53 protein-coding genes and 1 tRNA gene (1 of these 54 cut by a window edge) are annotated in these 57,671 nt (G+C 32.5%); 43 read left to right on the top strand and 11 right to left on the bottom strand.

Going from position 1 to position 57,671, the window contains the following annotated elements; genetic code table 11:
- From ACWJKE_RS08685 to ACWJKE_RS08620, 14 genes are all read left to right on the top strand, one after another.
- On the top strand, positions 1-158 hold the end of the coding sequence (locus ACWJKE_RS08685) for a DeoR/GlpR family DNA-binding transcription regulator (RefSeq protein ID WP_216303164.1). 598 nt of this gene lie to the left of the window's left edge; the window shows 158 of its 756 coding nt (coding positions 599-756); its start codon lies off the left edge, out of view; the stop codon is at positions 156-158.
- Between the two features lie 627 nt (positions 159-785).
- Positions 786-1,484 carry a FadR/GntR family transcriptional regulator gene (locus ACWJKE_RS08680; RefSeq protein WP_216303163.1) on the top strand — a complete coding sequence of 233 codons (699 nt, stop codon included), beginning with the start codon at positions 786-788 and terminating at the stop codon, positions 1,482-1,484.
- 216 nt (positions 1,485-1,700) lie between these two features.
- Positions 1,701-2,489: an electron transfer flavoprotein subunit beta/FixA family protein gene (locus ACWJKE_RS08675; protein ID WP_216303162.1), complete on the top strand. Its 789-nt coding sequence runs from the start codon at positions 1,701-1,703 to the stop codon at positions 2,487-2,489.
- A gap of 17 nt (positions 2,490-2,506) precedes the next feature.
- On the top strand, positions 2,507-3,715 hold the full coding sequence (locus ACWJKE_RS08670; protein ID WP_216303161.1) for an electron transfer flavoprotein subunit alpha: 1,209 nt from the start codon (positions 2,507-2,509) through the stop codon (positions 3,713-3,715).
- A gap of 89 nt (positions 3,716-3,804) precedes the next feature.
- Complete coding sequence (locus ACWJKE_RS08665) at positions 3,805-5,202, top strand: FAD-binding oxidoreductase (RefSeq protein WP_216303160.1); 1,398 nt, start codon at positions 3,805-3,807, stop codon at positions 5,200-5,202.
- 110 nt (positions 5,203-5,312) lie between these two features.
- Positions 5,313-6,836, top strand: a complete 1,524-nt coding sequence (locus tag ACWJKE_RS08660) for an L-lactate permease (protein WP_216303159.1) — start codon at positions 5,313-5,315, stop codon at positions 6,834-6,836.
- 12 nt (positions 6,837-6,848) lie between these two features.
- Positions 6,849-8,123 carry a nickel-dependent lactate racemase gene (gene larA, locus ACWJKE_RS08655; RefSeq protein ID WP_216303158.1) on the top strand — a complete coding sequence of 425 codons (1,275 nt, stop codon included), beginning with the start codon at positions 6,849-6,851 and terminating at the stop codon, positions 8,121-8,123.
- A gap of 508 nt (positions 8,124-8,631) precedes the next feature.
- On the top strand, positions 8,632-9,123 hold the full coding sequence (locus ACWJKE_RS08650) for a MogA/MoaB family molybdenum cofactor biosynthesis protein (RefSeq protein WP_216303157.1): 492 nt from the start codon (positions 8,632-8,634) through the stop codon (positions 9,121-9,123).
- Positions 9,124-9,140: 17 nt separating this feature from the next.
- A complete protein-coding gene (locus ACWJKE_RS08645; protein ID WP_462954286.1) occupies positions 9,141-10,364 on the top strand; it encodes a molybdopterin molybdotransferase MoeA in 1,224 nt (407 codons plus the stop codon).
- A gap of 14 nt (positions 10,365-10,378) precedes the next feature.
- Positions 10,379-12,286: a molybdopterin biosynthesis protein gene (locus ACWJKE_RS08640; protein WP_462954285.1), complete on the top strand. Its 1,908-nt coding sequence runs from the start codon at positions 10,379-10,381 to the stop codon at positions 12,284-12,286.
- An 11-nt stretch (positions 12,287-12,297) separates the two neighbouring features.
- On the top strand, positions 12,298-13,257 hold the full coding sequence (moaA, locus tag ACWJKE_RS08635) for a GTP 3',8-cyclase MoaA (protein ID WP_462954284.1): 960 nt from the start codon (positions 12,298-12,300) through the stop codon (positions 13,255-13,257).
- A 4-nt stretch (positions 13,258-13,261) separates the two neighbouring features.
- Positions 13,262-13,741, top strand: coding sequence for a cyclic pyranopterin monophosphate synthase MoaC (moaC, locus tag ACWJKE_RS08630; protein WP_253198186.1), 480 nt, complete (start codon positions 13,262-13,264; stop codon positions 13,739-13,741).
- A complete protein-coding gene (locus ACWJKE_RS08625) occupies positions 13,741-14,175 on the top strand; it encodes an MOSC domain-containing protein (protein WP_165411605.1) in 435 nt (144 codons plus the stop codon). The genes moaC and ACWJKE_RS08625 overlap by 1 nt, the downstream gene beginning before the upstream one ends.
- Before the next feature lie 31 nt (positions 14,176-14,206).
- Complete coding sequence (locus ACWJKE_RS08620) at positions 14,207-16,003, top strand: aldehyde ferredoxin oxidoreductase family protein (RefSeq protein WP_220286531.1); 1,797 nt, start codon at positions 14,207-14,209, stop codon at positions 16,001-16,003.
- A 174-nt stretch (positions 16,004-16,177) separates the two neighbouring features.
- Here ACWJKE_RS08620 and ACWJKE_RS08615 read toward each other — a convergent pair whose 3' ends face one another.
- The 3 genes from ACWJKE_RS08615 to ACWJKE_RS08605 all read right to left on the bottom strand — a co-directional run bounded on the left by ACWJKE_RS08615 (position 16,178) and on the right by ACWJKE_RS08605 (position 19,195).
- On the bottom strand, positions 16,178-17,209 hold the full coding sequence (locus ACWJKE_RS08615) for an ABC transporter substrate-binding protein (RefSeq protein ID WP_258876418.1): 1,032 nt from the start codon (positions 17,207-17,209) through the stop codon (positions 16,178-16,180).
- 74 nt (positions 17,210-17,283) lie between these two features.
- A complete protein-coding gene (locus tag ACWJKE_RS08610) occupies positions 17,284-18,066 on the bottom strand; it encodes an ABC transporter ATP-binding protein (RefSeq protein ID WP_462959338.1) in 783 nt (260 codons plus the stop codon).
- A gap of 85 nt (positions 18,067-18,151) precedes the next feature.
- Complete coding sequence (locus tag ACWJKE_RS08605; RefSeq protein WP_220286542.1) at positions 18,152-19,195, bottom strand: FecCD family ABC transporter permease; 1,044 nt, start codon at positions 19,193-19,195, stop codon at positions 18,152-18,154.
- A 206-nt stretch (positions 19,196-19,401) separates the two neighbouring features.
- Between ACWJKE_RS08605 and ACWJKE_RS08600 the strand changes: the two genes are divergently transcribed.
- From ACWJKE_RS08600 to ACWJKE_RS08575, 6 genes are all read left to right on the top strand, one after another.
- Positions 19,402-19,493 (top strand) — tRNA-Ser (locus tag ACWJKE_RS08600).
- A 469-nt stretch (positions 19,494-19,962) separates the two neighbouring features.
- Positions 19,963-20,664, top strand: a complete 702-nt coding sequence (locus ACWJKE_RS08595) for a response regulator transcription factor (RefSeq protein ID WP_462959337.1) — start codon at positions 19,963-19,965, stop codon at positions 20,662-20,664.
- A complete protein-coding gene (locus ACWJKE_RS08590) occupies positions 20,639-22,105 on the top strand; it encodes a sensor histidine kinase (protein ID WP_462959336.1) in 1,467 nt (488 codons plus the stop codon). Before ACWJKE_RS08595 ends, ACWJKE_RS08590 begins: the two co-directional genes overlap by 26 nt.
- Positions 22,106-22,191: 86 nt before the next feature.
- On the top strand, positions 22,192-23,511 hold the full coding sequence (locus ACWJKE_RS08585) for a hypothetical protein (RefSeq protein WP_220286527.1): 1,320 nt from the start codon (positions 22,192-22,194) through the stop codon (positions 23,509-23,511).
- A gap of 37 nt (positions 23,512-23,548) precedes the next feature.
- Entirely contained in the window at positions 23,549-23,791 is a 243-nt protein-coding gene (locus ACWJKE_RS08580; RefSeq protein ID WP_462959335.1) for a hypothetical protein, read from the top strand.
- A 249-nt stretch (positions 23,792-24,040) separates the two neighbouring features.
- Positions 24,041-25,180 (top strand): MFS transporter, encoded by a 1,140-nt coding sequence (locus ACWJKE_RS08575; RefSeq protein ID WP_220286526.1) that lies wholly within the window; start codon positions 24,041-24,043, stop codon positions 25,178-25,180.
- Between the two features lie 129 nt (positions 25,181-25,309).
- Here ACWJKE_RS08575 and ACWJKE_RS08570 read toward each other — a convergent pair whose 3' ends face one another.
- From ACWJKE_RS08570 to ACWJKE_RS08555, 4 genes are all read right to left on the bottom strand, one after another.
- Entirely contained in the window at positions 25,310-26,092 is a 783-nt protein-coding gene (locus tag ACWJKE_RS08570; protein WP_220286525.1) for an ABC transporter ATP-binding protein, read from the bottom strand.
- A 15-nt stretch (positions 26,093-26,107) separates the two neighbouring features.
- On the bottom strand, positions 26,108-27,124 hold the full coding sequence (locus ACWJKE_RS08565) for a FecCD family ABC transporter permease (protein WP_216303146.1): 1,017 nt from the start codon (positions 27,122-27,124) through the stop codon (positions 26,108-26,110).
- Positions 27,124-28,119: a FecCD family ABC transporter permease gene (locus ACWJKE_RS08560; protein WP_462959359.1), complete on the bottom strand. Its 996-nt coding sequence runs from the start codon at positions 28,117-28,119 to the stop codon at positions 27,124-27,126. The genes ACWJKE_RS08565 and ACWJKE_RS08560 overlap by 1 nt, the downstream gene beginning before the upstream one ends.
- 143 nt (positions 28,120-28,262) lie before the next feature.
- The gene (locus tag ACWJKE_RS08555) at positions 28,263-29,201 is read right to left on the bottom strand and encodes an ABC transporter substrate-binding protein (RefSeq protein WP_462959334.1); all 939 of its coding nucleotides are present in this window, start codon (positions 29,199-29,201) and stop codon (positions 28,263-28,265) included.
- 326 nt (positions 29,202-29,527) lie between these two features.
- On the opposite strand from ACWJKE_RS08555, the gene ACWJKE_RS08550 reads away from it, so the two are divergent.
- A complete protein-coding gene (locus tag ACWJKE_RS08550; RefSeq protein WP_462954280.1) occupies positions 29,528-30,391 on the top strand; it encodes a YitT family protein in 864 nt (287 codons plus the stop codon).
- Between the two features lie 38 nt (positions 30,392-30,429).
- Positions 30,430-31,347, top strand: a complete 918-nt coding sequence (locus ACWJKE_RS08545; RefSeq protein ID WP_462959333.1) for a S66 peptidase family protein — start codon at positions 30,430-30,432, stop codon at positions 31,345-31,347.
- Positions 31,348-31,396: 49 nt separating this feature from the next.
- Here ACWJKE_RS08545 and ACWJKE_RS08540 read toward each other — a convergent pair whose 3' ends face one another.
- Positions 31,397-32,782: a tryptophanase gene (locus tag ACWJKE_RS08540; RefSeq protein WP_462954278.1), complete on the bottom strand. Its 1,386-nt coding sequence runs from the start codon at positions 32,780-32,782 to the stop codon at positions 31,397-31,399.
- 433 nt (positions 32,783-33,215) lie between these two features.
- On the opposite strand from ACWJKE_RS08540, the gene ACWJKE_RS08535 reads away from it, so the two are divergent.
- The 3 genes from ACWJKE_RS08535 to ACWJKE_RS08525 all read left to right on the top strand — a co-directional run bounded on the left by ACWJKE_RS08535 (position 33,216) and on the right by ACWJKE_RS08525 (position 35,620).
- Positions 33,216-33,905: a helix-turn-helix transcriptional regulator gene (locus tag ACWJKE_RS08535; RefSeq protein WP_462954277.1), complete on the top strand. Its 690-nt coding sequence runs from the start codon at positions 33,216-33,218 to the stop codon at positions 33,903-33,905.
- A gap of 150 nt (positions 33,906-34,055) precedes the next feature.
- Positions 34,056-35,018: an aromatic acid exporter family protein gene (locus ACWJKE_RS08530; RefSeq protein ID WP_462954276.1), complete on the top strand. Its 963-nt coding sequence runs from the start codon at positions 34,056-34,058 to the stop codon at positions 35,016-35,018.
- Positions 35,019-35,161: 143 nt separating this feature from the next.
- A complete protein-coding gene (locus ACWJKE_RS08525; RefSeq protein ID WP_165413093.1) occupies positions 35,162-35,620 on the top strand; it encodes a hypothetical protein in 459 nt (152 codons plus the stop codon).
- Positions 35,621-35,785: 165 nt separating this feature from the next.
- Here ACWJKE_RS08525 and ACWJKE_RS08520 read toward each other — a convergent pair whose 3' ends face one another.
- Together ACWJKE_RS08520 and ACWJKE_RS08515 are read right to left on the bottom strand one after the other, a co-directional pair.
- Complete coding sequence (locus tag ACWJKE_RS08520; protein ID WP_462954275.1) at positions 35,786-37,153, bottom strand: TolB family protein; 1,368 nt, start codon at positions 37,151-37,153, stop codon at positions 35,786-35,788.
- Positions 37,154-37,234: 81 nt separating this feature from the next.
- Positions 37,235-37,501 (bottom strand): hypothetical protein, encoded by a 267-nt coding sequence (locus ACWJKE_RS08515; RefSeq protein ID WP_462954274.1) that lies wholly within the window; start codon positions 37,499-37,501, stop codon positions 37,235-37,237.
- Between the two features lie 156 nt (positions 37,502-37,657).
- Between ACWJKE_RS08515 and zwf the strand changes: the two genes are divergently transcribed.
- The 11 genes from zwf (at position 37,658) to nadE (ending at position 48,703) form a co-directional block, all read left to right on the top strand.
- Positions 37,658-39,163 carry a glucose-6-phosphate dehydrogenase gene (gene zwf, locus ACWJKE_RS08510; protein ID WP_216303138.1) on the top strand — a complete coding sequence of 502 codons (1,506 nt, stop codon included), beginning with the start codon at positions 37,658-37,660 and terminating at the stop codon, positions 39,161-39,163.
- A gap of 11 nt (positions 39,164-39,174) precedes the next feature.
- Entirely contained in the window at positions 39,175-39,801 is a 627-nt protein-coding gene (locus ACWJKE_RS08505) for a cyclase family protein (protein ID WP_462959332.1), read from the top strand.
- A gap of 136 nt (positions 39,802-39,937) precedes the next feature.
- Positions 39,938-41,710, top strand: coding sequence for an aminopeptidase P family protein (locus ACWJKE_RS08500; RefSeq protein ID WP_462954328.1), 1,773 nt, complete (start codon positions 39,938-39,940; stop codon positions 41,708-41,710).
- Between the two features lie 558 nt (positions 41,711-42,268).
- Positions 42,269-42,688, top strand: a complete 420-nt coding sequence (locus ACWJKE_RS08495; protein ID WP_462954272.1) for a SoxR reducing system RseC family protein — start codon at positions 42,269-42,271, stop codon at positions 42,686-42,688.
- Between the two features lie 73 nt (positions 42,689-42,761).
- Complete coding sequence (rsxC, locus tag ACWJKE_RS08490; protein ID WP_216303136.1) at positions 42,762-44,099, top strand: electron transport complex subunit RsxC; 1,338 nt, start codon at positions 42,762-42,764, stop codon at positions 44,097-44,099.
- The gene (locus tag ACWJKE_RS08485; protein WP_220286520.1) at positions 44,096-45,088 is read left to right on the top strand and encodes an RnfABCDGE type electron transport complex subunit D; all 993 of its coding nucleotides are present in this window, start codon (positions 44,096-44,098) and stop codon (positions 45,086-45,088) included. Before rsxC ends, ACWJKE_RS08485 begins: the two co-directional genes overlap by 4 nt.
- A gap of 6 nt (positions 45,089-45,094) precedes the next feature.
- Positions 45,095-45,667, top strand: coding sequence for an RnfABCDGE type electron transport complex subunit G (locus tag ACWJKE_RS08480; RefSeq protein WP_220286519.1), 573 nt, complete (start codon positions 45,095-45,097; stop codon positions 45,665-45,667).
- A gap of 1 nt (position 45,668) precedes the next feature.
- Complete coding sequence (gene rsxE, locus ACWJKE_RS08475) at positions 45,669-46,292, top strand: electron transport complex subunit RsxE (protein ID WP_165413101.1); 624 nt, start codon at positions 45,669-45,671, stop codon at positions 46,290-46,292.
- Complete coding sequence (locus tag ACWJKE_RS08470; RefSeq protein WP_165413102.1) at positions 46,292-46,873, top strand: electron transport complex protein RnfA; 582 nt, start codon at positions 46,292-46,294, stop codon at positions 46,871-46,873. Before rsxE ends, ACWJKE_RS08470 begins: the two co-directional genes overlap by 1 nt.
- A 29-nt stretch (positions 46,874-46,902) precedes the next feature.
- Positions 46,903-47,769: an RnfABCDGE type electron transport complex subunit B gene (rnfB, locus tag ACWJKE_RS08465; protein ID WP_165413126.1), complete on the top strand. Its 867-nt coding sequence runs from the start codon at positions 46,903-46,905 to the stop codon at positions 47,767-47,769.
- Between the two features lie 130 nt (positions 47,770-47,899).
- Positions 47,900-48,703 (top strand): NAD(+) synthase, encoded by an 804-nt coding sequence (nadE, locus tag ACWJKE_RS08460; protein WP_216303133.1) that lies wholly within the window; start codon positions 47,900-47,902, stop codon positions 48,701-48,703.
- An 87-nt stretch (positions 48,704-48,790) separates the two neighbouring features.
- On the opposite strand, the gene ACWJKE_RS08455 is transcribed toward nadE, so the two are convergent.
- Positions 48,791-50,416, bottom strand: coding sequence for a methyltransferase (locus tag ACWJKE_RS08455; protein ID WP_220286518.1), 1,626 nt, complete (start codon positions 50,414-50,416; stop codon positions 48,791-48,793).
- A 292-nt stretch (positions 50,417-50,708) separates the two neighbouring features.
- Between ACWJKE_RS08455 and ACWJKE_RS08450 the strand changes: the two genes are divergently transcribed.
- The 7 genes from ACWJKE_RS08450 (at position 50,709) to ACWJKE_RS08420 (ending at position 57,546) form a co-directional block, all read left to right on the top strand.
- Entirely contained in the window at positions 50,709-52,418 is a 1,710-nt protein-coding gene (locus ACWJKE_RS08450; RefSeq protein WP_216303131.1) for a peptide ABC transporter substrate-binding protein, read from the top strand.
- Positions 52,381-53,442 (top strand): ABC transporter permease, encoded by a 1,062-nt coding sequence (locus ACWJKE_RS08445; protein ID WP_318038328.1) that lies wholly within the window; start codon positions 52,381-52,383, stop codon positions 53,440-53,442. Before ACWJKE_RS08450 ends, ACWJKE_RS08445 begins: the two co-directional genes overlap by 38 nt.
- Before the next feature lie 15 nt (positions 53,443-53,457).
- A complete protein-coding gene (locus ACWJKE_RS08440) occupies positions 53,458-54,375 on the top strand; it encodes an ABC transporter permease (RefSeq protein WP_216303130.1) in 918 nt (305 codons plus the stop codon).
- Positions 54,376-54,388: 13 nt separating this feature from the next.
- A complete protein-coding gene (locus tag ACWJKE_RS08435) occupies positions 54,389-55,414 on the top strand; it encodes an ABC transporter ATP-binding protein (RefSeq protein WP_216303129.1) in 1,026 nt (341 codons plus the stop codon).
- Entirely contained in the window at positions 55,411-56,379 is a 969-nt protein-coding gene (locus tag ACWJKE_RS08430) for an ABC transporter ATP-binding protein (protein WP_216303128.1), read from the top strand. The genes ACWJKE_RS08435 and ACWJKE_RS08430 overlap by 4 nt, the downstream gene beginning before the upstream one ends.
- Before the next feature lie 45 nt (positions 56,380-56,424).
- The gene (locus ACWJKE_RS08425) at positions 56,425-56,775 is read left to right on the top strand and encodes a hypothetical protein (protein WP_462954270.1); all 351 of its coding nucleotides are present in this window, start codon (positions 56,425-56,427) and stop codon (positions 56,773-56,775) included.
- A 210-nt stretch (positions 56,776-56,985) separates the two neighbouring features.
- The gene (locus ACWJKE_RS08420) at positions 56,986-57,546 is read left to right on the top strand and encodes a nitroreductase family protein (protein ID WP_462959331.1); all 561 of its coding nucleotides are present in this window, start codon (positions 56,986-56,988) and stop codon (positions 57,544-57,546) included.
- The last annotated feature ends 125 nt before the right edge of the window (positions 57,547-57,671 follow it).

The following is a 57,671-nucleotide window of genomic DNA, read 5'->3' as shown; positions in this document are numbered from 1 at the left end:
TGTATTTGTTAGCAGATTCGTCTAAATTTGAAGTTTCATCACTTATGACTTATTGTCAATTAACAGATATAGATTATCTTATAACAGATAGAAAACCATCTGAAAAATATATAGAATTTTTTGAAGAAAATAAAATTAATTTTATTTTCTCTGAATAATGGTTCAAGGGCATTTTTAATTATTGAGGATTATAATAAAAATAATAAAAAATTTATCAAATTAAACTGTTTTTCAGTATAATTTTTTGTTATAATTATATTCATAAAGAACATCCCTTTTGGTTTTTGTTTGTTGTCATTCAATTATGCCAAATAAGGGGATGTCCTTCTATTTTTCAACCATAAATACTGAAATTAAAGGCTATCGCATTAAAAATTTATGTGAGAAGGCTTTGCTTATAAAAATCAATCCAAATTAGCGGGAAAACTGAATAGCATGGTTCAAAATTTAAACTGTAAGATTAATTTTGCAGCGTCCAAGATGATGAGCAGCTACGAAGGTGATGATTTAACCGATAAGACTGTATGAGTCTTGTCGGTTTTTTAATCCACTCTGATGATGTTTATTATGCCAATCCACAATTATATATAGTTATTAAGAAATTTTTTGAAGTATTATGAAACTATAATTATTACGTTGCAATACATATATTATGTTATAATGTATATATTATGTGGAATTTGAATAAAATGTATTGTGCGGGTTTTGAATATTAGAAGAAGCGTAATAGATAAAAATGTAAAATTTATATTTAACTATTTGCAGAAATATACAGGGGGAACAAAATGTTTAGTCCAATAAAAAACACAAAAGTTTATGAACAGGTAATAGATCAAATAAAAAATATGATTGATAAAGGTACGCTTAAAAAGGGTGACAAACTTCCTTCAGAGAGGAATTTAGTGGAGCAATTAAAGGTAAGCAGGGCTTCTATCCGTGAAGCGCTTAGAACATTAGAAGTCATTGGACTTATAGAGTGCAGACAAGGAGAAGGTAGTTATATAAAAGCAAATTTTCAAGATAAATTATTTGAACCGCTATCAATTATGTTTATGTTAGAGGGAAGCAATCCAGAAGAGATATGGGAGCTTAGAAAGATTGTGGAGGTTGAGGCTTCAGGCCTTGCTGCGAATAGGATAACCAGTGAACAACTAAAAGAGTTAAAAGAGCTTACTCAAAGATTTATGAATTGTGCGGACGAGAATACTAATGTTGAAATTGATAAAGAGTTTCATTATAAGATTGCTGAGTGTTCGGGCAATGTTTTAGTATTTAACATTCTTAAAACAGTTTCAACGCTTGTAGATCATTTTATTAAGGATGCAAGAAAATTAATATTAGTTGACCCAGAAAATAAAGAAATACTTTTTTCTCAGCACAATGAGATATATTTATCTATGGAAAAACATAGCTCAGCTGATGCTAGAAAAGCAATGCGGGAACATTTAGATTTTGCAAATAGGTATATGAGTAAAATAAAATGATTTCAAAACATATAATTTTGTCCAAAGCAAAAAGTGAGAGTAATAACAAATATTACCCTCGCTTTTAAATTTTTAAATAAAATAAATATTGTTAATTAATTAATTAATAATAGTAGAAATATTTTCAATAGTGTGTTATTATGATTTAAAAGATGGTCAGACCATCTTACCATTAATGAGTTTTAGATTTTCTATAAAAAGAATGGAGGAGCACATATGGAAATTTTAGTTTGTATAAAGCAAGTTCCAGGAACTTCAAAAGTTGAAGTAGATCCAGTTACAGGTGTTTTAAAAAGAGATGGTGTAGATTCAAAAATGAATCCTTATGATTTATATGCATTAGAAACAGCACTTAGAATAAAGGAAGAAAAAGGTGGGGTAATTAAGGTTATAACTATGGGACCACCACAAGCAAATGATGTAATTCGCGAAGCATATATGATGGGAGCAGATGAAGGAGCACTTGTATCTGATAGAAAGTTTGCCGGAGCAGATGTTCTTGCTACAGCTTATACACTTTCACAAGGTGTAAGGAAAATGGGAGAATTTGATCTCATATTATGTGGAAAGCAGACAACAGACGGAGACACTGCTCAAGTAGGACCAGAAATGGCTGAATATCTTAATATTCCTCACATTGCAAACGTTTTAAAAATAATAGAAATAAAAGAAAAATCAATTATTGTAGAAATGGATATGGCAAATACTGTTGAAGTAGCAGAGATTCAATTTCCATGTCTTTTAACTGTAGATAAAGATATATTTCAACCAAGACTTCCATCTTATAGGAAAAAATTAGCTACAAAAGATAGAGAAATAAAAATGATAACACTAAACGATTTTGAAGATAAAGATGAAAAGAAATATGGACTTAATGGTTCACCAACTCAGGTAGAAAGAATATTTCCACCAGATGTAAATAATGATAGAGAAACATGGACAGGCAATGGTGCAGAGCTTAGTTTAAAAATAGCTGCAAAACTTAAAGAATTAAAATTTGTATAGAGAAGGGTGGAATTTTCATGAGTAAGTTAATTTGTAACCAAGAGAAAGTAAACGATTCAAATATTCAAGAATTAATAAAGGTTTGCCCTTTTGGTGCTATTGAATACATAGATGGTAAAATTGAAGTTAATGCAGGATGTAAAATGTGTAAGATTTGCGTTAAAAAAGGTCCAACAGGTGTAATGGAATTTATTGAAACAGAGGCCGTGCAAGTTGATAAAAGTTTATGGAAGGGTATAGGAGTATATGTTGACCATGTAGAAGGAGTTATACATCCTGTAACAATGGAGCTTATCGGAAAAGCTAGGGAGCTTGCGGCAGTTGTTAATTTCCCAGTATATTGTGTATTTATTGGTTATAACATAAAGGAAAAGGCTAAAGAATTGCTTCATTATGGAGTTGATGAGGTCTTTGTATACGATTATAAAGAATTTGAAGAGTTTAGAATAGAACCTTATACAGCTGCATTTGAAGACTTTGTAAACAAGGTAAAGCCATCATCATTATTGGTTGGTGCTACAACAATTGGTAGATCTCTTGCCCCAAGGGTAGCCGCAAGGTTTAGAACTGGACTCACAGCTGATTGTACAATACTTAAAATGAAAGAAAATACAGACCTTGTACAGATAAGACCTGCTTTTGGTGGTAACATTATGGCTCAAATTGTATGTCCTAATAATAGACCACAGATGTCAACAGTAAGATATAAGGTTATGAATGCACCTGAAAAACAGTGCGATGCAAAAGGTAAGATTACAATCTGTGAAATGGATAGAGCAAAACTCGATTCGAATATTGAAGTATTAAAGGTTACAAAGAAAGAAGTTGAAGAAAATATTTCAGATGCAGAAGTAATCATTGCAGTTGGTAGGGCGTTAAAATCAGAGAAGGATATGGTTATGATTCAAGAATTAGCAGACATTCTTGGTGCTCAAATAGCTGGGACAAGACCAACAATTGAAGCAGGTTGGATTAATGCTAAGAAACAAATTGGTCTTTCTGGTAGAACAGTTAAACCAAAGCTAATAATAGCTCTTGGAATTTCTGGTGCAGTTCAGTTTACAGCTGGTATGAATAGTTCAGAGCGTATATTTGCAATAAATAAAGATGAAAATGCTTCTATATTCAATGTAGCTCATTATGGGATAGTAGGAGATATTTATGAAATAGTTCCTCAATTGATTGAAAATATTAAAAATTCAGGAGCTGAGTATTGTATACGTTAACTTTTAAACTGGAGTTATAGATAATAGGCAAGTTAGTGTTTAAACTAACTAAGTTTAAACACTAAATTCAGAATCGAGGAGGTAATTTTATGGATTACAAAAAACTTGATGCTAAGGATATAGAGTTTTTAGTGTCAATATTAGATAAAGATAGGGTGTTTACTGGAGAAGCAATAAATGATGATTTTAGCCATGACGAGATGGGTGGAATAAGCAAGATGCCCGACGTATTAGTTGAGGTTCTTGAAGCAAGCGAAGTATCAAAGATTATGAAATATGCAAATGAAAACATGATTCCTGTTGTAGCAAGAGGTTCTGGAACAGGACTAGTTGGAGCATCAGTTCCAATTCACGGTGGAATTATGATAAATATGTCCAGAATGAACAAAATACTTGAGATTGATGAAGAAAACTTAACATTAACTCTTGAACCAGGCGTACTTTTAATGGAAATAAGCAAATACGTTGAAGAGTTTGATTTATTTTATCCACCAGATCCAGGTGAAAAATCGGCTACAATTGCTGGTAATATCAATACAAATGCAGGTGGAATGAGAGCTGTTAAGTACGGAGTTACTAGAGATTATATAAGAGGCCTTGAAGTAGTGCTTCCAAGCGGAGAAATACTTGATGTTGGAGGGAAAGTAGTTAAGAATTCTACTGGATACAGCATAAAAGATTTAATATGTGGATCGGAAGGAACCCTTGGAATAATCACAAAAATTATATTAAAACTTATACCACTACCTAAGAAAGCTGTATCGCTCTTAATACCTTTTCCAAATCTTGATATGGCAATAGGAACAGTACCTTTGATAGTTAAATCAAAATCTGTACCAACTGCTATAGAATTTATGCAAAGAGAAGTTATTATTGCTGCTGAAGAATTCCTAGGAAAAAAATTCCCGGATAATTCGTCAGATGCATATCTTTTACTAACTTTTGATGGTAATAGCATAGAAGAAATAGAAAGAGCTTATGAAAGTGTAGCTAACATTTGCCTTGAAGAAGGTGCTCTTGATGTATTTATAACTGATACAGATGAAAGAAAAGAAGCTGTTTGGTCTGCAAGAGGAGCTTTCCTTGAAGCTGTTAAAGCAACGACAACTGATATGGATGAATGTGACGTTGTTGTTCCAAGAAATAAAGTTGCGCAGTTCATTAAGTATACTAATGAACTTCAAAAAGAATTTGATGTGAGAATAAGAAGCTTTGGTCATGCAGGTGATGGTAATTTACATGTGTATGTATTAAAGGATGAGCTTACAGATAAAGAATGGTCAGTGAAGATTGAAGAAGTATTTGAAGCAATGTATGAAAAATCAAGGGAGCTCAAGGGTTTAGTATCTGGAGAACATGGAATTGGATTTGCTAAGAAAGCATATATGCTTGAACAATTTGGCCCTGTATATGTAGGACTTATGAAAAATATAAAATTGGCATTTGATCCTAATAATATATTAAATCCAGGAAAGGTTTGTGAATAGAAAAAATGATATCGCCAATGTCTTTTAAAGATGTTGGCGATATAATAATACTTTGATGTAGTCGATTTCAGTATTGTGACTAGTATTATTAATAGAGGAGGGAATAAAAGATGAATAATTATTTATTATTTTTCATAGCACTTATCCCCATTGTATGGCTCATGGTTTCGCTCGGTGTTTTAAAAATGCCAGGACATAAAACTTGTTCAATCACACTCGTAATTACAATAATACTTGCAATCCTAGTTTGGAAGATGCCAATTAGTCAAGCTCTCACAGCGACACTTGAGGGTGCAGCAATGGCAATATGGCCAATAATTGTTGTAATAATTGCAGCAGTGTTTACCTACAATCTTTCTATTCATACAAAAAGTATGGACGTAATAAAGGATATGATGACAGGAATCACAACTGATAAGAGAATTTTAGTTTTAATTATTGCTTGGGGTTTTGGTGGATTTCTTGAAGCAATTGCAGGTTTTGGTACGGCAGTTGCAATACCTGCCAGTATTTTAGCCGCACTTGGCTTTAATCCTGTATTTGCAGCAATAATATGTCTTATTGCAAATACAACACCAACAGCTTTTGGAGCAATAGGTCTACCTGTAACAACCTTAGCAAAGGTTGCAGCAATTGATCCTGTTACTTTAAGCTATGCAGTTGCAATTCAATTATTTGTATTAATTGCAGTTTTACCATTAATATTAGTAATGCTAACAGGTAAAAGTGTAAAGGCAATAAAGGGAGTTGTGCTTATTTGTATTGCGTCAGGACTAGCTTTTGCAATACCAGAACTTCTAGTTGCAAAATATATGGGTCCTGAACTTCCAGCACTAATTGGTTCAATAATATGTATTATTGTAACAGTTGCAATAACTAAAATATTCTATAAAAATACTGCATCTAAAGATAAAGTTAGTATATCCGCAAAACAAGGGTTATTGGCATGGGTGCCATTTATCTTAGTTCTGACTTTTATATTAATAACAAGTTCTCTTATACCAGCAATCAATAAACCATTATCATCTATACAAACATCTGTTCAAATATATAATGGCCCAGATGCAAAAATTAGTTCTTTTATATGGATTGCTAATCCAGGGACACTTATAATTCTTGCCACATTTATAGGGGGACTTATTCAGGGAGCTAAGTTTAAAGAAATAGTAAAAGTATTTATTGATACTTGCAAACAAATGAGTAAAACTGCAATTACAATACTTGCAATAGTCTCTCTTGCAAAGGTAATGAGTCATAGCGGAATGATAACATCTATTGCCGTGGTTTTAGTTGCAGCAACAGGAAGCTTTTATCCATTGTTTGCCCCAATCATAGGTGCTTTAGGTACTTTTGTAACTGGGAGTGATACCTCTGCAAATGTATTGTTCGGACCACTTCAAGTTGAAGTTGCAAAAAATTTACATATGAGTCCTTATTGGTTAGCAGCTGCTAATACTGGTGGTGCCACTGCAGGTAAAATGATTTCTCCTCAAAGTATTGCAGTTGCCACAGCAGCCACTGGACTTGTAGGAGCTGAAGGTAAGATATTAAAGGCAACTTTAAAATTTTGCCTTGCATATGTAGCAATATTAGGATTAATTACGTACTTTGGAGCAAAATATTTTATAATGTAGGGAGGAATATATATGACTAAAGTAAAAATACCATATTCAAAACAGTTTTTGGAAATTGAAATTCCAGATAAAAATTTGGTAGCAATATTAGAATCAAAAGCTCATGCATACAAAGTTGAAAGTACTCAGCAGGAAATTGTAAAAAAAGCACTTGATAACCCTATTGGAAGTGCAAAACTAGAAGAGCTAGTTAAGGGGAAGAAAAACTTAGTATTAATAACTAGTGACCATACAAGACCTGTACCAAGTAAAGTAACACTGCCAATACTACTTGAAAGAATAAGATCATCGAACCCTAAAATTGAAATAACAATATTAATTGCTACTGGTTTCCATAGACCTACTACAAGAGAAGAAATGATTGATAAGTTTGGTCAGGAAATAGTAGATAATGAAGTTATAATAAATCATGTATCAGAGGATTATGGCGATATGGTACGCGTCGGAACTCTTCCCTCAGGTGGAGAACTATTGCTTAATAAGATAGCGATGGAAGCTGAACTTTTAATTTCAGAAGGATTTATAGAACCACACTTCTTTGCAGGTTTTTCTGGAGGACGCAAGAGTGTTCTCCCCGGAGTGGCATCAGCAAAGACAGTTATGGCAAATCATTGTTCTGAATTTATAGCAAGTGAGTACGCACGGTCCGGAGTTATTGAAAATAATCCAATTCATAGAGATATGTTATACGCTGCTAAGCAAGCTAAACTGGCATTTATACTAAATGTTGTTATTGACAGTGAGAAGAATGTTATAAATGCATTTGCAGGAGATAGTGAGCTTGCCCACGTTGAAGGTTGTAAATTTGTTATGGAACTTGCAGCTGTGAAAGCTGTGAAGGCAGATATTGCAATATCAACTAATGGAGGATATCCACTAGACCAAAATATATATCAGACTGTAAAAGGTATGACTGCAGCAGAAGCAACTTGTAAGGACGGCGGACTTATAATCATGGTGTCTGCTTGTAATGATGGACATGGTGGTCAGTCATTTTATGACAATATCGCAAATGCAAGTAGCCCAAGAGAAGTTCTTGATAGGGTAATTAAAGTAGGAAGAAATGATACAGCACCAGATCAATGGGAATTTCAGATTCTTGCGCGGATACTAGATGCGCATACCGTAATTCTTGTTACAGATATGTGTGACCCTGAAATGATAAAGAATATGCATATGCAGCATGCATTTACCTTTGAAGAAGCGCTTGTTAGAGCTCTTAAAATAAAGGGAGATGATGCGACGATAACAGTAATACCAGATGGAGTTTCAGTTGTTGTAAAATAACATTCAAATTAATACTACTATTGAATATAATTTGGGGGCGGGTAAAATACATTGGGTGGAAGAATTCACATAATTTTATTTCAAGACTAATAATACTGTGGAGTGGGGAACTGAATTTTGAGTTTCCCACTTTTTTTCAATTTTAGGTAAATGTAAAAAAATAAAGATAGAGAGGAGGGGTGAGTAGTCACTAATATTGTTACGTAAGTAGCCACATAGTATATAAATTAAAAATGTGGTAAAATACTTGTATTATAGTAAAGTGTTATAATTAAACAAAAAAGTACAAAATTTAAAAAATAACCAATAAGTATAACTTTGTCATTTATTATACCTTACTTGTGAATTTATAAGAAGAGATATATTAGTTATACTTCAAAAGCCCTATTTATTGAATTCTTCAGTAATTGAAAATATAATAATGAGATTAAAATTAAGTAAAAAAATAAGGTTCTTAAGTTTCTAGAGCATAAATTGTTAAGACCGATGTTGAAAAGGAGTGATGAAAATGATAAAAACTGCAATTTTAACCATGAGTGATAAAGGTTCTAGGGGAGAAAGAATTGATGGGACAGGTCCTGCAATAAGAAATGAATTAGAAGGTAAAGGATTTGTTATAAGTTTCTATAAAATAATTTCTGATGAGAAACAGGAAATAGAAAAAGAATTGATTTATTTATGTGATGAGCTTAAGGTGGATTTAATTTTAACTAATGGAGGAACGGGGTTTTCAGAAAGAGATGTTACGCCAGAGGCAACTAGAAATGTAATTGAGAAATATGTACCCGGCATTGGTGAGGTTATGAGGATGAAATCAATCCAGATTACATCAAAGGCTGTGCTTTCAAGAAGCATTGCAGGAATCCGCAAAAAAACCCTAATTATTAATCTTCCAGGAAGCCCAAAAGGTGCTGTAGAAAATCTTCAATTTATAATACCTGCAATTCCACATGGAATTGCTATACTTACAGGGGAAGCTAGCGAGTGTGGTAGAAGTTAACAAAAGGGAGAATGAGAATGGAATTTTTTAATGTGGTATCTGTAAAAGAAGCTAAACAAATAATAGATAGTTCTTTTATCTATAAGATTGAATGTGAAAAAATTAACATTATGCAAAGCGTTAATAGAATTAGTTTTAAAGATATAAAAGCAGAATGTAATATACCAGAATTTAAGAGATCGACAGTAGATGGCTTTGCAGTAAGATCAAGAGATGTATTTGGAGCTAGTGAAGGACTCCCGTCTATGCTTGAACTAAAGGGTGAGGTATTTATGGGGAATATCCCACCCTCGGATATTGCAGGGGGGGAGTGCTTATACGTACCTACAGGAGGGATGCTTCCGGAAAGCGCAGATAGTGTTGTTATGGTTGAGTACAGCCATAAGCTAGATGATAATACAATACTTATTTATTCACCTGTGGCTATGGGTGATAATGTAATACAAATTGGTGAAGATATAAATACTCAGGATATTGTCATAAAAAAGGGAAGTAAACTCAGACCTTATGAGATAGGTGTTCTTGCAAGTATAGGAATTTCCGAGGTGATGGTTTATAAAAGACCTAGGGTTGGTATTATTTCAACTGGTGATGAAGTAGTACCCTGCGAAGTAAAGCCTTCTTTGGGTGAAGTGAGGGACATAAACACTTACCTGATTTGGTCTCTACTTCTTGAGGATGGAATGGAGCCAGTAAGCTATGGAATTATTAAGGATGATTATGAACTGTTAAAGAGTGCAACACAAAAAGCATCTAATGAATGTGATGTGGTACTAATTTCAGGAGGTAGTTCTGTTGGCACGAAAGATCACACTTTAAAGGTTATAGCTTCATTTGACGATGGAGAGGTCTTGGTACATGGAATAGCAGTAAAGCCTGGGAAACCAACTATAATAGGAAAACACAAAGAAAAAATAATATTTGGACTTCCAGGACATCCACTTGCATGTTGTATTATATATAAAATACTTGTTCAAAATTATATATATAGCCTAATGCTTCAAAGCGAAAAGATTTATGGAACAAATGCAGTAATGAGTATAAATTACCATAAAGCTAAAGGCCGGGAAGAATATCTACCTGTAGAGCTTGAAACAATAGAAGGCATGGTTATTGCAAAGCCGGTGTTTGGTAAATCTGGGATTATAACAGCATTTTCAAAGGCATGGGGGTATATAAAGATAGAAAAAAACGCGGAAGGTTTAAAAGAAGGACAAGCAGTTGAAGTCTATAAATTATAAAGGAGATGAGAGTATTGGCTCAAGAAGTCTTTCTATCAAATGTTGATTTGAATGAAGCAGTTAAAATATATTTTAATAAGTTATTATGCATTAAAGGTGAAAAGGAAAATGTGGTTACTTGGGAATCTGTAGGAAGAGTTTCATACTCATCAATTTTTGCGAAAATATCTTCACCCTTTTATAATAGTTCGGCTATGGATGGTATTGCAACTATAAGTACCAAAACATATGGAGCAACAGATCGGAGTCATATCCAACTACGAGAAGGAATTGATTATTTAGTAGTGGATACTGGAGATCCAATACCTAAAGAATTCGATTGTGTAATTATGGTAGAGGATTTGATAAATTTAAATAAGGGAAAAGTAGCTATTTATAAAAGTGCTGCCCCTTTTCAGAATATTAGACCAATTGGGGAAGATATTGTAAAAACACAACTTATTATCCCTTCAAATTATATGATTAGACCAGTAGATATAGGCTCTATTATAGCTGGGGGAGTAAATAATATTGATGTTTATAAAAGGCCGGTGGTTGGAATAATTCCGACTGGAACTGAGATGGTCGAGCCAGGTGAAGAACTTAATATTGGAGACATAATTGAGTTCAATTCAAGAGTATTTTCTGCCCAAGTTCAGGAATGGGGAGGTATACCCCTAAGATTTGATATAGTAAAAGATGATTATTTACGTATTAAAGATGCTGTAAAAAAAGCAGTCCAGCAATGCGATATTATACTTATTAATGCAGGATCTTCAGCTGGTAGAGAGGATTTTACTTGTAATGTAATAGAAGAATTAGGTGAGGTTTATGTACATGGAATAGCTATAAAGCCTGGTAAACCTGTTATTCTTGGAAGTATAGAGGGAAAGCCTGTGATTGGTATACCTGGATTTCCAGTATCTGCTTATGTCGTAATGGATAATATATGCAAGAAAATGGTACATGCTTATATAGGGATAAATGAAGAAGAATATACCACTGTTGAGGTTGTACTTACTAGGCGTATAATGTCAACTTTAAAATATTTAGAATTTGTAAGAGTTAAAATTGGATTTGTTTCGGGAAAATATATTGCAACACCTATAGGTCGTGGAGCTGGAACAACAATGTCATTAGTAAGGGCAGATGGTATATTAGAAATACCACAAAATATTGAGGGCTATGAAGTAGGAACTGCGGTGAATGTTAAACTTTTAAGAAGCAAGGAAGAAATTAAAAATACAGTTGTATGTATTGGAAGCCATGACCCAATAGTTGATATAGCTTCGCATCTTTTTCATATAAAAAACGGGAAGTATTTTCTTTCTTCTGCTCATGTTGGAAGTATGGGAGGAATAATGGCATTAATAGGTTCAGAAACTCATATAGCACCTATTCATTTATTGGATATGGAGAATGGTAGTTATAATATTTCTTATATTAAAAAGTATTTACCAAATAAACCTATGGTATTAATTAAAGGTGTTAAAAGAGTTCAGGGAATTATGGTTTCTAAAGGGAATCCTTTAGATATTAAATGTTTACAGGATATAGTTATAAAAGGTAGAAGATTTGTAAATAGGCAAAGAGGTTCAGGTACAAGGTTATTTCTAGATTATAATTTAAAAAAGCTCCATATTAATCCACAAAATATATCAGGATATGAAAGAGAAGAATTCACCCATATTGCCGTTGCAGCAGTAGTTGCAGCAGGAGATGCAGATTGTGGACTTGGAATTTATTCTGCAGCCAAGCTTTTGGGTCTAGATTTTATAAAACTTGGGGATGAGGATTATGATTTTGCTGTGCCTAAGGAATTTATAGATATGGATATGATAAGGGAATTTATCAAAATAATTAAAACAGATGAATTTAAAAGTGAGCTTGATAAACTTGGAGGCTATGATTATACGCAAATAGGGGAAATAATTGAACTTTAGGAGACGGTTTTATGAGGGATAGTCATGGAAGAGATATCAATTATTTAAGGATATCGGTAACTGATAGATGTAATTTAAGATGTATATATTGCATGCCAGAGCAGGGAATTAAGAGTAAGAATCATGTGGATATTCTACGTTTTGAAGAGATATTAAAAATTGTGAAGGCAGCAGAAAAATTAGGTATTAATAAAGTAAGATACACTGGTGGGGAACCACTAGTAATGAAAGATTTAGACAAGCTTATATATGAAACTTCAAAACTGCCAGGAATAGATGATATTGCTATAACTACAAATGGTATTTTGCTATCTGGTATGGCATCAGATTTGAAAAAAGCTGGACTTAAAAGGGTAAATATTAGCCTTGATACTTTAGATAAAGAAAAGTTTAAAAGTATAACCAGAATAGGAAATCTAGATAAGGTAATGGAAAGTATAGATAAATGTTTAACCCTTGGGTTAAAACCGGTCAAAATAAACACAGTATTAATGAAAGGCTTTAATGATGCAGAGTTTGAAGGCTTTTTAACCTTAATTCGAGAAATGCCAATCGAAGTAAGGTTTATTGAACTCATGCCAATAGGTGAAGGTATTAAACTTTATGAAAAAAGTAAATTAAGTTTTAGGGAAATGCTAAAGTTGCATCCTGAGTTAACTGAAATAGAAACCCCTAAAAGTAGCACCGCTCAATTGTACAATCTTAAAGGGACAAAAGGAAAAATTGGATTCATTAGTCCAGTAAGTTGTAAATTTTGTGCGGATTGTAATAAAATAAGGCTCACATCTACAGGAACTATTAAAGCATGTCTTCATTCAAAGGAAGAAATAAATATTAGGAAATACCTAAATAACGAAGAGATGCTTAAAAATGTATTAAAACAAGCAATTTTTAATAAACCGCTCGAACATCATCTTGAAGAGGAAAAAACCAGTAGAAGTGAAAAGATGATGTATCAGATAGGAGGATAAAGTGATGGAACTTACGCATATAAATGAAGAAGGAAGAGCTAAAATGGTTGATGTATCTGAAAAGTGTGACACTGTTCGGGAAGCTATAGCAGTTGGGTCAATTTCTATGAAAAGAGAAACACTTGAAAGAATAAGGGATGGGTCTATTTCAAAAGGAGACGTACTAGCTGTAGCACAAGTAGGGGGAATTATGGGTTCAAAAAGTACTTCGCAAATAATACCAATGTGCCATCCTATAATGATATCTGCTTGTGATATAAGTTTTAAAATTGACTTTAAAAATACTAAAATAGAAATAGAAGCAACGACAAGGACTGTAGGAAAGACAGGCATTGAGATGGAAGCGCTAACTGCGGTATCTGTCGCAGCATTAACTATTTATGATATGTGTAAGGCAATTGACAGGGAAATGCTTATAAATAATATTATGCTTGTGAGAAAAAGCGGGGGAAAATCAGGAATATTCGAAAGGAAGTCGTTATAATGGCAAAGGTTATTGCAATAAATACAAGTGAAAAAAAAGGTGTGATAAAACACCCTATAGAGAAAGGCTTTTTTAAAGTCAATCACGGACTTGAGGGAGATGCACATGCAGGTAATTGGCATAGACAGGTGAGTTTTCTTGGTGTTGAGAGTATTGATAAAATGAAAGCTAAGGGAGCTCTGGGCTTATGTTCAGGAAAGTTTGCTGAAAATATTACTACCGAAGGAATAATTTTGTATGAACTGCCAGTGGGAACTAAACTTAAAATAGGAAATGTAGTTTTAGAGGTAACACAAATAGGTAAGGAATGTCATAAGGGTTGTGAAATTATGAAATTGGTTGGTGACTGTATAATGCCAAGAGAAGGGATATTTGCTAAGGTACTAGAGGAGGGGTATATCCAGGCTGGAGATGAGATTGTAGTGGAGGAATAAGTATTTAGAGAAAATAAAAGGGGGAATTTTAATGTACGGTTACAATGGTAAAATATTAAGAATTAATTTAAAAGATAAGACTATTAAAGTTGAGGTACTTGATTTAAAGCAAGCTAAAAAATTTATTGGTGGTAGAGGGCTTGGAACAAAAATATTTATGGATGAAGTAGATCCGAGAGTTGATCCATTAAGCCCTGAAAATAAACTTATAATTATTACAGGGCCATTAACAGGTACGCCTGTTCCAACCGGTGGAAGATACATGGTAGTTACAAAATCACCACAATCAGGTACAATTGCTTGTTCAAATTCAGGTGGTTATTGGGGAGCTGAATTCAAAGCTACAGGCTATGATATGATCATATTTGAGGACAAGGCTGATGCACCAGTTTACTTAACTATAATAGATGATAAAGTGGAAATAAAGGATGCTAGCAGTCTTTGGGGAAAGCTTGTTACAGAAACTACAGATATTCTAAGGAAAGAAATGCCTGATAAATCAAGAGTTATGACCATTGGACCGGCAGGAGAAGGACTATCCAATATGGCTGCTATAATGAATGATTATGATAGAGCAGCGGCCCGTTCTGGTGTCGGAGCTGTTATGGGTTCGAAAAATCTCAAAGCTATTGTAGTTAAAGGAAGTTCAAAACCACAAGTAGCAGATGCGACAACGCTAAAAGAGGTTTCGAAAGTTTGGTTGAAGACTATAAAAGCCAATGGGGTTACAGGCACAGGTCTCCCAACATACGGAACTGCAGTACTTGTAAATATACTAAATGAAAATGGGATATATCCAACCAATAATTTTCAAAAGTCTTACTTTGAAAAAGCTGATGACGTAAGTGGAGAGGCAATGACAAAGGATTACCTTGTTCGTAAAAACCCTTGTTATAGATGTCCCATTGCCTGTGGCAGGTATGTAAAAATAGAGGATATGGGTATAGAAGTAGGCGGACCTGAATACGAAACACTTTGGGCTTTTAGTGGAGATTGTGGTATTTCTGATATGGTTACAACTTTCAAGGCGAACTACTGGTGTAATGAATATGGTATGGATACAATCTCTGTAGGTACAACTATTGCAGCGGCTATGGAACTACGTGAAAAGGGATATATTAAAGACGAAGAACTTGGAGGGACTCCTCTAGAATTTGGAAACATAGAGGGTGTAGTTGATTGGACAATAAAAATAGGTAAAGCTGAAGGACTAGGAGCAAAAATGTCTGAAGGTTCATACAGACTATGCGCATCTTATGGTGCACCAGAGTTTTCAATGTCAGTTAAAAAGCTTGAAATTCCTGCTTATGATCCAAGAGGTATAATGGGGCAAGGGCTTCAATTTGCTACTTCAAACAGAGGTGGATGCCATGTTAGAGGATATATGATATCACCAGAAATATTAGGCTTGCCACAAAAATTGGATAGATTTTCACTTGAAGGGAAAGCTACTTGGGTTAAGATTTTCCAAGACTTAACTGCATCTATAGATTCCCTTGGATTGTGTTTGTTTACGTCTTTTGCTATGGGAGCTCAAGATTATGCTAACTTGTATAATGCAGTATGTGGTACAGAGCACACTGCAGAATCCATACTTGATTCAGGAGACAGAATTTGGAACATTGAAAGACAATTTAATTTACAGGCTGGAATAGATGCGACGCAGGATACACTACCCAAAAGATTACTAGAGGAGCCAATTCCAGAAGGACCTTCAAAAGGGAATGTGCACAGATTATCTGAACTTCTTCCATCATATTATAATGAAAGAGGCTGGAATGAAAAAGGTATTCCAACGGAAGAAAAATTAAAAGAATTGGGACTATAGTTACATTTAGTTATAAATGGACGCGATAGACAATTTGACAAGGTATATGTATTTCAATGAAAAAAGCTAGATATGACGCAACTAATGATAAGGGAATCAGTTCTGATTTAACTGATTCCCTTATCAGTAATTGCGTCATATGCATTATAAAAGTCATAATTAATACATGAAACCTTACTGCGCTTTAACTGGAGGCTTACCGCTGATTATAAGCTTTGCTTCAGCTTCGGAAAGGTCATAATTTAGAAATGTCTTATAGAAATTTATTGTCTCTGAAACAATATTTAACTTTGAAAATTTATCAGGATTTATTAATTTTGCAGCCCACTGTATCTGTAATGCTTCTTCAGCGCTATAACGATCCCACATGTATGCGCCGTCAGGATTTTGAACTACCTTTTCATTTTTAACTGCTGAAACATTTCTCCATGAACTAGTGTTCATTATAGTTTTTGCATCTTTTGAATCAGCACCCAATATTATAATATCCGGATTCCATTTTATAATTTGTTCCATAGAAGCTTCTTTCATATTACCTTTGATTTCTGATGCTACATTAATTCCACCTGCAGCTTCAATCCATGCATTGATAATTGTATTACTACCATCTACTGTTAGAGGTGAAAGGGTGTTGATATGTAAAACCTTTGGCTTCTTGTCAGTTGGTATTGCAGATGTGATATCTGTAATAATTTTTAATTTACTGTCAAGATAGGAATTGAATTTATCAGCCTTTTTTCTGGCGTCAGGGCCAAGAATATCTCCCGTTACTTGGAAACATTTTTTTAATCCATTAAAATCCGTAAAAGTCAACTGTACAGCGGGTATACCAACGCTTGCTACCTTATCTGCATATTTAGAAGTAGTAGTTAAAAAAACAATATCAGGTTTCGTCTTTAACATTTCCTCAATATTGACATCAGCTGTAGTAAAAGCAGTTGTTGCCTTATTCATCTGTGGATTTATTTGATATAACCAAGGTCTTCCTTTTGTAGTAAGTATTGTAGAAACGATTTTATTTCCTTGACCCAACATACATAAAACTTCATTATGTGCTGGCCAAGAATCAGCAATTCTATCGATTTTAATAGGAATCTCAACTTTTTTATTAGCCATGTCAGTAATCGTTTTTTTTGCTACTTGTGTTTGAACTGCAGTTGATGGACCAGTATTTTGAGTACATCCAATCATAAGAAAAATAAACATAAGTACCATCGCTAATGGCAAAATTCTTTTCGTTTTAATAAAAACACATCCTTTAATGTTTTATTTTAAAAAAATTAACTTAAAAGTGGTATTACTGATTTAATAATTTCACCATTTTTATTTTTTAAACTAATAATTTTAACATCTATGCCATAGGCAGACTTGAGATTTTCCTCTGTAACAACATCATCTACATTTCCAACAATAAAATTATTATTTTTTTGCATTAATGCCGCTTTAGTAGAACAAAGGAATGCATGGTTAGGAAAATGTGATGTCATGATTACCCCAAGACCTTTTTTAGCAAGATTATTTATCTGTTCTAAAACTCTAATCTGATTTCCAAAATCTAAATTTGAGGTAGGCTCGTCCATTATCATTATTTTTGCCTGCTGTGCCAGAGCTCTGGCAATTAAGACCATCTGCCTTTCGCCACCGCTTATCTGTGTATATATACGGTTCTTCAAATATGAAATATTTAATGTATCAATTGCCTGTTCCGTAATTTCTTTATCTTTTTTTGATGGAGAAGCAAATAAGTCTAAATGTGCAGTTCGCCCCATTAATACGACATCAAATACACTAAATGGGAAAGGAGGAGTATGAGCTTGTGGGACATAGCTGATTGCTTTTGCAAAACGTTTTCTTGACCAATCTCTAATATTTTCATTATCCAATAAAATTTCTCCACTTTGAAGCTTCAAAAATCCCAATATAGTTTTAAATAACGTAGTTTTTCCCACTCCATTTGGACCGAGGATACACAATATTTCTTCGGATTTTATACTAACAGATATATCATTAATAACATTTTTAGTGCCATAACCACAGGCAACATTTCGAATAACAAGTTCCATATGCAGAACTTCGCCTCCTTTTTTTATTTAAAGAAAAAATAAATTATAAAACAAAAAAGTTAATTTAATAATTACACTTTTGCCTTTATAGCCAACCTTTCTTACCATTTAGCAACAGATAGATAAAGAATGGTGCACCAATCATAGCAGTCAAAATCCCTAGAGGAATTTCCACTGCAAATAAACATCTTGCTAAATCGTCGACAGCTAACATGAAAATGCCTCCAATCAAAAATGAAGCAGGTAACAGCACTTTGTAATTAGGTCCTACAATCATTCGTGCCAAATGAGGGATGACTAACCCTACCCAGCCTATCATTCCGCAGATAGAAACTGTACTGGCAGTAAGTAGAGTAGAACAAACTATTGTAATAGCTCTCATTTTCGTTGTATCAATGCCAAGTGATTTGGCTTCTTCATCACCAAATGAAAGTACATTAAGTTTCCATCTTATTAACATTAAAGGTATAACCCCTAAAAGCATCGGGATAAGAACGATTTTAATATCATTCATTGTAATTGAAGATAGTCCTCCCATAAGCCAGAAGGTAATAGCGGGTAGTTTGCTGTCAGGATCCGCTACATATTTAGTTAATGAAATAGAAGAGGTAAATAAGGCTTGAACAACCATACCCGTCAGGATCAGTACCAACATCTGACTGCTACCTCGACCAACAGCCTTGCTGATGGCATAAGTTAATGCAACTGCAGCAAATCCAAAAACAAATGATAAAAGCTGAATCCATACTGTTCCTAAGGAAAGTAAAATTGCAACTGCTGCACCAAAACCAGCTCCCGCAGATGCACCTAGTATATCAGCTGATACCATTGGGTTTTTAAATAAGCCCTGGAATGTTGCTCCTGATACGGAAAGTGCTGCGCCAACCAGAATTGCAGCAATAATTCTAGGAAGTCTTACATCGAACAGGACTGATTGAGTTGTATCCTTTAATAAAGCTTCACTTCCGGTGATTCTTAGATAAAATGTCTTTATTAATTGGTTTAATGAAATAGGAAACCTGCCTATTGTGAATGAAACAATAAATGTTGCAATTAACGACACAATTAGAATAAAAACAATCAAATTTTGTCCAGTTCTCTTTTGAATTTCGTTTTTAGTATAGTCCATTTCAGCTATTTCAATGTTTTTCGTATTATTCAAGTATATTTCCTCCCTGATAAATGTAAAAATTATTAAGTTTCTCTTTTATATTAACACAAATGGATATTTTATTAAATTACCAGCATGAACTATCAGAAAATATTTAATTAAAGATAGAAAGGTATTTTAAATAGAATTCAAATATGGTATAATTAAAAAGCAATTTAATACATGGAGAGATGTCCGAGTGGCCTATGGTACCTGCCTCGAAAACAGGCGAACGGGTTATTCCGTTCCGGGGGTTCAAATCCCCCTTTCTCCGCCAAAATAAAGAACTCGCTGAGAAGCGAGTTCTTTTACGTCAATTATAATAGGGATTTGAACGTGAGGGAGCATAGCGGTAAGAAAATGTTTTTAGCTATGATTATGGAGACAGGACCCTACTAGAATTACATAAAAATGGATAACAAAATGTTACTGATTTATGTAAAGTATAATTCAATTACAAAATATAAAATTTAGAAGTGAATAATAGATGACAATACCTTTGATAATTTAGTTTGAAAACAATAAAATACTATAAATAGATTTAAGTTATAAATCTATTTATAGTATTTTTATTTGCTATTTTATATTCCAACATTGAGTCTCTTTATTTCCATATTTGTATAAAAGTTATAATATTTGATATAATGTTTTTATTAAAGAGAAAAATATAACTTAATTCGTCGATAAATGTAGAATAGGTACTATAGTGAATCAGCTATTCACTATAAAATATGGGGGTGTAACATTTGAACGAGAAAATACTTGTAGTAGATGATGAAAAAAGCATTTTGGATGTATTAACTTATGCATTAAAAAGAGAGGGGTATTCAATAGAAAGAGCTTATGATGGACAAGAAGCCCTTGATAAAGTAAAAAGCTTTAACCCACATATAATAATTCTGGATTTAATGATTCCTGTAATAAATGGTTATGAGGTGTGCAAAAAATTAGAAAGTGAAAATATCGGCATTATTATGCTTACAGCAAAAAATGATATTGTAGATAAATTAGTAGGACTAGAACTAGGAGCAGATGATTATTTAACAAAACCTTTTGATCTAAGAGAAGTTCTTGCAAGGGTAAAGGCTCTGGCAAGAAGGTTCAAAAAAACTACAGATGAGAAGCGTAATGATAATCTAATTAATATTAAAGATTTTAAAATTAATAAAAGCCAAAGAACCGTAAGTGTAAAAAAACTAAAAATAGATTTTACACAAATGGAATTTGATTTGTTATATTTGCTCCTATTAAATCCCCATGTAGTTTACTCAAGGGAACGGCTTTTGGATATAGTGTGGGACATGGAATATATTGGTGGCACAAGAACGGTTGATACACATGTTCAAAGAATAAGAAAAAAGTTGGGTAAAACTTATGAAAAATTAATACAAACTGTTCATGGTGTAGGATATAAAGGGGTTGATGAATTATTTGAAAATAGGGATTAAATTCAAACTTATAGCTTTTACAGCCTCACTTTTATTAGTTGTTATATCGTTTTTAAGTATTTTTGTACTTAACGGAATAAAAAATTATCAAGATAAGCAAAATCAAGCGACTTTGTTTAAGCAAAAAGATATGTTTGAGCAATATTTTAGTGAACGCTCTAACTTAGGTGATAATGGAACTAGTGATAAGGCTCAACTTGCTAGAGGAAGCGTATTTAACAAGCCATGGCTTAGAACTATACCTACCAGTGTATATGATACAAAAGGAGAGCTTCTTTCTGGATTTAAGGTAGATGGTAAAGTGAATGAAAATAAAGATAAAAATCTTATGATTGAGTATGCTATTAAAGGTAAAGTATCATTTATAAAAAACAATGATGTAATTTACTTTTATTCACCAATTAAATATAAAAATGATATAGTAGCAATTTTAGAACTTGAATATTCAATTAAAGAAAGCAGTTTATTTTATGATAATACAAAAAAAATGTTTTATGGAACAGGTTTTCTAGCTTTGATATTTGGTGTAATCCTTGGCATTATTTACTTTTTCAACCTTACCAGAGATATATATATGATGAAAGATTCAGTAGAAAATATTCAAAAAGGTGATTTTCATGAAATAAAACTAGTCAATCGTAATGATGAATTAGGGGAATTAAGCAAAGGTATAGTATTCATGAGTAATACTATAGAAAAAAATATTGAAGATCTTAAAGTTGAGAGAGATTCTTTGAGTATGGCGATAGAAAAATTACAAAAAATGGACAAGGAACAAAAGGAATTTATAGGTAATGTAACTCATGAATTTAAGACCCCAATTACTATTATAAAAGCATATGCAGAATTAATCGGAATGTATGAAAATGACGTAAGTTTAATTAATGATGGAACCACAAATATATCAAAAGAATGTGATCGCTTGGCAACTATGGTAGATAAGGTTTTAAATTTGTCTGCTCTAGAAAAATACGACTTTGAAGTACGGAAAAAAGAAGTGAATTTAAAAGAAACATTTGATGAAATTTGCGCGCGAATTATGGGGAAAATAAAGAAAAACAACTTAACATTTAAATGTGATGTTGAAAATATTATTGTTACAATAGATGAAGAAAACTTGAGACATATTATTATTATTAATTTAATTGATAATGCTATAAAATATAATAGGCTTAATGGAAGTATAGATATTGAATGTCATAAAAATGGTAATAAAATAACTATAACAGTTGCGGATACAGGAATAGGCATTTGTGAGGATGATTTGTTTAAAATTTTTGAACCATTTTATAGAGTTGAAAGTCATAGAAGTCGTGAAACAGGGGGAGCTGGGCTAGGGCTAGCCTTGGTGAAAAAGTTAGTTGAAAAGCAACAGGGAACTATAAATGTAGAGTCCAAGTTAGATGAAGGTACTATCTTTTTTATTGAATTTTCTATATAGAATTTACAAAATTGTGACATTTGTTTATAATTTTGTGAAAAGTTTTTGTTACTATAAGATTACAATGAAAAAAGGAGGGAAATTCAATGGTTAGAAAAAAGATTTTATCCCTAATTTTAATGGTAGGAGTTGTAGGTGGCATTAGCGCATATGCAATAAACTATCATAATTCATCTATGCAAAACATAAAGGTAATGGCATACAAACCATCTGCTCAAACAAATGAAAAGGGTTATCAAATCGACAAATATCAAAATATTGAAAGTGCTGCTTGGATTAATGACAATGAGGTTTTAACATTAACTAAAAAGGGAGAGTTTAAAACCCCGGATTCTATGGTGCCTATAAACTACTGCAGTATCTATAATTTAAATACAAAAAGTTCTAAAGACTTTAAAGAGGTAAATATAGATGAATTTATGGGTGTGTCTCCTGATAAAAAGTATGTTCTTTATTCAGAGGCAAGAACCATTCCTAAATGTGAAAGTCCGGAATGGCAAAAAGCTCTTGATTCAGGAGAGCTTCTTCATAAAAACGTAAAATTATTAAATTTATCTACAGGCGAAATCACGAATGTAAATACAGAAAGACTTAATAGTGATGCACAATTTATATGGATAAGTAAGAATAAAATTTTAGCAAATTATTTTGAAAAATGGGCAATCATTGATACAACTGGAAAAGTATATGCAAATGGCAGCTACAATGCTGGTAAATTTGATAATGCCCGGATATCTGGTGTTGATGATATTAAAGATTTAGGAACCACTGTAGAAGGTAAATTCTATTACACTCAAAGCAAAAGTGGAAAAGAAGGAGTTAAATTATGTACAGCGGATGTTAAAACTAAGGAAACAAAAACTATTTTTTCAAATCAATACGCTGGCATGGCCGATAAAAAAAGCAAAACAATTATAATTGATCATTTTAATAATAATGGTGAACAATCACCTGATGGAGTATTTGTAAATAGAACTTTTGGAGCTATTATTATGGATGAAACTGGTAAACAACTGCAAGATATAAAACTGCCTAAAGGTAAAATTAATAATACCTACGTAGTATCACCTGATGGAAGTAAAGTTGCTTATGAAGAAGGAGTTAATCATGATGGCCATACTCCACCTGACCCTGATACATCTATTAAAATTATAGATACTAAGACAGGTGCTATAAAAGAAATAGTTAATGGTACTAGTTTAAAAGATAAAGATGCAAAAATTGAATATCGTACATTTCACTATATAGACAAAAACGGTAAGTATGTAAAAAAGAAGATACCTGTATGTATAGCAATTTCAAATATTTGTTGGGATAGTACAAGTACTGCTTTATCATTTACTTATGGAAATTATCGTTCAGGTAATAGTGAAATAAATACGTATATTGTTAGTTTGGATAAATAGAATGTGGTTACATATAATTTAAAAGAGGAGCAAAAATATGAATATCCATCATAAAATAATAAAAAAAATTTTAAAGTTACTCATTATGGCAATATGTTTATCTTTAAGCATATTTATCCTGGTAGCTTATTCACATAAAAGCGATAATACCTATGAAAATATAGGTCAGAATAAAACAGTGATTAACACTAAACTAACAAAGATAGCATTTGAGAGGAATAATAATGTGTATCTTTATGATGAAATAAATGAACAGGTTGAATCCATAGGGGATAAGTAAAAATCAAAGGAGTTATTTCAGTTGTAACAATATTGGAAGAGATGGATATACTTAATATGGTAGAATTTTAGAATGTAAAATTAATTTATGCTTATATATATACTATCAATTAAATAGAAGAATAATTGATTGTTAAGGAGCGAGGCAAATGTATTCACCTATTTAATACACAATAAAGTTATAAAACATTTCAAAATTAACTTTTAAAACAAGGTTTTTTTGTTGTGCAACTTTGGAGGTGTATTAAAAGTGAATAAAAAGGCTAACGTTTATATAATGTATATTATTGTGTTTCTACAGGGATTTGTTTTTTATGGGCCTATAGCTACATTGATAAGGCAAAATAGAAACTTATCTTTGTCTAATATGTTTTTAATAGAGTCTATATCCTGGATATTAATGATTATTTTTGAAATCCCATGGGGATGGTTTGCAGATAAATTTGGGTATAAGAAAACACTTGTTATCTCAAATTTTATATTTTTTATATCAAAAATAGTTTTTTATAAATCAACTTTCTTTGGGATGTTCCTCATAGAACGAGTGTTATTAGCAGTATCATTAGCCGGAATTTCAGGTTGTGACATTGCTCTAATATATTCATCAGTTAAGCAAGAGGAGAGTGAAAAAGTATTTGGAATATATAATGCATTTTCAACTGGTGGTTATTTAATTGCCTCTATTATGTTTTCAATACTCGTAAAACAGTCCATGGATAGTACTGCATTTTGGACTATTATACCTTATGCAGTGGCAGCAGTATTAACTTTGTTTATAAAAGAGGTTAATGTGCAGCAAATCGAAAAGCCTAAGTTTAAGCAAAGTTTACTAACAGCTTTTAAAAACAAAAGCATTATTATATTGGTAATTTCTTTTGCCTTAATAAATGAAGTAGTTCAAGTAGTAGGTGTATTTTTAAATCAATCACAATATGTGCGTTGTGGAATAAGTATTAAATATTTTGGAGTATTGGCAGTTGTTATGCAAATAGTTCGATTGAGTTCAATTAAAGCTTATAAAGTAAGCATTAAGCTAGGTTCCAATAGAAGTATTCAAATTATATATATGATTATTACTATATGTTGTACAATACTTATATTTACATCTAGCGCTGCATTAACTATACTTTCAATAATTGTTATATGTGGAAGTGCAGCTATAATTTCACCTATAGTTTTAGATATTGAAAATAGAAATATAAGTACTGCTAGCAGGGCGACCCTTTTATCAGTATTTGCTATGTTTGGAGATTTAACTGCTGCAGGAGCAAATGTAATTATTGGAAAGACCGCTGATATTTCAACGTCCTCAGCATTTATAACTTGTGTGATTATGTGTGTTTGTGCATATATATTATTGCTTCTCTATAAAAAAACATCAAAGAAATAAATACAAAAAAACAAGTTAAATAATAGTAGCCTCTAAAATAATGCAACAATATCAGTAATACCAATGGATTATTATGCATGCCTATGAAATCGCACTTTGCATCAAACATAGGAAAGCATATTACTAACTTTATATTAAGTTATATGTAATACAAACTGGTTTATTATTTAGGGGCTCATTAATGACTACAGCATCTATATTAAATATTTTCCTTAAGTTATCTTTAGTCATTATTTCTTTAGGACTACCAGTGCAAACTATGTTACCATCTTTAATTCCTACCATATAATCTGCAAATCTTGCGGCATTATTTAGATCATGAATAACCATAACAATGGTTTGTCCTTGCGTCTTATTCAAACTTTCTAGTAATTGTAGAATTTCTAGTTGATGTGCTAAATCTAAATAGGTAGTAGGTTCGTCTAATAATAATATTTCAGTTTCTTGGGCGAGTGCCATAGCTATCCATACTCTTTGCCTTTGGCCACCTGACAATGTCTCTATAGGTCTGTCCTTAAATTCTTGCATGCCAATTATTTTCAGTGACCAATCTATTTTTTCTTTATCTTGACTCGTTAGTTTACCGAATCCACTTTGATGAGGAAATCTTCCGTAGGCTACGAGCTCACCAACAGTTAATCCATTTGGTGCTTGAGGACTTTGTGGCAAAACTGCCATTTCTTTAGATATGAAATTAGAACTTAAATCTTGAATGTCATTATCATTTATGTATATGACTCCACTTTTAGGCTTCAATATTCTTGCAATAGTCTTTAATATAGTTGATTTACCACATCCATTAGAGCCTATAATAGTTGTGATTTTTCCTTTAGGTATGTTCAAATTTAAATTTTTTACTATGTCAAAATCTCCATAAGATATAGATAAATTTTCGGTTTTTATGCTGTTCATATGTAACCTCCTAAGTTATTCCTTCATAATTAAATAGATGAAATAGGGTACTCCAATAATTGAAATGACTATTCCAACGGGCATTTCAATAGGAGCTAAAATATTTTTAGCTATGGTATCAGACAACAATAAAATTATTGAACTAACTAGTGCTGCAGTTGGTATTAATAATTTGTGCTTTGGCCCAACAAGCCGCCTTGCTATGTGTGGCGAAATTAGCCCTAAGAATGATATGGTTCCGGCAACCGCTGTAGCCGTACCAGCTAATGCCACGGTATATATAAGTAGTGATCTTCTTTCTTTTTCTATATTTACGCCGAGTCCAACTGACAGTTCGTCGCCTAAACTTAAAACATCTAGATATCTTGCTTTATAAATTATAAGTCCGGTAAAAATAAATACAAATGGCAGAGTTGCAATAACATAACTCCAATTGGTTCCCCAAATACTTCCTGAGGTCCAAACCATTATTTTGTTGAAATCTTGAGTTGTAAATCTAAATTGAAATAGGATCAATATAGCGTTGAAAGCAGAATTAATACCTATCCCCATCAAAATCAATCTAGTAGGATTTAGACCCTTTTTCCAAGCTAAAGTATAAATAAGGAAAGCTGCAAAACCTGCTCCAAGCAAAGCTACGATAGGCATGGTAAACACCGTTAGCATGCTTATATCAGAATATACTTCTCCATTCATAAAATATATATAAATAACTACAGCCAAGGCTGCACCAGAACTTATTCCTAATATGCCAGGGTCAGCAAGATCATTTTTAGTTATGCCTTGAAGTACGGTTCCTGCTATAGCTAAGGCACTTGCCACAAGTATAGCTATAATTATTCGTGGAAGCCTCATAGTGAAGAGTACCAGTTCATGCTTTTTATTTCCCTGTCCAAATAAAGTTTTAATTACATCTAGAGGACCTATAGCAAAAGTTCCAATATTAAAACTAATTATAAATATTGAAAAGAGTAGAACGAATAATATGATTATAATCAAAATTAGCTTTTTCTTTCTTTTATGGTTTTGCATTATAATGAATTGGCCTCCTTTCTGACAATATATATGAAGAAGGGTACACCTAGTAATGCTGTTAGCGCCCCAATAGGAGTTTCATAAGGCTGATTTATCATCCTAGCTGCTATATCGCTATAAACTAGCAAATCCGCACCGAGTATTAGTGAACATGGGATTATAAATCTATAATCTGGTCCAACTAAACTTCTTACAATTTGTGGCACAATAAGTCCAAGAAAAGAAATATTTCCGGCTACAGCCACTGAACTACCGCTAAGTAATATTACGATGACTATACCAATAAATCTTATGATATTTGTCTTTTGACCAAGTCCTATGGCAATATCTTCTCCTAGGCTTAAAATGGTTATTTTAGGAGAAATAATTATTGCGGCAATGACACCAAAGGCACCAACGGAGGCTAATAATTTTACCCCTTGCCATTTTGCAGTAACAAATCCACCAGCAACCCAAAAGCTTAGTTGCTGAGATAAATTGGAATGCATTGCAATAGCGGTTGCGAGAGATATTAAAAGAGTTCCCAGAGCGGTTCCTGCTAAAATAAGTTTAATGGGACTAACACCTTTACTAGATTTTGAACTTAATATATACACGAATACACCACTTAAACTAGCTCCGATAAAAGCAAAAAACATCAGCCCTGAAGTCCCTATATTAGCCCTCACTGCAAAGGCTATAGCTATGGTAAAAGTTGCACCTTGAGTAATACCCATTATAGAGGGGTCAGCTATTGGGTTTCTTGTTATTCCTTGCATTATAGCACCAGACACTGCTAAAAAAGCTCCGACCAAAGCAGCTGCAATCATCCGGGGAAGTCTTATATCACGGATGATTTTTGAGTTTATATCAACGCCATCTGAAAATATGCTATTAAATACTGTATATAAGTCTATATGTTTTGCACCCAGGGATACTGATAATACCATGCCAAAAAATAATATAATAAGTCCAATTACGATTAATAATGAGCTTATGATTAGTCTATTCATTTTTTTCTTATGTTCTGTAACTATCGATTTTTCCATTAAAACGGTACACCTCACATTAGCCTTGGATTAAAATGTATTAAGATAAAAGGGTGATAACCGTATATGGGAATATATCATTTATCACCCAGAAAATATAATATGTGTTATTTCACAAATTCTTTCTTTATCAAATCAAGTAATAATTCTCTTCCTATTGGAGAATAACCTTGTGCAAAATATGGGCTACTATCAAGCGTTGTAACATTTCCATTTTTTACAGCTCTCATGCTTTTCCAAACAGTACTACCCTCTAAATCTTTTTTATCAGCATCAGTTGCTATAACCACAATATGATCTGCATCAATGGATGATAAACCTTCCATAGTTACTACTGGTAAACTTATTCCTTCTTGCTTTGGCATGTTAGACGGTTGAGCTAATTCCATATCTGACAATAGTATTGAACCTATGCCTGCATCACTGAAAATATAAAATTTGCCTGAACTTGCAAGTATCGTAAGGTAGGTTTGCGGGCCATTTTTTTTCTTTATCTCAGATCCTATACTTACTGCTTTTTTATCGTAAGCCGCTAGCCATTTTTGAGCATCTTTTTCTTGCTCAAATAGTTTCGAAATATCAGTTAATCGGGTCCGCCAATCGTTAGCATAGTCTTTAAGCATTACGACAGGTGCAATAGCTTTTAACTGATCATATATTTTTGTTTGCCTTTCGCTCATTAAAATTAAATCTGGATCTAATTTTAGTATAGCTTCCATATCCATAGTATCCATCATGGAAAAGCCTACAAGCTCAGAGGTACTCATTTTATCTTTTAGATAACTTGGTATTTCCGTAGTTTTATAAGAATCAGCATTTGCAGTACCTACGGGGATATGGTTTAAAATTAATAATTCCTCACTTGATCCAGATATATCTACAATACGTTTAGGGGTAGTAGGGACTGTTACATCACCTTTTATTGTGCTAACCACCTTGGTTACACTCTTTTCTTTAACTTCTTTCGCAGCCTTTGAACAACCTGTAAAAACGCTAATAGAAATTACTGTTAATGTTATTAATCCTAATAATCTTTTTTTCTTCATAATAAATCTCTCCTTGTTTAAGTTGAATTAGCTATGTATACGACCCAATGATTAACCAAAATCATAAATTATTTATATGAGTGATAATTGCAAATGACAATCATTATCAGTGAATCACAATTTTCATTATATCAGAACTACTAAATATGTCAACAATTTCTTTTCAATTTTAATAAAGACAAAATTGGGGGCAAAGTTTAAGGCTAAATAAATCTTTAGCCTAGAAACGGTACAAAAAAATAATTTGACTATATATTGGTATAAAGAAGAACTATTTACGTTTATGAGTAAAGATAATTAAAATAAATAAAAATGGAGAGGCTAGTATGAAAGTTAATACAATATTAAACAAGCAAAATATAAAGAATGCATTTTTTGTGATACTGGGGTGTTTATTATCTGCTATAGGTGTAAATATGTTTTTAGTAAATGCAAAACTATTCAGTGGAGGTCTGTCAGGTATGGCAATTTTAATACAGTATGCTTTGAAGGTTCCAGCAGGATATACTGTACTACTAGCTAATATACCTTTATTGGCATTAAGTTATAGGAAATTAAACAAAAGATTTACTATATACAGCATGATAGGGACTGTATCACTATCTCTATTTTTAGTAATGACTAAAAATTTAAGCAGTATTATTACGGTACATGATGCGCTTCTAATTTCTGTATATGGAGGGGTATTAATGGGCGCAGGTGCAGGGCTTGCATACTCAAACCACGGTTCAGAGGGTGGTATGAACATAATAGTAATGTTAATTAAAAAGAAATGTGATAGTTTTGATGTAGGTCAATTGGGTTTTATTGTAAATTGCGTTATAGTATTTTTAGGAATGCTATTAAATGGAATAACTATTGCATTATACACGTTAATGAGCATGTATATAGCAGCTTTTGTTACAGATAAGATAATCCGTGGTTTATCACGAAAAAAGGTATTACTTATAATTACAGATAAAGAGGAGGAAGTTTGTGAGTATATAACAAACTCTAAGCACCGTGGAGCTACAATACTAAAGGGCAACGCACTTACAGGCAAAGAAAGAAAAGTTATCTATTGCATAGTACATGTATCAAAATTACCAGAGTTTAAATATTCAGTGCAGAAAATAGACGAGGATGCTTTAATTTCAATAATAGATGCTTCAGAAGTAGATGGTAGAGGATTTAATTCGAATATTTTATAAAAGATATTATCTCAAATTAATTAGAGGAAGTGTTAATAATGCTTGGAAAAAGACTATGTTTAGGAGACACTATTGGACTCATTGCTCCTGCCAGCCCAGAAAATATTGAAGCAATACAAAAGGTAATTTCATTTCTAAAAAATAGAGGGTTTAATATAATAGAAGGAAAACACCTATATGATAAGTGGGGATATCTTGCTGGCAAGGATGAAGACAGAGCAACAGATATAATGGAAATGTTCAAAAATAAAGCAGTAGATATGATCCTCTGCATAAGAGGGGGATATGGTTCAAGCAGAGTACTCCCTTATCTAGATTTTGATGTAATAAAAAAAAATCCAAAGATATTTGCGGGTTTTAGTGACATAACAGTTTTTCTAAATTCATTTTATGAGAAATGTGAACTAACTACATTTCATAGCCCAATGGGCAGTTCTAATCTAGAAGATATTGAAACTTTTAAAAGTTTTATGTTCACATTTATGGAAGGGTATAAGCCCTATACTATTAAAAACCCATCTGGATTTACTACTAAGTGTATTACAAAAGGTAAGGCTCAGGGTAATCTTATAGGTGGTAATCTTGGGCTATTATGCAACTTGCTTGGAACTCCCTATGAAATTAATATGAAAGATAAAATCTTCTTTATGGAAGAGGTTGGCGAAGAACCTTATAGAGTTGATAGGATGCTAACACAACTCCTATTAGCTAAAAAACTTCAACAGTGCAAGGGGATTATTCTAGGCCAATTTAAAGGTTGTGATTTACCTAGTTATCAAAGAAGCCTTACTTTAGAAGAGGTTTTTCAAGATAGATTATATAAGTTAGGTATCCCAATGTTTTCAGGGTTTTGCTCAGGTCATGATTATCCAAAACTAACCCTTCCCATTGGGGCAAGGGTGAAAATGGATGCTGAGGCTGGAGTTATTCATGTAATGGAAGGCGTAGTGGAGTAATATAAAAGCTTGCAACTTAAAAAAATTGCAAGCTTTTATTTAAAATATCTTATTTTTTAACTGGTTCGAGACTTGCTTGGAAGTGTCTAAGAACAGCTGGCTCCCATGTAATTCGGTAACCTGTTATTTCGCTTGCTCTTTTTTTAATTGCAATTAGGGCATCTGCCATAATATCGATATGGGATTGAGTATAAACACGACGTGGAATTGCAAAACGTGTAAACTCAAATTCTGATTCTATTTGTTTTCCTGTATCAGGATCATTTCCCATCATATAAGATCCAATATCGCATGTACGAATTCCAGCTTCTATATAAAGTTCAATCGCAAGGGCTTGCCCCGGGAATTCATAGTATGGAATCTGAGGTAACAACGCCTTTGCATCTACAAATACACCATGGCCGCCTACTGGTGATTGGTACGTAACGCCTGCATCATCAAGTCGTGCTGCAAGATACTCCATTTGTCCAATACGATAGTTAAGGTAATTTTCATCAAGTCCTTCATAAAGACCAAGTGCTAAACTCTCAAGATCACGACCTGAAAGACCGCCATAAGTAATAAAACCTTCGAATAAAATTGTACGTGCCTTACAAAGTTGGAACAATTTTTCATCATCTTTAATGCCAATTAATCCACCCATATTGACAATTGTATCTTTCTTAGCACTCATTGTAAACATATCTGCATAACTAAACATTTCTTTTACAATTTCTTTAATTGATTTATCTGCAAACTCTTTTTCTCTTAATTTTACTAAGTAAGCGTTTTCAGCATAACGTGCAGCATCGATACATAATTTAATACCGTATTTTTTACAAACATTTGATGTTTCTCTTACGTTTTGTACAGATACTGGCTGGCCACCTGCTGAATTATTTGTAACTGTCATAACAACAAGGCCAATCTTATCAGCACCGTACTCTTTAATTAAGGATTCTAATTTTTCAACATCCATATTTCCTTTAAAAGGTGCTCTTATAGCTGGATCTTTAGCCTCAGCAACAACACAATCAATGGCTCTTGCACCTGTTGCTTCTACGTGTGCTCTTGTTGTATCAAAGAAGGTATTAGAGATAGCGTATTTACCTTTTTCCATTAATAATCCAAACATAACCTTCTCCGCTGCGCGACCTTGATGAACTGGCTGAATGTATTTATAACCAAAAATATCTTGACCTGCTTCTACAAGTTTATAGTAACTTGATGAACCGGCATAGGCTTCGTCGCCTCTCATGATACCAGCCCATTGTTCTTGACTCATTGCATTAGTTCCACTATCTGTTAATAAGTCAATATAAACATCTTCACCACGAAGGTTAAACATATTGTATTTTGCTTCAGCAATCTTTTGTTTCCTTTCCTCACGTGTAAGCATCTTAAGAGTCTCTACCATCTTAATTCTAAATGGTTCTGGTACATATTTTATGCTCATAATAAAAACCTCCATTTTATTTATTTAAAATGTAATTATGTTGAATGAATAAATCATTGCCCCCCTGTAATATAATGGTTTTTATATTTTAAACCCCCTATAGAAGGATTTTATCACTGCAATAATATATAGTCAATGGTCTTAATAAAATTATTAACAATAAATAGAAAAAATTACTAGCAAATGGGATTTGTTATACTGTTTTGCCTGATTTAAGGATTTTTTATAGCTTTAAATGAATTTGTAGTCGATAAGTAATTACTTTATTAATAATAAATTATTAAAAAATAACGTTTACGTTGTAACTTTTATATAATTGTGATAATCTATATAGCATATTATAAATTTGGATTTTAAAATTTCTATAATAAATACACTAGTTATGAAGTCCCATATAAAGTGGTGTAATAAATATATAAGAGTAGGTGGAAAAATGAATGACATTATGTTAAAACAATATAGCATTCTTGTGGAATTTTTAGGAAAGTCCCTAGGTCCAGACTATGAAGTTGCTTTACATGATTTTGGATATGATACAAATTCCATAGTTGCAATAGCGAATGGATATATTAGCGGACGAACAGTTGGTGCTCCCATGACTAATCTTGCACTGAGTATTATATCAGATAAGAGTTATAAAAATAACAACTATAAACTCAACTATAATGGAGTTTCTAAAGATCAACGCATATTGAGATCTTCAACCATGTTTATTAAGGACGAGAACGATGAGCTTGTGGGAATGTTGTGCATTAATTTCGACGATAAAAAATATGTAGATATAAGCGACCAAATATTAAAGCTTTGTCACCCAGATAAATTAATTGAGCAAAATAGCACATATGAATCTGTTAATTCTCTTTTGAATGATAATACTGAGACCTTTTCGGGATCTATTGCTGAAGTAACAGAAACTGTTTTAAATAAGGTATTAGATGACAATAACATCCCTATTGATCGATTGTCGAAGAATGAACGGATAAATATCATTGATATATTAAACCGAAAAGGTGTTTTTATGCTTAAGGGAGCTGTAAGTGAAGTGGCAAAACAACTTTATTGTTCAGAGCCTAGTATCTATCGCTATCTCAGCAAAGTCAATAGAAATATGGATTGTACTTGATAAAGAAAACAAATAAAAAACCTTGAAATTTAAAGGTTTTTTGTTATATGATGCACCATAATAAGAAACCTGACTGAAATAAAAAGCAAAAAAGTTAATTATAAATAAAGAACATACCATATAATTATGGTAGTAGGAGAAAGTTGTGGAATGATAAAATATTTACAATCAAAAACAGTTAAGATAACTTTGTCTGCAACAATAGCAATTATTGTTGCAAATTATATGGGGTTAGAATTTGGAGTAACTTCGGGTATAATTGCAATATTAAGTATTCAAGATACAAAGAAAGAATCGATATTAGTTGCAGGTAGGAGAATAATCGCATCCACCGTAGCTATACTTTTATCTTTTATGCTATATATTTTACTTGGTAATAATCCTATTGTATTTGGACTATTTTTACTTATATTTATACCAATAACTAATATTTTGAAAACAAGTGAGGGTATGGTTATTGGCGCAGTATTATCAACACATCTTTTAATAAGTACAGATATTAATATTTTTTGGATTATAAATGAAGCAAAGTTAACTATAATAGGTATTGGGGTTGCAATGGTTTTTAATTTATATACAGCATCATTAGAAGAGGATTTTGAGAAGAACAAAGAGAAGATAGAAGAACAATATAGATTAATATTATCAGATATGGCATTAAGTTTGATTTCACAAGCTGTACCAATTTATGAGCAAGAAGTAATTTCAAGTGTTGAAAAGCTAATTAAAAATACTAAATTGATGGTACAAATAATAAATAATAATCATTTGTTTAAGAGTAATGATTATTATGTAAGTTATATAGATATGAGAAAAATACAATTAGAGGCTATAAAAAGAATGAAAAGACATTTTTCAAGATTTTATATAACCTATGATCAAACTATAATATTGTCAGAATTTACTAATGATGTTGCAACTAATATTCATGAAGATAATGATTGTATCGAACTTATTAATAAGCTCACTTTACTTAGGAAAGATTATGAAATTATGGCATTGCCAAAGAATAGAAATGAATTTGAAAATAGGGCATTATTATTTCTATTTTTAAATGATTTAGAGGACTTTTTAATTATCAAGAAGGAATTTAAAGAATGTTTTGAAAATTAACAATACGTAGTCAAGTCTAAACAAATTCATAACATATTATTTACAATTAACTACTATAATAACTACAACGAATATATATATCAGAGGCTTTGAAAATTTTAGTTTTATTAATCTAGTATTTTATTAGAAAGGTGAGGATTAAAATGAAAGAAGAAGAATTGTTATATAATGTGATTTTTCCTGAAGATAGTGATCCTAATTATATTAATTATGGTTATTTTATTGGGAAGAGTAAAAAAGATGTATTTAAATTGAAAGCTATTATAAATGAAAGTCAATTAAATCCAATATTAATTTGTGATGGCAATAAGGCAAATGCTTTTTTTGCTAAAGTTTTTCAAAGTGAAGTAGATAGGTTTTTGAAAATTGTAAGTGAACTTAAGTTTAAACAAATTAAAATAAATAGTTGTCATATGAACGAAGTAAAAAACATGTTTGAGGAAGATATAATGAATCACCGGAAAAAGGGGTATAAGCCAGCTAGATATCTATTACCACGGAGATTTAATAGAGGAATAAGAAATTGGAAATTACCAGATATAATAGAGCTAAATTCAAGAGATGAAAACAAACCAACATTAAATGGAGTAATTAATCTATAAAGATTCAAAAGGTCTATTTATTTTTAATATATATTTTTCTCGCTATTAAATAAAGGGCTTTAGCAATTTTGCTAGAGCCTTTTTGAACTTTATTTATCATAAATGAAAGTAATAAATTTTATATTACGTAAAAATCATCCATAGAAAGGGGATAACTTCAATTGGCTATCGTATATCAGTATACTGAGTGGTGTTAAAATGACCAAAATAGTTTTGGGCTGGATAATCCATATCATCATAAAATATTAAACCATCTGCAAGCATAGTTTCCTGGCCATTAGCATATTTCCAAATAGACACATTTTCAGATTTATCACTACGGAAGAATATGATGTCTTTGTTATTTATATATATTGGTGAAAAATCGAAATAATTTTGGTTATTTGTAAGCTGTTTTATTTGTTTTGTAGTTGTATCAATACTGAAAATATGGTGTTGCCCGTTTAAAAGCCATTGAGTTAAGCCGCTAGGCACATATTTTTGTTCTTTAGAGGAAGCATATAGGATTGTATTCCCATCATTTGTGTAATAAGGTGTCATGGTTGTTTCTCCCTTTGGGGATAAGGACTGAAATTTGCCAGTTAAGATATCTAAAACAACTAAATCTTTGTTATTACCCATCTCTCTACCACCACCGTAGATTAATGCTAAAGAGTTACTGTTTTTAGGGTTTGGGGATATATTATCACTATAGCCTAGTGAAACTATATTTGGATTAGTATATTCTATTAATTTATTTTGTGAAATATCGTACACTGCCAAATCAACTCCATCTGCTGCAAGAGAGCCTGCATGTGGATGTTTCCATATATACAGATACTTATCATCATTTGATATACCGATTATTATAGGATACATTCCTAAATCGTCAACTGTATCTATTTTACTTGGGATTGATTTTATAACTATTTTTTGTGTTTTTGCTATTGGATCAAAAAATAATATTCCATAATCATTTCTATAATCAGATCCATTTTTTTTATAGTATACGTACTGCTCTGCATATATTCTTCCTTTACTATCTAAGGTAATATTTTGGTAATTAAACTCATTTTGAAGGTAAGGTTTACTGATTTTATTTACAACATCATAAACATATAAGCCGCCAGTGGTAGGAGAGTATAGTAAAGTATTTTTATCTTGCCATGCAAATGATAACTGTGACGCATTATCGACTACTTTTATATGTTCTAGTTTATCCGTTGTAATATATAAAACACTATCCTTCATGTATGAAACCAGACTTTTATCAGGAGATATGAGTGGGTGAGAAAAGGTACCTCCACTATCTAATGTGATATTATCATTTTTATCATTTAACGAGACTAAAAGTAATTCATTTTTCCGTATTACCACAGCGTTCATACTTTTAATGTCTGGAGTTTTTTTTATTGCAGTATTTTGTAATTTAAATGTTCCTATGCTCTTTTCGCTTTTACTGATTTTTGATGGACAGCCGCTTGTAATGCCAATAGCAGCTAGCAATAACATTGTAATTGTTAGGCTTTCCACCTTTACTTTTATATTTATCATGATTTCATACCACCAATCTATCTTTTTATAGATAGCATTCCCTGATTTCTATGAAACAAACTGGAATAAAAATAGCCTAAATTATATTATACAATTTAGGCCGTTTTGAATAAATATCTCTTTATATGAGTTTAAATCTTCTTCATGTAGTTGCGCAACATCTGCAAACTTGCATTCCTTATTTAATAAGGAATATTTATTTTGTACAAATTGATGGAAGGGTAATAGATTTACTTCGGCTACATCCACTTCTTTTAATAGATTACAAAAGCCCTGAGCATCTTCCGAAAAATACAATATATAGAAATTCAACAAAAGTACTTGCAAATATACTTTTACGCATTTCATGAGTTTGTGGTATATTATTATTAATTGAAATTGTAATATGATAGCTATTTCATTTAAGTAAACCCGTAGATGTAGTTATTAATTAATATGCTATGATCAGAACAAAAAAATAAGAAATAGTGCGTATGAAAAGAATTGCAGGAAGGAGCACTTTTAATGGAGAAAAGTATGGATGAAGAACTTTCTAGTATATTTATAATTTTTGGTGGAACTGGTGATTTGACAAAAAGAAAACTTATTCCAGCTATTTTTAGTTTGATGTACGAGGAGAAATTACCTGAAAATTTTACAATTGTGTCTATAGGAAGACGGGAAAAAACAAATCAGCAATATAGAGAAGAAATGTATGAATCAGTGAAAAAATTCTCTAGGTTTTCTTTAAATGAAGAACTATGGGATAAATTTAGTAAGAAAATTTTTTATAAGAATTTTGATTTTACTTCAGATAATGAAGCGTACAAGGATTTAGATTCATTTTTGGAAATAATGGAGACTAAATATTTAACTGGAGGTAAAAGATTATATTATTTAGCAGTTGCACCAGAGTTTTTTGAAGGGATAATTAGAAATTTAAAGAATAATGCTATGGTTTGCAAAGACACTGGCTGGCAGAGGATAATGATCGAAAAGCCTTTTGGATCAAGTTTGAAAACGGCTAGGATTTTAAATGATAATATATCAAAGCTTATACCTGAAGAGGATATATTTAGAATAGATCACTATCTGGGAAAAGAAATGATCCAAAACATATTAGCAATAAGATTTGGTAACTCATTATTTGAACCACTATGGAATGCAAATTATATTGATAATATTCAAATTACGTCCTATGAACTTTTAGGCGTAGAGAACAGAGGCGGATATTATGAAAATGCTGGTATTTTAAAAGATATGCTTCAAAATCATTTGTTACAAATATTGACTATGATTGCGATGGAACCTCCAGTAGACTTTCAACCAGAATCTATAAGAGATGAAAAAGTCAAGGTATTACGATCACTCAGACCTTTTACCGCTGAGACTTGCACGGAAAATATTGTTCGGGGTCAATATGGCTCTGGCTTTGTCAATGGTATAAAAGAGGTGGCGTATAGAGACGAAGATAGGGTATCAAAAGTGTCAAACACAGATACTTTTATAGCCCTTAAGACTTATATTGACAATTTCCGGTGGGGAGGAGTACCCATATATATAAGAGCAGGAAAAAGAATGGATACTAAAAGCACAGAGATAGTTATTCAGTTTAAAAAACTTCCTGGAATTAATTATTATAAGGAGTTTAATCAGATTAGTCATAATCTTTTAGTCTTAAAAATTCAGCCAGAAGAGGGCTTTTTCTTTCAGATAAATGCTAAAAAGCCAGGTAGTGAATTTAAAATGGAAAAAGTTGAATTAGATTATTGTCAAAGCTGTAAGTATTTAAATGATTCACCCGAGGCTTATGAGAGGCTATTGCTTGAAGCAATTAGAAATAACTCATCTTTGTTTACTAGATGGGATGAACTTGAATACTCGTGGAAATTTATTGAAAGCATTGAAAAAGGATTTGAAAATAATATACCTAATTATCCTAATTACTCAGCAGGGACCTCAGGCCCAGAGGAAGCAATGCATTTAGTTGAGCGGGATGGCGGACAGTGGTGGAATACAGCACAAAATTAAGGAGGCGTAACATGATTATATATGATATATCTATGACTATAGAAAAAAGTATGGGAGTATACAAGAATATAGAGGGAAAAAGACCAGTGATTAAATTTGAAAGGAAAATCCCAAAGGATAGCATTAATGAATCTAGTATATGTATGAACTTACATACAGGAACTCATATTGATGCACCGTATCATGTAGATGATATGGGTGCTACTATTGATGCTATTGATTTAAATAAATTGATTACAAAGTGTAGAGTTTTGGATTTAACAAAAATAGTAAATGGAATAACAAAAGAAGATCTTATGGATAAAAACATTAGGCCAGGTGAATTCTTATTGCTTAAAACTCGCAACTCATTCACAGATGAATTTGAATTTGATTTTGTTTTTCTTGAAAAAAGTGGAGCAGAGTATCTAGCAGAAAGAGAAATAATTGGAGTAGCAATAGATTCACTTGGAATAGAAAGGTCTCAGCCAGAACATGAAACCCATAAAATTCTTTTTAGCAAGGGAATAACTATAATAGAAGGTGTTAGACTAAAAGAAATAAAAGAAGATGAATACTTCATGTGTGCTATGCCACTTAAAATTAAGGGAGCAGATGGTGCTCCTGCTAGGATAGTTTTAATAAAAGACTTAATATAAGTACTTATAGTTCAAAACTTAAAAATTATATAAAATTACAGTTTTTGTTTTAATAATCCCAACTTATTTATGGTATAATTAAACAAGTAATTTAAAAATTGTAAGTAAACGCTTGCAAATTAATGGGGTGAATATGATGAATGTAAAAGAAAGAATTGAAGAGTTAAGAAATGGTATGAGAGAAAGAGGCATAGAAGCATATATAGTACCTAGTTCAGATCCACATCAAAGTGAATATGTAGCAGAACATTATACTGCTAGAACGTTTATAACAGGATTTACAGGTTCTGCTGGTACTGCAATTATAACACTTACGGATGCTTATCTTTGGACAGATGGAAGATATTTCATTCAAGCAGAAAGTGAATTACAAGGTACAGGTGTAACTTTATTTAAAATGGGAGAGAGTAATGTTCCAACTGCTGAGGAATTTTTGAAGGAATCTCTTAGCGAAGGAGCAAAGATTGCTTTTGATGGCAAGGTTATTTCAGTAGAGTATTTTAGAGGGTTAGAGAAAGCGTTAGAAAGTAAGAAATTTTCATTTGAAGTTAATGAAGATTTAATAGATAAAATATGGAAGGATAGACCAGCAAGACCCTCCAGTGAGGTGATTTTGCACGATATAGTGTATGCAGGAAAGTCAAGAGGAGCAAAACTTGCGCAAGTAGTCCAGGAAATGAAGAATATGGGAGCAAATTACTATGTTATATCAGGACTCGATGATATAGCATGGCTATTAAACATTAGAGGAAGAGATGTAAAATGTAATCCCTTAACAATAGCTTATACAGTTATCTCAGAGGAAAAATGTTATTTATTTATAGATGATATAAAGATTAATTCAAAAGTTAGATCTGAGCTTGAAAAGGCCAATGTAGAAATAATGCCATACGATAGCATAGGGGAATTTCTAAAAAATATTAAAGCCGGAACAATATTATTTGATCCAGCGAAAAACAGTACTTGGATATATAGTGCCATAAAGATTAAAACGGTAGAAGCTATGGATATAACTACAAAATTTAAGGGTATAAAAAATGATGTTGAAATTCAAAATGTTAGAAAGGCAATGGTACGTGATGGCGTGGCTATGGTTAAATTTATAAACTGGATGAAAAAAACTATAAAAACGCGTAATATTACTGAAATAGAGGCATCAGATAAAATTTGCGAAATAAGAAAAGCAGGAGAAAATTTTTATGATTTAAGTTTCGCATCTATTTCGGCTTACGGAGCAAATGCATCTATGCCTCACTATACTGCTACAGAAAAAAATCAGGCTACTATAAAGAAAGAAGGCCTTTATTTATTAGATTCTGGTGCTCAGTACTTAGATGGAACAACAGATATTACAAGGACCCTAGCAGTAGGCCCATTAACGGAAGAAGAGAAAACAGATTTCACTCTAGTTTTAAGAGGAATGATTGATTTAAGTATGCAGAGATTTTTATATGGAACCACTGGTTCAAACTTGGATATTATAGCTAGAATTCCACTTTGGAATGCAGGTATGAATTTTAAACATGGAACAGGGCATGGAGTAGGTTTCTTTTTAAATGTTCATGAGGGGCCACATCGAATATCTATGGCTGCCAGTACTGTTAAGCTTGAAAAAGGAATGATAGTGTCCAATGAACCAGGGGTTTATAAGGATGGAAAACATGGTATAAGAATAGAAAACTTAGTTACTGTTAAGGAAGATGAAAAAACTCAATATGGTGGACAATTTATGAAGTTTGAGACTTTAACCTTTTGCCCTATAGATTTAGAAGCTATAGATGCGCTTTTATTAACATATGACGAAAAGGCGTGGCTAAATAATTATCATAGAACCGTATTTGAGAAACTTTCTCCATATTTACAAGGAGAGGACCTAGAGTATTTAAAGGTTGCAACAATAGCAATATAAATATAAGATTAATGAATTAAGAAGGGTTAAAGAGATGCAAATGCATCTCTTTTTTAGTTCCTTATTAGCAATGCTTTCGCATGATTACCTTTAGTTTTAGTATCATAAGAAGAAATTGTTAATATTTTAACACGATTTAACAATAATATTAAATTGAGTTTAAAAAAAAATATTATTAAATAAAATTGTAATAATACTGAAAAAAGAATATATAAAAGCTTACGCTAATACTTTAACACAGTAATATGATTAGGGATTGTTCAAAACATTAGTACGAATAAGTAGGAATTGTGAAAATAAAAGGCGGACAAAATGTTTTGTATACATTTACAAAAGAATGGTTTTCGAGTAAAAAAAATGAAAATCAGCATATATTTGTTTGTTAAAAAATTAATTATCATTGACTTTTACTCTAAAAAAAACTATCTTAAGTTGTAGAAATTGAAATTAATATATAATTTAACAGGCGGTGTATAATTTTACATGTGGAATATATAAAAACTTTATCGTAGCCTTACAATAAAATTAATATTGTAGTCAAGGAGAGGAGCTGTAAAGGTGATAAAAGAGGAAGAAGGAATTATAATAGAAATATTTGAGGATAACATGGCGAAAGTCAAGGTAGGTAGGCATAACGAATGTAAAAATTGTGGTGCATGCCCAGGTGATAGTTCATTGGTGATTCAGGCTCAAAATTTTATTGGGGCTAAGGCTGGACAACGAATTGCTTTTGAAACGAAAGAAACAAATATGTTAATGGCAGCTTTTGTTGTATATATAGTGCCTCTTATTGCTATTGTAGTGGGGGTTATCGCTGGACAAGTAATAGCAAAAAAAGTTGGTTATTCTGTGCGAGGTTTTCAAATAGGAGGCGGAATACTAACATTTATATTGTCCATACTGAATATAAAAATTTTTGATGAATTTGCTCATAATAATGACGAAATGCAACTTGTTATTACTCGAATTCTATCTTAAAATAGTTTTTTTGATTTAAAGATATCTATATAATTCAATATATTTTAAAATATGCTAAAAGAGGGGTGGGAAAGTGATAAAAAGTTTTCGTGGAGGAATACATCCAAATGATAATAAAAATTATACCGCTGATAAGACTATAGAAATAGCACTAATGCCAAGTAAGGTTGTTATTCCTGTGAGGCAGCATATTGGTGCGCCGTGTTCACCCATTGTAGTTAAGGGTGATTTTGTAAAAAAAGGACAGGTTATAGCGAATAACACAGTTTTTGTATCTAGCCCTGTGCATGCATCAATATCCGGTATTGTTATAGATGTGGCAGAATACCCTCATCCGGTATTTGGAAAGTGTCTTTCTATTGTAATTGAAAATGATGGCTTCGATGAATGGATAGAAGGAATTCCATTTGAAAGAGATTGGGAGAAGTTAAATGATAATGAAATAAAAGATATTATTAAAGAAGCTGGTATCGTTGGAATGGGAGGGGCAACTTTTCCAACTCATGTAAAATTATCGCCACCAAAAGAAAAGAAAATTGATACTTTTATTTTAAATGCGGCCGAATGTGAACCGTTTTTAACCGCAGATCACAGAATGATGCTAGAGTATTCCCAGCAAATTCTTACTGGTGTAAAAATAGTAATGAAGGTCCTCGGTGTTCAAAAAGCATATGTGGGAATAGAGGATAACAAGCCAGATGCAATTAGTGCTATGCAAAAAGCTTTTGCAGGAACCACAGTAGAAGTTAAGGCAATTCCTACTAAATATCCACAAGGTGCGGAAAAGATGCTTATTAAAGTGTTAGTGGATCGTGAGGTTCCATCCGGTAGTTTGCCAATGGATGTAGGAGTCGTTGTTCAAAATGTAGGAACAGTTATTGCAATATATGATGCTGTGGTAAAAGGAATTCCTTTGATACAAAGAGTAGTAACTGTAAGTGGAAGTGCTGTAAATGAACCTAAAAATCTTTTGCTTAGAATTGGAACAAGTTTTAAAGATGCTATTGAAAATTGTGGTGGATTTGTAGAGGCACCAGCTAAAATTATTATGGGTGGTCCCATGATGGGATTTGCTCAATCAAATTTAAATGTTTCTATTGTTAAAGGCGTTTCTGGAATTTTATGTTTAAATAAAAAAGATATTAATAATGGAAAGCAATCTCCTTGTATTCGTTGTGGGAAATGTGTAAGCATTTGTCCTTGTGGACTTAATCCAAGTATGCTAAGTATATTGGGAGAAAAAAACATGTATGAAGAAGCAAAGCTTGAACAAAATCTTTTTGATTGTGCAGAATGTGGAAGTTGTGTTTATGTATGTCCCGCTAAGCGGAACATAGTACAATACATTAGATATTGTAAAATGCAAAATACAGCGGATGCTGCAAAAAAAAAGGAGATGTTAGCTAAATGAATAGTGAAATAAAATTACAAGATAATCTCTTTACCATTTCAACATCTCCACATATACGTTCAGAAGCATCTATTTCTAAAATTATGTGGACTGTGAATTTGGCTTTGTCGCCAGCTGCAATTTTTGGGATTTATCACTTTGGGATTCCTGCTTTAATTATACTTCTTATGGGAAGTCTGTCAGCAGTTGGATTCGAGTGCCTAATGCAAAAAATTAGAAAAAAGAAAATAACTATAACTGACGGAAGTGCATTCCTAACAGGACTATTGCTTGCAATGTGTTTGCCACCGACGATTCCACCTTATATGGCGATAGTTGGTTCATTTATTGCTATTGTAATAGCAAAACATTCTATGGGTGGTCTTGGGTATAATATTTTTAACCCAGCTCATATTGGTAGGGCAGCTCTTATGGTATCATGGCCTATTGCAATGACAACTTGGACAAGAATGAGTACAAGTGTAGATGTAGTAACTACTGCAACGCCTTTAAATATTTTAAAACAACAAGGATATGGAAAACTCATTGATACATTTGGAAGTGCACCTCAAATGTATAAAGCTATGTTCATTGGTGCTCGCAGTGGAAGTATTGGTGAGACATCTACAGTTTTACTAGTGATTGGAGGCATATATTTAATTTATAAAGGATATGTAAATTGGGAAGTTCCTGTATTTATGATTGGAACTGTAGGTATTTTAACTTGGATATTTGGACCGACAGGTTTATTTAGCGGAGATCCGCTATTCCATATTATGGCTGGAGGCCTTGTTATAGGAGCATTCTTTATGGCTACAGATATGGTTACTATTCCTATTACAAAGAAGGGGCAGGTGATCTTTGCTATGGGTGCTGGGGCGCTTACTGTTCTAATTCGGTTAAAGGGTGGATATCCAGAAGGGGTTTGTTATTCCATTTTGTTAATGAATTCAGTTACACCGCTTATAGATCGCGTGATAAAGCCGGTTAAATTTGGAGCAAGGAGGTAGCGGAAAATGTCAGATGACAATAATGTTTTGCATAATAAAGAGTATAGTATTTTTCAAATTGCTATGAATTTAACAGTTGCTTGTTTCATATCAGGCGCAATTATTGCTTCAACCTATTTTTTTACAGCACCAGTTGCAGCAGAAAAAGCGGCTATGATGAAGACTAATGCAATGAAGTCATTGGTGGTGGATGCAGAAAAGTTTGAGCCAGTGAAGGGGAAGAAAGAATGGTTTATTGCAGAAAAGAATGGGAAAGTAATTGCATATATAGTTCCAGCAGAGAGTAAAGGATATGGGGGAGCAATAAAAATGATTGTATCTGTGTCGCCACAAGGTAAAATTATTGAATTTGCTATATTAGAGAGTAATGAAACGCCCGGACTTGGAGAAAATGCAGGTAAAGAACCTTTTAGATGTCAATTTAAAGGTAAAAAAACCAAAGATTTAGAAGTCGTAAAAGATAAATCAAAAGAAAATAATATTCAAGCTATGACTGGGGCTACCATTTCTTCAAAAGCGGTAACGAAAGGTATCAAAGAAGCTGTGGAACAGGTTACACAGTTTGTAGGGGGGAAATAATATGAGAGAGTTATGGAATATATTTAAAAAAGGGATTATTGAAGAAAATCCAATTTTTGTTCTTGCACTTAGTCTTTGTCCTGCTTTAGCGGTAACGAATAACTCGATAAATTCTCTAACTATGGGTTTAGCAGTTATCTTCGTTATTACTGCAAATAATACTATTGTATCTATTAGTAGAAAAGTAGTGAATCCTAAGGTCCGTGTACCGGTGTATATTACATCCATAGCAACCATTGTTACGGTAGTACAGTTGGTATTACAAGCATATGCGCCAGTGCTTTATAAGGCATTAGGAATATATTTAGCATTGATTGTTGTTTTTGCAATTATTTTAGCTAGAGCGGAAGTTTTTGCTTCAAAAAATTCAGTGATTCCATCCTTTTTTGATGGACTAGGAATGGGATGTGGTTTTGCACTTGCACTTTTATCTATCGGGATGATACGTGAACTTTTTGGTACAGGAGCTATATTTGGGATAAAAATTTTTGGTTCTTGGTATAATCCTGCACTTATCATGATTTTACCGCCAGGTGCATTTATACTCATTGGCTATATGGTAGCCGGGTTTAAGATGCTGACTGAACATATGGAAAAAAATAAAATTGAGAGAGGCGAAGCATAATGGGTGAGTATCTAACTCTGTTTGTAAGTGTGGTAGTCGTAAATAACTTCGTTTTAACAAGGTTTTTAGGGCTTTGTATTTTTTTTGGGGTTTCTAAGAGCTTAAAAGCCTCTATTGGTATGGGAATGGCTGTAACTTCTGTTATGACTCTGAGTTCCATGCTAGCATGGTTGGTATTCCATTTTATATTGGCTCCATTTCATTTAACATTTTTAACAACGGCGGTGTTTGTGCTTTTAATTGCTAGCTTTGTGCAGCTTTTAGAAATGATTATTAAAAAATATGCACCTACCTTATATAATATGTGGGGAATATATTTATTACTAATTGCTACAAATTGTGTTGTACTTGGCGTACCACTTTTAAATGTAGAATCAAATTTTTCATTTGTAAAAAGTGCAATATCTGCCGTTGGATCTGGTTTGGGGTTTGCTTTGGCAATTATACTTATGGCAAGTTTAAGAGAAAAACTAAGATTAGCAGATGTCCCTAAACCATTAGAGGGGCTCGGCATTGCGTTTATTTTAGCGGGCATGTTAGCATTAGCTTTCATGGGGTTTTCTGGGATTATAGCAGCATAGAAAGGAGCTGAGAAATTAATATGAGTAATATAAGTATAGCGATTGCAGTTTTAGTTGTAATGACATCAGTTGGGCTAGTGTTTGGTTTAATTTTGGCGGTTGCAAATAAAAAATTTGCCATTGAAGTAAATCCATTGATTCATATTGTTGAAGATATATTACCAAAAGGTCAGTGTGGAGCCTGTGGATATGCTGGTTGTATGGCGTATGCAGAAGCTGTGGTTATAAACCCAGATGTAGCACCAAATCTTTGCATTCCAGGGAAAGCACCTGTTGCAAAAATGGTAGCAAATCTAACTGGTAAAGTGGCAGCAGAAATGGAGCCAAAAGTGGCTTTTGTAAAATGTGCTGGTACAGTAAGTAAAGCTATTAAGGATTATAAGTATCAAGGTGTTCAAGATTGTGTTGCAGCATCAGTGCTACAGGGAGGACCAAAGGGATGTAAATATGGTTGCCTCGGTTTTGGAACATGTGTTAAAAATTGTCCTTTTGATGCAATGACAATGAGCAAAGAAGGCATACCAATTATTAACAATAAAAAGTGTACGGGTTGTGGAAAATGTAAAATAGTTTGTCCTAAAAAAGTTATTGAATTAGTTCCAAATGGAATTAATGTATCTTTGAATTGTAATTCAAACGACAAAGGTGTTGTGACACGTAAACTTTGCAAAGTAGGCTGCATTGGATGTGGAATTTGTGTTAAGAATTGTCCATATGGTGCAATAAAAATTGAGAACAATCTAGCTGTAGTAGATTGTGATGTATGTGTTTCAATATGTAATGAATCTACTTGCTTATATAAATGCCCAACGGGTGCAATTAAAAAGTCTATAGAAAGTATATCGCAGACAAGAATAGCAGCTAAATTATCTGAAAATAAAACTCTCTCTGATTAAAATGGGATGTTTTTTCTGATTTATCAATAAGGACGGATATTAATTTTAATCTTTCATTTTAATAATTTGTGGTTAATATGGGATTATATGTGATACAATAAACATATAAACAAGTTTAAGGAGGCTAGATATGGATAAAATTAAACAACAAGAAATAAGGAATGAGTTTGGTATACCTTGTCCTCTTGAAAATGAGTCAGATGAAAAGTATGCATATAGAATGATAGAAGAAATTTGTACTTTCTTAAAAAAGTATGCTATGCATACCGGAAAAAAAGGTTATGTTTGTCATCTTACAGGTGGAGTAGATAGCTTTGTTACAAGTATGCTTATAAAAAAATCAGGAATATATCTAATCAATCTATCTCTCCCATTTGGAATTAAATCAGACATGGCAGATGTAGAACTTGCAAGAGACATTATAAAGCCAGATGTATTTCAAACCTATGATGTAATGGGTCCCGTAATTGAATCCATTGAGCTTCTTCGTGGGTTACCTCCTTCAAAAGTAGATATAGGGAATACAAATTCTAGAGTGAGAATGACCGTGTTATATAGAGTAGCTGAAGTTTATGATGTTCTAGTTGCTGGCTACACGAATGTAGCCGAGCTAACTCTAGGAATGGTGACGAAACATGGTGACGATGCAGCAGATATACAACCACTTGAGGGAATAACAAAAAGCATAGTTTACGAAATGGCAAAAATATTTAATGCACCTAAATCTATAATTAATAAAATTTCTACAAGTGGTGTATGGGACAATAGATCCAATCAAAAAGAAGTAACAGAACTAAATCATCAGGTTTGTATGTATTTAAGGGGTAAAGACATCTCAGAAGAATACGAGGAGAAAATATTAAAATTATATACAGTTTCTAAACACAAAAGACATTCACCAGTTTCTCCAAAAGACACTTGGTGGCTTGAATAAATTTGTAAAAAAAATAGATGCACCTAATGTATAGGTGTATCTATTTCTTTTATAAGTACATTAGACTCATTATGTATTTCATGTGCATTATTTTACTTTTAGCACAAATACATGAGGTGTAAGCCTACCACTTTCAATTTTTATCTCTTGAAGTAATTCAAGCTTATCATTATCCAGCAGAACTTCCCTAAATAATTGCTTTTCTATTGTATAAACAAATGCCATTCCTCCTGGTCTTATAAAATCAGGGATTTTATTTACAAATGCACTATACAAATCCGCGTACTTATTATGGGTGGTGGACTTATTGTCAAAAGGCATATTTGTTATCATCTCATCAAATTGGCCGTAAGGCACAAATTCTAATATATCTTCAGCTATAAGGTCTATATCCACATTAGCTAATTTAGAATTTATTGTTGCAGCGTTTATAGCTGTTCTAAATATATCAACTCCTGTTAAGGATCCAAATTCTTCTAATTTAGCTCTTTCAATAAGCATTGTTCCAGCGCCACAAAAGGGGTCTATAACTTTAGCACTAGGGTCTAGCCATTTTTCTATTGATTTTATTGCAATAGCCGCAGTTACAGGATTTATGGATGTAGCTAAGTCGTTTTTTCTATAGTCAAATCTATTATCCTTTACAGAATACAGTTTGACAAATACACTGCAGAGATTATTTCTTTCAAGTATTCGAATTTCAACTTCATATGAGGAAGGGCTATTTCTTAAGTTTCCACAAGAAAGTTCATCTAATTCTCTAGATAGGTTTTTTACAAACTCTGACCGTTCTCTATTAGAATCCATAGTTTTAAATTCAACTCTATACCCAAAAGGATCATTAGAATCATTATCATGGCACTGATTTAAAAAATCTACAAAATTTGCATTTATAATTGCATCAGCTATTACCTTATAATCAAAGTCTAAATCTTCACACTCAGCTAAAGGATACAAAAGTTCATAAAAGGTCCTGCAGGTGTAAATCTTATCTAAATCCTTCTCGCAGATAAGTATACCGTCATCTACAAGTCTACCATCAATCCATTTATCATCTAGCTCCTTTAAAGTAAGCTGATACTGATAATTCATAACAGTGAGCAGCATAGGTACAGGACTTTCAAATCCTTTAAACTCATGGCGCGCTGTAGGAGACAATTTATCTATGGCTCTTGTTAGTGCAAGCTTTTCCTCATTAATATGCTTATTAGTTGTTACTAGTGAGTCATTTTCTTGACAAGCTTTTTCATTTGTTACTACATCTTCAAACATTCTCTTTAACTTTTCTGCGTCATTTGCACTGCCGCAGTTCCCGATTGCAAGTACGTAGGAGTATCTTACAAATAATTTATCCTCAGCGTTATAGGCATTATATAAAGCTTCTAAATACACAGGGTCTGCGAGTTCTCCAATAACGCCACATACATTCTTTCGTACCTTTGGATCTGAATGAGAAAGAAGAGCGCTAAGTTTTTCTTTTGAATTACCAATAGTTCTTTTGAACATTCCTTTTGGCTTTTCCTTTTTTAAAATATCCCTTAAAACGGAAAGTATTCCTCTTGGATCATCCTCAGTTATTATTTTTGACCATAACATGGGAATTGCATTGTTATAATCTAGAGAAAGTTTATTTATTATAGCAGATCTCTGTTTATCATCTGAAGTTTTTAGATTTTCTATTAAACTTGATATCTTATCAGTATTTTCTATCATTTGTTACACCTCTTATGCTTAAATTTATTAAATTATAATTAATCTATTAAATACAATTATATCATACATTTATTTTTTTAGTGTGATGGGTAATTTTAAATATTTAAATATATTGCAAATTACCAAATTATAGATTAATATAATATAAAATACATACATATACTATTAATGTCAACAATAAAGATTTATTGGATAAAACAAGAATTAAAACACCAAAATGTTAAGGATATATTCCCTTATACTTAGTATAAGGTCTATATAGAAATTATTAATATTTAGGGGGGATTATTTAGTGAAAACAAAAAGGATACTTAGTTTGCTGCTGACATCAACAATGATGTTAACGGTTGCAACAGGCCTAGTGGGATGCAAAAAAGACAAAGCAACAGTTTCAACGAATACTAGTACTAAAAAAGATGATGATCAACATTTAAAGTTAGTATTTATTGAACCTTTGACCCTAGATCCAAATGAAGCATCGGATGTAGATTCTTTCACAATAATAAATGAAATGCAAGAAGGGTTAGCAAGAATAAAGGTTGTAGATGGGAAGGACAAAATTGAACCAGCAGGAGCTGAAAGCTGGGAAACATCTAAGGATGGATTAACTTGGACTTTTCACTTAAGAGATTATAAATGGAGCGATGGAGTGCCAGTTACGGCTCAGCAATACGTGGATTCATTCCAAAGATTGTTGAAAAAGGAGAATGCCTTTTCATATGCTTACTATGCCTATGAAATAAAAGGTGCTGAAGATTTCAATAAGGGTACTGGAAAGTCTGAAGATGTTGGGGTAGTGGCAAAAGATGATAAGACATTGGTTATAAATTTAGTTAAACCTACACCATATTTTGAAAAGAAATTACCGTTTGTCAATTTTGGACCAATAAGACTTGATGTTATAAAAAAAGGTGGAGAGAACTGGAAAACAGACATTGCAAACCAGGTTTATTGTGGACCTTATAAAATAAAGGAATGGGTAAAGAATAACAGCATGACATTTGAAAAGAATCCTACCTATTGGGATGCTGATAACGTATTCATTAAAACGGCAGAGATGAATGCAATTCCAGAATTCTCAACCCAAGCTCAATTATTTGAGAGTTCACAGCTAGACGTTACTGGATGTAGTCAAGAGTATGTTAAGAAGTGGCAAGACGAAGCAAAGGCAGGGAAATTTCAATTTGCAGAAGGGGACAAAGCATCTACTGGGTATTTAGCCTTCAACAATGATGGTGGACCAAGTGGATTAATGTCAAATAAAAAGATAAGACTTGCAATGTCATTAGCATTTGATAGAGAAGACTATATAAATACACTTTTGAGTAGATATTCTCCAGCCTATGGGTGGATTCCAAAGTCATTACAATCAGGTAAAGATGTATATAGAGATGAAGTTAAGGAACCATTAAAAGATTTAGCAACTGAGTATGTAAACAAGCCTGAAAAACTTCAAGCATTATTTAAAGAAGGACTTAAAGAGCTTGGGGTAAATAAAGATTTAAGCAAGATAAAGATTAAATATGTTACTTCGGGAGATTCCTCAGCTGCAAAACAAAAAAATGAATGGTGGCAGCAACAATTCAAAACGAATTTAGGAATAGATTTATCTGTAGAAGTATTTGGAACTGCTCCACTTTTAGAGCAAGCTAAAAAAGATAGAAAATGGGATGCTTGCTACGGTGGATGGGGAGCAGATTTCGATGATCCAATAAACTTTTTTGAAGTATTTGCTAGTGAAGGTGACAATAACAAAATTAAATATAATAACCCAGAGTATAATAAGATAATTAAAGATCTTGAAACTGAGATAGACCCTGCAAATAGAGTGAAAAAATATCAAAAACTTGAAGCGATGCTAGTTAAAGATGACGTTGCTTTAGCTCCAATTTATTATCTAGATACAAGGAGATTTTCACAAAATTATGTTAAAGATTTTATGAGTCCTCATTTTGGAGCTACTTATGAATGGAGATGGGCATACACTTCTGGTAGAAAATAGTAATCATAATAATAATGCACAGGAGCTCATTGCGAGCCCTGCGCGTTATAAAAAAGGAGAGAGTTTCATGATTCATTATACTATTAGAAGATTTGGGGAAATGTTACTCACGCTTTTTATAATAGCAACAGCTACATTTTTTTTATTGCAAGCGGTGCCAGGTGATCCACTAATTTCAAGAGTGGAAAAATTACCAACAAATATAAAAGAACAAGTTTATATAAAATACGGATATGATAAACCGGTTGGTGAAAGATATGTTAAGTGTATTACGGGTATGTTAAGAGGCGACTTTGGTGAATCCATAGTTTATCCTGGACAAACTATGGGAAGTATAATAAAAGACAAGCTACCAGCATCTGCAAGGCTTGGAATACAACAAATGGTACTGGGAATGGTTATTGGAATTATGCTGGGGATTCTTGCAGCTATGAAAAGAGGTACATGGATTGACTACACCGTAATAACCAGTGCTGTTTTTCTTATTTCTATACCATCCTTTGTATTTGCATTACTACTTCAAAAATGGTTTGCAGGAGATCTTGGGTGGTTTCCAGTAATAGGATGGCCTAAAGGTAAAGATTTGTGGCTGGGTGGATGGGAGTATACAGTTCTACCTACATTAGCAGGATGTTTTGGCTATATTGCACATTATTCAAGACTTTTAAAAACTTCTATGCTTGATGTTATTAATCAAGATTATGTATTAACTGCAAAATCTAAAGGATTATCAACTAAAAGATTAATATCTAAGCATATAATGAGAAACTCAATGATACCAATAGTTACATTTCTTCCTATGACTATTGTAATGTGTATAACGGGATCATTTTTTATTGAAAGAGTATTTTCTATTCCGGGACTGGGGCTTTATTATATAGGAGCAGTTCAAGGACTAGATCTTCCGATAATTATGGGACAAACAATATTAACTACGGCTATGTATATATTGTGTATATTTATGTCCGATATATTGTATACAGTTGTTGATCCAAGAATAAGACTTACAGGTGGTAAAAAATAAAGGGGGGAGTTATCAATGACAAAATTTAAAAAAGAAGAGTTTGAATTAATTGATTGTGAACAGCAAAATGCTGATATGATAACAAGACCCAATATAACATACTGGCAGGATGCTTGGAGAAGACTTAAAAAAAATCCTATTGCAATGATATCGTTAGTGATATTAATAGTATTAATATTAATGGTTATTTTTGGTCCGTATATAAATGGAAAGGATTTCAAGACGGTTAATGGAAGCAAAAAAAATATATCACCCTGTAGTGAATATTGGTTTGGAACTGATGCATTAGGAAGAGATTTATTCGCAAGAATTTGGTATGGTGGTAGAGTATCCATTGCAATAGGGTTGATTGCAACAGGCATACAAATAATTGTTGGATGCTTATACGGCGGTGTAATGGCTTACTTTGGCGGATGGATAGATGAGGTTATGATGAGAATTATAGAGGTATTAACTAGTATCCCATCATTACTTTTAACAATACTAATAATGGTAGTTTTAGGTAATAGTATTACAACTTTAATTATTGCATTGACCATTACATCATGGTGTGGTACATCAAGAATGATAAGAGGGCAGTTGATGCAACTTAGGGAAAATGAATATATACTTGCAGCTGAGGCATTAGGCGCTTCGCCGGTAAGAGTTATAATAAAACATTTAATTCCAAATACAATAGGAGTATTGATATTAACTATTGCAACTAGCATACCGGGATATATATTTGCAGAAGCAGGACTAAGCTTTTTAGGACTCGGACTTCAGGCTCCAAATACAAGCTGGGGTGTACTTATATCCTATGGACAAAGTGCAATGGCTTTTTATCCATATCAATTATTTTTTCCAACATTTGCAATTTGTTTAACGGTGTTAGTATTTAATTTGTTTGGTGATGGCTTAAGAGATGCACTTGATCCAAAACTTCGTCAATAGTAGGAGGAAAGCTATGGAAAAGCTAATAGAAGTTAAAAATTTAAAAGTATCATATAATACTTATGCCGGTGAAGTACAAGCGGTAAGAGGAATGTCCTTTGACATAGATAAAGGAGAATGTATAGCAATAGTTGGAGAATCAGGATGTGGTAAAACTGTTACTTCTAAGGCAATAATGGGATTAATACAATCACCACAAGGAGTTGTTAAAGAAGGTAGTGAAATTATATATAAAGGTGAAAATATATTAAAATTTACTGAGAAGCAGTGGCAAGATTTTAGGGGTGAGCAATGTAGTATGATTTTTCAAGATGCTTTAACAGCCTTAAATCCAACTATGAAAGTTGGCAACCAAATCGCAGAAAATTTAATAATTCACAGAGGAATGAATAAGAGTGAGGCTTTAAAAGAGGCTTTAAAAATGTTAGAACTTGTTGGAATTCCTAATGCGGATAGAAGACTTAATCAATATCCACATGAATTTTCAGGTGGTATGAGGCAAAGAGTTATGATTGCTATAGCCCTTGCATGTAATCCAAGCATGATAATAGCTGACGAGCCAACCACAGCATTAGACGTTACAATACAAGCACAGATTATAGATATAATTAAAAGTCTTCAACAAAAGCTAGGAACATCGGTTATACTAATTACTCATGACCTTGGAGTGGTTGCTGACCTAGCTAACAGGATATTTGTTATGTACGCTGGCAAGGTAGTTGAAGGAGGGAATTCTGAGGAAATATTCTACAACCCTAAGCATCCTTATACTTGGGCATTACTTAAAGCAGTGCCAAGATTAGATCTTGAAAATAAGGAAAGATTAGTAGCTATTAAAGGCACACCACCTGACATGGTTTGTCCTCCAAAGGGCTGTGGATTTGCACAAAGATGTATATATTGTATGAAGATATGTTTAACAAAGGAACCTCCTACATACAAATTTGGAGGAGAACATAGGGCATCTTGTTGGCTTCATCATGAAATGGCTCCAAAGTTAAATCTACCTTTTGAAGTTGGTGGGGGTGAGTTACAATGACAGAAAACAAAAAAGATGTAGTATTAGAAGTTAAGAATTTAAAGAAATATTTTGATGTAGGAAAAAATGCAGTTTTAAAAGCAGTTGATGATGTGAGTTTTGTAATAAGAGAAGGTGAAACTTTAGGCCTTGTTGGGGAATCTGGCTGCGGGAAGACTACTTGTGGTAGAACTTGTATAGGAATGTACAATAAAACTTCCGGTAGTGTCCTATATAAGGGAAGGGATGTTCATAAAATACAGGGGGTTGAAAAGAAAGCATTTTACAAAGAAGTACAAACAATTTTTCAAGATCCATATGCATCATTAGATCCAAGAATGACAGTTGGAGACATAATAGCAGAGGGAATTGATATCCATAAGATTGCGGCTAATGGTAAAGATAGAACAGATAGAATTCAGAATCTTTTACAACTAGTTGGGCTTAATAAAGAACATAGTAATAGATTTGTTCATGAGTTCTCAGGTGGACAAAGACAAAGAATAGGGATAGCAAGAGCATTAGCTGTTGAACCTAAATTTATAATGTGCGATGAACCTATATCAGCCCTTGATGTTTCCATACAGGCGCAGGTTGTAAATCTTCTTATTAAACTTCAGAGAGAAATGGGACTTACTTATTTATTTATTGCCCATGATCTTTCAATGGTTAAACATATGTCTGACAGAGTAGCTGTTATGTATCTAGGTGTTATAGCTGAAATTACAGAGAGTGGAGAGCTTTATAAAAATCCTCTTCATCCATATACTAAAGCTCTTTTATCAGCAATTCCAATTCCTGACCCAAGACTTGAAAGAACAAGGGAAAAGATAATGCTTAAAGGTGAGGTTCCAAGCCCAATAAATCCTCCAATTGGATGTAGATTTAAGACAAGATGTAGCTATGCTACTTCCTTATGTAGTGAGCAAACACCACTTCTTAAAGAAGTAGCTCCAAATCATTTTGTAGCTTGCCATTTATATTAAAATGATTTGTCATTTTAATATAAATGTATAGGGGAGGATAACCATATGGACAAAATTTCAATTTTTATTAAGGATATTATTAAATCAATAATATTGGGATTAATAATATCTCTAATATTAATATTAATATCTATATTAGGAGCTATTTTAGTAAAACACGGTGGAACTAAAGTCACACTAGAAATTGTACGTAGTACATTATTCATTGTAGGAGGCCTTGGCTTAATTGTTTATTCTGGCTTTATATTAAAGAGAAACGCAAGAAGATCGCTTAGAAATGATAAGCAGTGGAAAGAAAGATTTCAGGTTATAAACTTTGTTAATGTATTACTTATTATAAATATCATGATTCTGGTTTCTGGAATTGTAATTGATAATATAAGATATTATCTGTAGGGTTAGCTTAAATATAATGATGGTATTATTTTAGTGACTATATGTTGTAAAAGTGCGTACTTACATTAAACTAATACAGTAGTATTATTATAACTAATGACAATAAAAATAAATGTTTGTTTTATGTAGGGCAAATAGGGTATTATACTGTTATTAAAAGGCTTTACAATGCGGTGTATTCAAAAAAATAAGTAAACGGAGGACTTTAAAATGAATGAAACTTTAAAAAACATAAGAAATAGAAGAAGCACAAGGGCGTTTTTACCAGAACAAGTTAATGGAGCACATGTGACAGATATAATAGATGCAGGTATTTATGCACCGAGTGCTAATAATACGCAGCCATGGCATTTTACGATAATACAAAGAAAAGATATTATAGACAGATTAAGTGATGCTTTTAAAGAAATTGCTAAAAAATCTGATAATGAATATATTAGAAGGTTTGGTGATAATGAAAAATTTCATGTGTTTTACAATGCACCAACAGTAGTATTAGTTTCAGGAGACAAAAGTATACAGTCTGCCCCAGTTGATTGCGCAGTGGCAGTAGAAAATATGCTTATAGCAGCAGAATCATTAGAAATTGGTACCTGTTGGATTGGTCTTATTGCACATCTATTAAATAGCGAAGAAGGCGCAGAGTTTGTTAAGGAGCTTGAAATACCAGAAGGATTTAGACAAATACATGCATTTTGCCTTGGATATAAAAAAATTGAGATAACTAATGCACCAGCGAGAAAAGAAAATACGGTAAATTATATAAAATAATGATATAAGGCATCTTCAAAAAATCCATCAGACTAAATTAATTCTGATGGATTTTTGCATAGTAACAGGAAACTTCACAATTATAAGTAAAAATTATGAATTTTAGTGTTAATATAGATAATATA

The sequence above is a fragment of the Clostridium sp. CM036 genome (assembly GCF_055081135.1).
This window is presented reverse-complemented; position numbering and strand designations above follow the sequence as displayed.

Bases quoted from the DNA above. Each gene is read 5' to 3' on its own strand.
- ACWJKE_RS08620 (WP_220286531.1), top strand. From the start codon at position 14,207: ATGTACGGTTACAATGGTAAAATATTAAGAATTAATTTAAAAGATAAG.
- ACWJKE_RS08425 (WP_462954270.1), top strand. From the start codon at position 56,425: ATGGACAAAATTTCAATTTTTATTAAGGATATTATTAAATCAATAATA.
- ACWJKE_RS08445 (WP_318038328.1), top strand. From the start codon at position 52,381: ATGAATGGAGATGGGCATACACTTCTGGTAGAAAATAGTAATCATAAT.
- ACWJKE_RS08535 (WP_462954277.1), top strand. From the start codon at position 33,216: ATGAATGACATTATGTTAAAACAATATAGCATTCTTGTGGAATTTTTA.
- ACWJKE_RS08605 (WP_220286542.1), bottom strand. From the start codon at position 19,195: ATGGACTATACTAAAAACGAAATTCAAAAGAGAACTGGACAAAATTTG.
- ACWJKE_RS08530 (WP_462954276.1), top strand. From the start codon at position 34,056: ATGATAAAATATTTACAATCAAAAACAGTTAAGATAACTTTGTCTGCA.
- ACWJKE_RS08580 (WP_462959335.1), top strand. From the start codon at position 23,549: ATGAATATCCATCATAAAATAATAAAAAAAATTTTAAAGTTACTCATT.
- ACWJKE_RS08455 (WP_220286518.1), bottom strand. From the start codon at position 50,416: ATGATAGAAAATACTGATAAGATATCAAGTTTAATAGAAAATCTAAAA.
- ACWJKE_RS08590 (WP_462959336.1), top strand. From the start codon at position 20,639: ATGAATTATTTGAAAATAGGGATTAAATTCAAACTTATAGCTTTTACA.
- ACWJKE_RS08565 (WP_216303146.1), bottom strand. From the start codon at position 27,124: ATGCAAAACCATAAAAGAAAGAAAAAGCTAATTTTGATTATAATCATA.
- ACWJKE_RS08675 (WP_216303162.1), top strand. From the start codon at position 1,701: ATGGAAATTTTAGTTTGTATAAAGCAAGTTCCAGGAACTTCAAAAGTT.
- moaC (WP_253198186.1), top strand. From the start codon at position 13,262: ATGGAACTTACGCATATAAATGAAGAAGGAAGAGCTAAAATGGTTGAT.
- ACWJKE_RS08515 (WP_462954274.1), bottom strand. From the start codon at position 37,501: ATGAAATGCGTAAAAGTATATTTGCAAGTACTTTTGTTGAATTTCTAT.
- ACWJKE_RS08645 (WP_462954286.1), top strand. From the start codon at position 9,141: ATGGAATTTTTTAATGTGGTATCTGTAAAAGAAGCTAAACAAATAATA.
- ACWJKE_RS08440 (WP_216303130.1), top strand. From the start codon at position 53,458: ATGACAAAATTTAAAAAAGAAGAGTTTGAATTAATTGATTGTGAACAG.
- ACWJKE_RS08665 (WP_216303160.1), top strand. From the start codon at position 3,805: ATGGATTACAAAAAACTTGATGCTAAGGATATAGAGTTTTTAGTGTCA.
- ACWJKE_RS08500 (WP_462954328.1), top strand. From the start codon at position 39,938: ATGAATGTAAAAGAAAGAATTGAAGAGTTAAGAAATGGTATGAGAGAA.
- ACWJKE_RS08615 (WP_258876418.1), bottom strand. From the start codon at position 17,209: ATGTTTATTTTTCTTATGATTGGATGTACTCAAAATACTGGTCCATCA.
- ACWJKE_RS08680 (WP_216303163.1), top strand. From the start codon at position 786: ATGTTTAGTCCAATAAAAAACACAAAAGTTTATGAACAGGTAATAGAT.
- ACWJKE_RS08540 (WP_462954278.1), bottom strand. From the start codon at position 32,782: ATGAGCATAAAATATGTACCAGAACCATTTAGAATTAAGATGGTAGAG.
- ACWJKE_RS08485 (WP_220286520.1), top strand. From the start codon at position 44,096: ATGAATAGTGAAATAAAATTACAAGATAATCTCTTTACCATTTCAACA.
- ACWJKE_RS08660 (WP_216303159.1), top strand. From the start codon at position 5,313: ATGAATAATTATTTATTATTTTTCATAGCACTTATCCCCATTGTATGG.
- ACWJKE_RS08520 (WP_462954275.1), bottom strand. From the start codon at position 37,153: ATGATAAATATAAAAGTAAAGGTGGAAAGCCTAACAATTACAATGTTA.
- ACWJKE_RS08555 (WP_462959334.1), bottom strand. From the start codon at position 29,201: ATGAAGAAAAAAAGATTATTAGGATTAATAACATTAACAGTAATTTCT.
- zwf (WP_216303138.1), top strand. From the start codon at position 37,658: ATGGAGAAAAGTATGGATGAAGAACTTTCTAGTATATTTATAATTTTT.
- ACWJKE_RS08610 (WP_462959338.1), bottom strand. From the start codon at position 18,066: ATGGAACTTGTTATTCGAAATGTTGCCTGTGGTTATGGCACTAAAAAT.
- rsxE (WP_165413101.1), top strand. From the start codon at position 45,669: ATGAGAGAGTTATGGAATATATTTAAAAAAGGGATTATTGAAGAAAAT.
- nadE (WP_216303133.1), top strand. From the start codon at position 47,900: ATGGATAAAATTAAACAACAAGAAATAAGGAATGAGTTTGGTATACCT.
- ACWJKE_RS08420 (WP_462959331.1), top strand. From the start codon at position 56,986: ATGAATGAAACTTTAAAAAACATAAGAAATAGAAGAAGCACAAGGGCG.
- ACWJKE_RS08585 (WP_220286527.1), top strand. From the start codon at position 22,192: ATGGTTAGAAAAAAGATTTTATCCCTAATTTTAATGGTAGGAGTTGTA.
- ACWJKE_RS08570 (WP_220286525.1), bottom strand. From the start codon at position 26,092: ATGAACAGCATAAAAACCGAAAATTTATCTATATCTTATGGAGATTTT.
- ACWJKE_RS08560 (WP_462959359.1), bottom strand. From the start codon at position 28,119: ATGAATAGACTAATCATAAGCTCATTATTAATCGTAATTGGACTTATT.
- ACWJKE_RS08435 (WP_216303129.1), top strand. From the start codon at position 54,389: ATGGAAAAGCTAATAGAAGTTAAAAATTTAAAAGTATCATATAATACT.
- moaA (WP_462954284.1), top strand. From the start codon at position 12,298: ATGAGGGATAGTCATGGAAGAGATATCAATTATTTAAGGATATCGGTA.
- ACWJKE_RS08480 (WP_220286519.1), top strand. From the start codon at position 45,095: ATGTCAGATGACAATAATGTTTTGCATAATAAAGAGTATAGTATTTTT.
- ACWJKE_RS08650 (WP_216303157.1), top strand. From the start codon at position 8,632: ATGATAAAAACTGCAATTTTAACCATGAGTGATAAAGGTTCTAGGGGA.
- ACWJKE_RS08550 (WP_462954280.1), top strand. From the start codon at position 29,528: ATGAAAGTTAATACAATATTAAACAAGCAAAATATAAAGAATGCATTT.
- ACWJKE_RS08625 (WP_165411605.1), top strand. From the start codon at position 13,741: ATGGCAAAGGTTATTGCAATAAATACAAGTGAAAAAAAAGGTGTGATA.
- ACWJKE_RS08470 (WP_165413102.1), top strand. From the start codon at position 46,292: ATGGGTGAGTATCTAACTCTGTTTGTAAGTGTGGTAGTCGTAAATAAC.
- ACWJKE_RS08430 (WP_216303128.1), top strand. From the start codon at position 55,411: ATGACAGAAAACAAAAAAGATGTAGTATTAGAAGTTAAGAATTTAAAG.
- ACWJKE_RS08670 (WP_216303161.1), top strand. From the start codon at position 2,507: ATGAGTAAGTTAATTTGTAACCAAGAGAAAGTAAACGATTCAAATATT.
- larA (WP_216303158.1), top strand. From the start codon at position 6,849: ATGACTAAAGTAAAAATACCATATTCAAAACAGTTTTTGGAAATTGAA.
- ACWJKE_RS08545 (WP_462959333.1), top strand. From the start codon at position 30,430: ATGCTTGGAAAAAGACTATGTTTAGGAGACACTATTGGACTCATTGCT.
- ACWJKE_RS08505 (WP_462959332.1), top strand. From the start codon at position 39,175: ATGATTATATATGATATATCTATGACTATAGAAAAAAGTATGGGAGTA.
- ACWJKE_RS08525 (WP_165413093.1), top strand. From the start codon at position 35,162: ATGAAAGAAGAAGAATTGTTATATAATGTGATTTTTCCTGAAGATAGT.